This window comes from bacterium, from assembly GCA_024226335.1.
GTDB lineage: Bacteria > Myxococcota_A > UBA9160 > SZUA-336 > SZUA-336 > JAAELY01.
In genome coordinates, this window is the sequence record JAAELY010000440.1 from 1 (window position 1) to 57199 (window position 57199).

60 protein-coding genes and 1 pseudogene (1 of these 61 cut by a window edge) are annotated in these 57199 nt (G+C 60.8%); 49 read left to right on the plus strand and 12 right to left on the minus strand.

Annotation, left to right across the window (positions count from 1 at the left end; translation table 11 throughout):
• The first annotated feature begins 196 nt into the window (after positions 1-196).
• The gene (locus GY725_21105) at positions 197-1054 is read left to right on the plus strand and encodes an alpha/beta hydrolase (GenBank protein ID MCP4006686.1); all 858 of its coding nucleotides are present in this window, start codon (positions 197-199) and stop codon (positions 1052-1054) included.
• Between the two features lie 10 nt (positions 1055-1064).
• Here GY725_21105 and GY725_21110 read toward each other — a convergent pair whose 3' ends face one another.
• A complete protein-coding gene (locus tag GY725_21110; protein ID MCP4006687.1) occupies positions 1065-2027 on the minus strand; it encodes an LLM class F420-dependent oxidoreductase in 963 nt (320 codons plus the stop codon).
• A gap of 74 nt (positions 2028-2101) precedes the next feature.
• Between GY725_21110 and GY725_21115 the strand changes: the two genes are divergently transcribed.
• Both GY725_21115 and hemE read left to right on the plus strand, forming a co-directional pair.
• Entirely contained in the window at positions 2102-2719 is a 618-nt protein-coding gene (locus tag GY725_21115) for a DNA-3-methyladenine glycosylase (protein MCP4006688.1), read from the plus strand.
• A gap of 75 nt (positions 2720-2794) precedes the next feature.
• The gene (gene hemE / locus GY725_21120) at positions 2795-3877 is read left to right on the plus strand and encodes a uroporphyrinogen decarboxylase (protein ID MCP4006689.1); all 1083 of its coding nucleotides are present in this window, start codon (positions 2795-2797) and stop codon (positions 3875-3877) included.
• On the opposite strand, the gene GY725_21125 is transcribed toward hemE, so the two are convergent.
• A complete protein-coding gene (locus GY725_21125) occupies positions 3874-5013 on the minus strand; it encodes an acyl-CoA dehydrogenase (GenBank protein MCP4006690.1) in 1140 nt (379 codons plus the stop codon). The genes hemE and GY725_21125 overlap by 4 nt on opposite strands.
• A gap of 16 nt (positions 5014-5029) precedes the next feature.
• Positions 5030-6220 (minus strand): annotated as a pseudogene (locus GY725_21130) (acyl-CoA dehydrogenase).
• Between the two features lie 136 nt (positions 6221-6356).
• On the opposite strand from GY725_21130, the gene GY725_21135 reads away from it, so the two are divergent.
• Both GY725_21135 and GY725_21140 read left to right on the plus strand, forming a co-directional pair.
• The gene (locus tag GY725_21135) at positions 6357-6881 is read left to right on the plus strand and encodes a hypothetical protein (protein ID MCP4006691.1); all 525 of its coding nucleotides are present in this window, start codon (positions 6357-6359) and stop codon (positions 6879-6881) included.
• A gap of 13 nt (positions 6882-6894) precedes the next feature.
• Positions 6895-7548 (plus strand): nitroreductase family protein, encoded by a 654-nt coding sequence (locus GY725_21140; GenBank protein ID MCP4006692.1) that lies wholly within the window; start codon positions 6895-6897, stop codon positions 7546-7548.
• Here the strand turns inward: GY725_21140 and GY725_21145 are convergent.
• The 5 genes from GY725_21145 to GY725_21165 all read right to left on the minus strand — a co-directional run bounded on the left by GY725_21145 (position 7514) and on the right by GY725_21165 (position 12694).
• On the minus strand, positions 7514-8710 hold the full coding sequence (locus tag GY725_21145; protein MCP4006693.1) for a metallophosphoesterase: 1197 nt from the start codon (positions 8708-8710) through the stop codon (positions 7514-7516). The two genes, GY725_21140 and GY725_21145, sit on opposite strands and share 35 nt — an antisense overlap.
• 2 nt (positions 8711-8712) lie before the next feature.
• Entirely contained in the window at positions 8713-10473 is a 1761-nt protein-coding gene (locus tag GY725_21150; GenBank protein MCP4006694.1) for a hypothetical protein, read from the minus strand.
• Positions 10428-10796, minus strand: coding sequence for a DUF423 domain-containing protein (locus GY725_21155; GenBank protein ID MCP4006695.1), 369 nt, complete (start codon positions 10794-10796; stop codon positions 10428-10430). The genes GY725_21150 and GY725_21155 overlap by 46 nt, the downstream gene beginning before the upstream one ends.
• Positions 10797-10862: 66 nt before the next feature.
• Positions 10863-12158, minus strand: a complete 1296-nt coding sequence (locus tag GY725_21160; GenBank protein ID MCP4006696.1) for a protein kinase — start codon at positions 12156-12158, stop codon at positions 10863-10865.
• A 53-nt stretch (positions 12159-12211) separates the two neighbouring features.
• On the minus strand, positions 12212-12694 hold the full coding sequence (locus tag GY725_21165; protein MCP4006697.1) for a MaoC family dehydratase: 483 nt from the start codon (positions 12692-12694) through the stop codon (positions 12212-12214).
• Positions 12695-12829: 135 nt separating this feature from the next.
• Between GY725_21165 and arsC the strand changes: the two genes are divergently transcribed.
• Entirely contained in the window at positions 12830-13177 is a 348-nt protein-coding gene (arsC, locus tag GY725_21170) for an arsenate reductase (glutaredoxin) (GenBank protein MCP4006698.1), read from the plus strand.
• 9 nt (positions 13178-13186) lie between these two features.
• On the plus strand, positions 13187-14107 hold the full coding sequence (locus GY725_21175) for a hypothetical protein (protein ID MCP4006699.1): 921 nt from the start codon (positions 13187-13189) through the stop codon (positions 14105-14107).
• Here the strand turns inward: GY725_21175 and GY725_21180 are convergent.
• Complete coding sequence (locus GY725_21180) at positions 14073-15194, minus strand: 3-deoxy-7-phosphoheptulonate synthase (protein MCP4006700.1); 1122 nt, start codon at positions 15192-15194, stop codon at positions 14073-14075. The genes GY725_21175 and GY725_21180 overlap by 35 nt on opposite strands.
• Positions 15195-15300: 106 nt before the next feature.
• Between GY725_21180 and GY725_21185 the strand changes: the two genes are divergently transcribed.
• Positions 15301-17403, plus strand: coding sequence for a TonB-dependent receptor (locus tag GY725_21185; protein ID MCP4006701.1), 2103 nt, complete (start codon positions 15301-15303; stop codon positions 17401-17403).
• Between the two features lie 6 nt (positions 17404-17409).
• Here GY725_21185 and GY725_21190 read toward each other — a convergent pair whose 3' ends face one another.
• Positions 17410-18447, minus strand: coding sequence for a phosphotransferase family protein (locus tag GY725_21190; protein ID MCP4006702.1), 1038 nt, complete (start codon positions 18445-18447; stop codon positions 17410-17412).
• Positions 18448-18647: 200 nt separating this feature from the next.
• Here GY725_21190 and GY725_21195 point away from each other — a divergent pair, with 200 nt between their 5' ends.
• The 37 genes from GY725_21195 (at position 18648) to GY725_21375 (ending at position 50669) form a co-directional block, all read left to right on the plus strand.
• Positions 18648-20858, plus strand: a complete 2211-nt coding sequence (locus GY725_21195; GenBank protein ID MCP4006703.1) for a hypothetical protein — start codon at positions 18648-18650, stop codon at positions 20856-20858.
• Positions 20855-22252 (plus strand): sigma-54-dependent Fis family transcriptional regulator, encoded by a 1398-nt coding sequence (locus GY725_21200; protein ID MCP4006704.1) that lies wholly within the window; start codon positions 20855-20857, stop codon positions 22250-22252. The genes GY725_21195 and GY725_21200 overlap by 4 nt, the downstream gene beginning before the upstream one ends.
• A 136-nt stretch (positions 22253-22388) precedes the next feature.
• Complete coding sequence (flgB, locus tag GY725_21205) at positions 22389-22778, plus strand: flagellar basal body rod protein FlgB (GenBank protein ID MCP4006705.1); 390 nt, start codon at positions 22389-22391, stop codon at positions 22776-22778.
• Positions 22775-23200 carry a flagellar basal body rod protein FlgC gene (flgC, locus tag GY725_21210; GenBank protein MCP4006706.1) on the plus strand — a complete coding sequence of 142 codons (426 nt, stop codon included), beginning with the start codon at positions 22775-22777 and terminating at the stop codon, positions 23198-23200. Before flgB ends, flgC begins: the two co-directional genes overlap by 4 nt.
• Before the next feature lie 5 nt (positions 23201-23205).
• Positions 23206-23496, plus strand: a complete 291-nt coding sequence (locus tag GY725_21215) for a flagellar hook-basal body complex protein FliE (GenBank protein ID MCP4006707.1) — start codon at positions 23206-23208, stop codon at positions 23494-23496.
• Positions 23497-23520: 24 nt separating this feature from the next.
• Positions 23521-25113, plus strand: coding sequence for a flagellar M-ring protein FliF (fliF, locus tag GY725_21220; GenBank protein ID MCP4006708.1), 1593 nt, complete (start codon positions 23521-23523; stop codon positions 25111-25113).
• A complete protein-coding gene (locus GY725_21225; GenBank protein MCP4006709.1) occupies positions 25098-26114 on the plus strand; it encodes a flagellar motor switch protein FliG in 1017 nt (338 codons plus the stop codon). Before fliF ends, GY725_21225 begins: the two co-directional genes overlap by 16 nt.
• Positions 26101-26766 (plus strand): hypothetical protein, encoded by a 666-nt coding sequence (locus tag GY725_21230; GenBank protein MCP4006710.1) that lies wholly within the window; start codon positions 26101-26103, stop codon positions 26764-26766. Before GY725_21225 ends, GY725_21230 begins: the two co-directional genes overlap by 14 nt.
• Positions 26763-28067: a FliI/YscN family ATPase gene (locus GY725_21235; protein MCP4006711.1), complete on the plus strand. Its 1305-nt coding sequence runs from the start codon at positions 26763-26765 to the stop codon at positions 28065-28067. Before GY725_21230 ends, GY725_21235 begins: the two co-directional genes overlap by 4 nt.
• Entirely contained in the window at positions 28064-28537 is a 474-nt protein-coding gene (locus GY725_21240; protein MCP4006712.1) for a hypothetical protein, read from the plus strand. The genes GY725_21235 and GY725_21240 overlap by 4 nt, the downstream gene beginning before the upstream one ends.
• Positions 28524-28994 (plus strand): hypothetical protein, encoded by a 471-nt coding sequence (locus tag GY725_21245; GenBank protein MCP4006713.1) that lies wholly within the window; start codon positions 28524-28526, stop codon positions 28992-28994. The genes GY725_21240 and GY725_21245 overlap by 14 nt, the downstream gene beginning before the upstream one ends.
• On the plus strand, positions 28991-30172 hold the full coding sequence (locus GY725_21250) for a flagellar hook-length control protein FliK (protein ID MCP4006714.1): 1182 nt from the start codon (positions 28991-28993) through the stop codon (positions 30170-30172). The genes GY725_21245 and GY725_21250 overlap by 4 nt, the downstream gene beginning before the upstream one ends.
• A 16-nt stretch (positions 30173-30188) precedes the next feature.
• A complete protein-coding gene (locus GY725_21255; protein ID MCP4006715.1) occupies positions 30189-31022 on the plus strand; it encodes a hypothetical protein in 834 nt (277 codons plus the stop codon).
• A gap of 24 nt (positions 31023-31046) precedes the next feature.
• Positions 31047-32471 (plus strand): flagellar hook protein FlgE, encoded by a 1425-nt coding sequence (locus GY725_21260; GenBank protein MCP4006716.1) that lies wholly within the window; start codon positions 31047-31049, stop codon positions 32469-32471.
• A 47-nt stretch (positions 32472-32518) separates the two neighbouring features.
• Entirely contained in the window at positions 32519-33187 is a 669-nt protein-coding gene (locus GY725_21265) for a hypothetical protein (GenBank protein MCP4006717.1), read from the plus strand.
• Positions 33184-34341: a hypothetical protein gene (locus GY725_21270; protein MCP4006718.1), complete on the plus strand. Its 1158-nt coding sequence runs from the start codon at positions 33184-33186 to the stop codon at positions 34339-34341. Before GY725_21265 ends, GY725_21270 begins: the two co-directional genes overlap by 4 nt.
• Positions 34342-34359: 18 nt before the next feature.
• Positions 34360-34653: a flagellar motor switch protein FliN gene (fliN, locus tag GY725_21275; protein ID MCP4006719.1), complete on the plus strand. Its 294-nt coding sequence runs from the start codon at positions 34360-34362 to the stop codon at positions 34651-34653.
• The gene (locus GY725_21280; protein ID MCP4006720.1) at positions 34650-35126 is read left to right on the plus strand and encodes a hypothetical protein; all 477 of its coding nucleotides are present in this window, start codon (positions 34650-34652) and stop codon (positions 35124-35126) included. The genes fliN and GY725_21280 overlap by 4 nt, the downstream gene beginning before the upstream one ends.
• Positions 35119-35886 (plus strand): flagellar type III secretion system pore protein FliP, encoded by a 768-nt coding sequence (gene fliP, locus GY725_21285; GenBank protein MCP4006721.1) that lies wholly within the window; start codon positions 35119-35121, stop codon positions 35884-35886. The genes GY725_21280 and fliP overlap by 8 nt, the downstream gene beginning before the upstream one ends.
• Positions 35883-36158, plus strand: coding sequence for a flagellar biosynthetic protein FliQ (locus tag GY725_21290; protein ID MCP4006722.1), 276 nt, complete (start codon positions 35883-35885; stop codon positions 36156-36158). Before fliP ends, GY725_21290 begins: the two co-directional genes overlap by 4 nt.
• A 9-nt stretch (positions 36159-36167) precedes the next feature.
• Positions 36168-36908 carry a flagellar biosynthetic protein FliR gene (gene fliR / locus GY725_21295; GenBank protein ID MCP4006723.1) on the plus strand — a complete coding sequence of 247 codons (741 nt, stop codon included), beginning with the start codon at positions 36168-36170 and terminating at the stop codon, positions 36906-36908.
• Positions 36909-36911: 3 nt separating this feature from the next.
• A complete protein-coding gene (flhB, locus tag GY725_21300; protein ID MCP4006724.1) occupies positions 36912-37976 on the plus strand; it encodes a flagellar biosynthesis protein FlhB in 1065 nt (354 codons plus the stop codon).
• 41 nt (positions 37977-38017) lie between these two features.
• The gene (gene flhA / locus GY725_21305) at positions 38018-40033 is read left to right on the plus strand and encodes a flagellar biosynthesis protein FlhA (GenBank protein MCP4006725.1); all 2016 of its coding nucleotides are present in this window, start codon (positions 38018-38020) and stop codon (positions 40031-40033) included.
• A gap of 52 nt (positions 40034-40085) precedes the next feature.
• Positions 40086-41318, plus strand: coding sequence for a flagellar biosynthesis protein FlhF (flhF, locus tag GY725_21310; GenBank protein MCP4006726.1), 1233 nt, complete (start codon positions 40086-40088; stop codon positions 41316-41318).
• A 9-nt stretch (positions 41319-41327) separates the two neighbouring features.
• Entirely contained in the window at positions 41328-42167 is an 840-nt protein-coding gene (locus GY725_21315; GenBank protein ID MCP4006727.1) for an HDOD domain-containing protein, read from the plus strand.
• On the plus strand, positions 42164-42439 hold the full coding sequence (locus tag GY725_21320; protein MCP4006728.1) for a hypothetical protein: 276 nt from the start codon (positions 42164-42166) through the stop codon (positions 42437-42439). The genes GY725_21315 and GY725_21320 overlap by 4 nt, the downstream gene beginning before the upstream one ends.
• Before the next feature lie 52 nt (positions 42440-42491).
• Positions 42492-43190 (plus strand): flagellar hook basal-body protein, encoded by a 699-nt coding sequence (locus tag GY725_21325; GenBank protein ID MCP4006729.1) that lies wholly within the window; start codon positions 42492-42494, stop codon positions 43188-43190.
• Between the two features lie 20 nt (positions 43191-43210).
• Positions 43211-43984 carry a flagellar basal-body rod protein FlgG gene (gene flgG, locus GY725_21330; GenBank protein MCP4006730.1) on the plus strand — a complete coding sequence of 258 codons (774 nt, stop codon included), beginning with the start codon at positions 43211-43213 and terminating at the stop codon, positions 43982-43984.
• Between the two features lie 4 nt (positions 43985-43988).
• The gene (gene flgA / locus GY725_21335) at positions 43989-44756 is read left to right on the plus strand and encodes a flagellar basal body P-ring formation protein FlgA (GenBank protein ID MCP4006731.1); all 768 of its coding nucleotides are present in this window, start codon (positions 43989-43991) and stop codon (positions 44754-44756) included.
• A complete protein-coding gene (locus GY725_21340) occupies positions 44756-45505 on the plus strand; it encodes a flagellar basal body L-ring protein FlgH (protein MCP4006732.1) in 750 nt (249 codons plus the stop codon). Before flgA ends, GY725_21340 begins: the two co-directional genes overlap by 1 nt.
• Positions 45505-46602 (plus strand): flagellar basal body P-ring protein FlgI, encoded by a 1098-nt coding sequence (locus GY725_21345; GenBank protein MCP4006733.1) that lies wholly within the window; start codon positions 45505-45507, stop codon positions 46600-46602. The genes GY725_21340 and GY725_21345 overlap by 1 nt, the downstream gene beginning before the upstream one ends.
• A 66-nt stretch (positions 46603-46668) precedes the next feature.
• A complete protein-coding gene (locus tag GY725_21350; GenBank protein MCP4006734.1) occupies positions 46669-46968 on the plus strand; it encodes a hypothetical protein in 300 nt (99 codons plus the stop codon).
• Positions 46965-47465 (plus strand): flagellar protein FlgN, encoded by a 501-nt coding sequence (locus tag GY725_21355; protein MCP4006735.1) that lies wholly within the window; start codon positions 46965-46967, stop codon positions 47463-47465. Before GY725_21350 ends, GY725_21355 begins: the two co-directional genes overlap by 4 nt.
• Positions 47466-47467: 2 nt before the next feature.
• A complete protein-coding gene (gene flgK, locus GY725_21360) occupies positions 47468-48979 on the plus strand; it encodes a flagellar hook-associated protein FlgK (GenBank protein MCP4006736.1) in 1512 nt (503 codons plus the stop codon).
• Between the two features lie 11 nt (positions 48980-48990).
• Positions 48991-49968 carry a flagellar hook-associated protein 3 gene (flgL, locus tag GY725_21365; GenBank protein MCP4006737.1) on the plus strand — a complete coding sequence of 326 codons (978 nt, stop codon included), beginning with the start codon at positions 48991-48993 and terminating at the stop codon, positions 49966-49968.
• 3 nt (positions 49969-49971) lie between these two features.
• Positions 49972-50223, plus strand: a complete 252-nt coding sequence (gene csrA, locus GY725_21370; protein ID MCP4006738.1) for a carbon storage regulator CsrA — start codon at positions 49972-49974, stop codon at positions 50221-50223.
• Entirely contained in the window at positions 50220-50669 is a 450-nt protein-coding gene (locus tag GY725_21375) for a flagellar assembly protein FliW (GenBank protein ID MCP4006739.1), read from the plus strand. Before csrA ends, GY725_21375 begins: the two co-directional genes overlap by 4 nt.
• Here GY725_21375 and GY725_21380 read toward each other — a convergent pair.
• Together GY725_21380 and GY725_21385 are read right to left on the minus strand one after the other, a co-directional pair.
• Positions 50602-52086: a sodium:solute symporter family protein gene (locus GY725_21380; GenBank protein MCP4006740.1), complete on the minus strand. Its 1485-nt coding sequence runs from the start codon at positions 52084-52086 to the stop codon at positions 50602-50604. The genes GY725_21375 and GY725_21380 overlap by 68 nt on opposite strands.
• A complete protein-coding gene (locus GY725_21385) occupies positions 52083-52316 on the minus strand; it encodes a hypothetical protein (protein MCP4006741.1) in 234 nt (77 codons plus the stop codon). Before GY725_21385 ends, GY725_21380 begins: the two co-directional genes overlap by 4 nt.
• Before the next feature lie 443 nt (positions 52317-52759).
• On the opposite strand from GY725_21385, the gene GY725_21390 reads away from it, so the two are divergent.
• The 4 genes in view from GY725_21390 to GY725_21405 are tightly spaced (at most 51 nt apart) and all read left to right on the plus strand, a layout consistent with a single transcriptional unit that may run on beyond the window.
• Positions 52760-53581, plus strand: a complete 822-nt coding sequence (locus GY725_21390) for a TIGR03619 family F420-dependent LLM class oxidoreductase (GenBank protein MCP4006742.1) — start codon at positions 52760-52762, stop codon at positions 53579-53581.
• Positions 53582-53594: 13 nt separating this feature from the next.
• Positions 53595-54440 carry an LLM class F420-dependent oxidoreductase gene (locus GY725_21395; GenBank protein ID MCP4006743.1) on the plus strand — a complete coding sequence of 282 codons (846 nt, stop codon included), beginning with the start codon at positions 53595-53597 and terminating at the stop codon, positions 54438-54440.
• A gap of 51 nt (positions 54441-54491) precedes the next feature.
• Positions 54492-55301, plus strand: coding sequence for an outer membrane lipoprotein-sorting protein (locus GY725_21400; GenBank protein ID MCP4006744.1), 810 nt, complete (start codon positions 54492-54494; stop codon positions 55299-55301).
• A 24-nt stretch (positions 55302-55325) separates the two neighbouring features.
• Positions 55326-57199 carry the 5' portion of an MMPL family transporter gene (locus GY725_21405; protein MCP4006745.1) on the plus strand. 868 nt of this gene lie beyond the right edge of the window, so 1874 of the gene's 2742 nt are visible here — the first part of the coding sequence; the start codon lies at positions 55326-55328; its stop codon lies beyond the right edge, outside the window.

Here is a 57199-nt window from a genome sequence, read left to right on the forward strand (position 1 = left end):
GCTGCGAAGCGCGATGCATCCGCCTGCGCTGCGTCGCGCGACCCTCTGCAGATCTACGGATCTGCGATCGGATCACGCTTCTTGCTCAGGCGGCGACTCCCGCTTCTCGCTCGATTCCTCCCTGTGCAGAGATTCCCTAGAAGCCTGGCTCGGACCGGCCGGGAAACTTCCCGAAGGTCCGCGCTAGAATAGCGGGATGGAACCCCGATCGATTCGACTGCCGGGAACGGATGGACTCAGTCTTCACGCACTCGAGTGGAGCGGTGACGGAACTCTTCTCTTGTTCCTGCACGGGTTCTCGAATAGCGCCCGTGTCTGGGACTACATTGCGCCGGTGCTCGCCAGCCACTACCGCGTGATCGGGCTCGATCAGCGCGGCCACGGCGACTCGGATCGCGATCCAGAATTTCGTTACGGACACGAGAGCATGGCCAATGACGTGAACTCCGTGATCGAAGCGCTGGGTGCGGAGCGTCTGGTCATCGTGGGGCACTCACTCGGCGGTCGAGTCGCCATGCGTTTCGCGGGACTGCATCCGGAGAAACTGGCCGGACTCGTGATCGTGGACTCCGGTCCAGAACTCGACGCCCGCGGTACCACGCGCATCCGGCTCGATGTGGCCAATGCCGAACCCAGCTTCGATTCCGTGGCCGCGTATCAGTCGGTACTGCATCGGCAATACCCGGAGACCGACAGCAAGATCCTGGCGCGTCTGGCCGGGCACTGGACACGAGAGCGCGAAGACGGGCGTTTTGAGCTGAAGCTCGACCCCGGCTTCATGTCAGGACGAATGGACGTGTCCAAAGAAGAGATGGACGAAATGATGCAGGCGGAGACGAAGATTCTCTGGCAGGCGTTGAAACAGCTCCCCTGCCCCGCGCTCGTCATTCGCGGCGCGGCTTCCGATGTACTGGACGCCGACACGGCTGAGAAGATGGCCGAAGAGGTCATCCCCAAGGGAAAGCTCGAAGTCGTCGGAGCCGCTGGGCATTCAGTAATGCTCGACAACCCCGAAGGCTTCGAAAAAGCCCTGGTCAGTTTCGTCCTGGGCTAGCGACGAGCCTTCAGGGACCTGCGATCAGATCGCGGCAGGCCTGGCGCGCGTCGACACCTAACGGAAGAATCGCGAGTGCGGGTGTGTCGATACCGTTGTCGACGTACCGCTGGATATGCGCCCGACACTCTTCCGGTGTGCCGTGTACGATCAATTCGTCGACGACCTCGTCGGGAATCGCGGCGAGAGCGCCTTTGCGATCGCCCTGCTCCCACAGATTCCACATCTGCCCGAGGCGATCTCGACGACCGAGCCAGTCGTGAAAAGCGGCGTAGACGGGTACGTTGAGGTACGCGGATACCGCCATTTTTCCCATCGCCCGCACCTCCTCCCTATTCGCGTTCGGCGCCACGAAGATGCGCGCGACGATCTCCTTGTCGTCGCCCGCCTCTTTGACGTACGGCACGACCTTCTTCACGTCCTCGGCCGAAAGCCAGTTGAGGATCGCGCCATCGCCCACCTTGCCCGCAAGTTTCAGCATGCCCTCACGAAGTGCCGCGATCAGGATCTTGGGTTGTTGCTCGACCTTGGCGCCCAATCGGAACCCTTTGAGCGAAAACGACTCGTAGTCTTCGCTGATCTTCTCGCCGGTGAGTGCACGGCGCAGGAACTTCACTGTGTCCCGAACCCGCTGATAGGGCTGCTCGAAAGGGATTCCATTCCAGCGCTCGACAATCACATTGGACGACGTGCCGATTCCACAGACGAAGCGACCGGGCGCCGCCTGGCAGAGCGATGCCACGCTCATGGCCAGTAGCGCGGGGCCGCGGGTAAAGGCCGGTAGGATCGCTACACCCAGCCTCGCGCTCGGTGCCCATTGCGATGCGAGCACCAGGGGCGTGAAACCATCGTGCCCGCCGGCCTCCGCCGACCAGAGATCGGTATAGCCCAGCTGCTCCAGTTCCTGGATCCACTCTTTTTGGTCTGCGAGTGGCAGCCCATCGAATGGGATCGTCATTCCGTAGCGCTTCATCTTGACTCCAGTCGTACTCGGGATCGGCGAGACTTGCCGTGACCGATCGAAGGCGAGAGCATACCAGCCACATCATGACCAGACTGAACCGGCCCTTCTTCGATCGCTGCGCGCGCGAAGTGGCCTTCGAACTCCTCGGATGCCGAATCGTGCATCGCATCGCTGCAGACGATTGTGCGATTGGCAGCATCGTCGAAGTCGAAGCCTACCTCGGCGAAGGCCGGGACCCGGGCTCACACGCGTACAAAGGCAGGACGGAGCGCAACTCGTCGATGTTCGGCCCGCCGGGTCGCTTCTACGTGTACCGGAGCATGGGCATCCACGCGTGCGTGAACCTGGTTTGTGGGGCACCGGGTGTAGGTGAGGCGGTGCTCGTGCGCGCCGTGGAACCGTCCCAAGGCGAAGCCGAGATGGTCCGTCGGCGCTCGGGTCGCGGCGGACGCGAGCTGACCAACGGCCCCGGCAAGCTGACTCAGGCCTTCGCGATCGACCTGGACCAGGACGGCACCTCGGCTCTGTCGGGTGCGCTGCGCGTACTGCCACCACTCGCCAACGCGCGAGCGACCGTGATGGCGGGGCCCCGTATCGGCCTGACCAGGGGCGCGGATCTGCCCTATCGCTTCTTTCTGGCCGACAACGCCTACGTGACTCGCTCGCCTTTCAATCGTCGCGCGCGGCCGATCGGTTGCTGAGCGCGGGGATTGGCCGGTTTGGATTCGCCCCGGAGTAGCGGCGCTCCGCTCGATCAGCTCCTATCATTCCCGACCTTGAGCACCCAGAAGAATCCAATCCCGGCCCCAGAAGGTGCACTCAGCCAACGCGAGCGCATGCTTCGGGCGTGTCTCGGGGAGCCCGTCGATCGGCCGCCCGTCTGGCTCATGCGCCAGGCCGGTCGGGTCTTGCCCGAATACCGGGCGATCAAGGAGCGCTCGAGCTTCCTCGAGATGTGCGGCGATCCAGAGATCGCTACCGACGTATCGCTGCAGCCTTTCCGACGCTTCGGCATGGATGGCGTGGTCGTGTTCTCGGACATCCTTCTGCCGTTACAGGATCTCGGCGTGAAGCTCAGCTTCAATCCGAGTCCCGTCGTTGCCAATCCGATCGAGGGAACCGGCGACCTGGACCGGATCGAGGGCAGCGTCGAAAAATCAATGGCATCGACCTGCCAGGCCATTCGCCTGCTGAAGCGGGAACTCGGAGATCGAGCGGCGGTGATCGGTTTCGCGGGCGCACCCTGGACCCTTGCGGCCTACGCGTGTGAACGAAGCCTGTCTCGCGATATTGCCGTTCTGTCCCAGGCCAGCTACGCGCAGCCGCGCTTCGTGCAGGAACTGCTCGATCGGCTCGCGAAAGTCACCGCTGACACGTTGCAGATGCAGATCGACGCAGGCGCCGATGTGCTGCAGATCTTCGACACCTGGGCGGGAATGCTCTCGGCTCCGCGTTTCAAGGAGTTCGCGGGTCGTGCGCTGCGCGATGTAATTCAACTCCTGCCAGCGGATCGGCCACCCGTCATCGTGTTCGCGCGCGGCGCGGCGCACCTGGTCGAGGAACTCGCGGATCTGGGGGCCGAGGTGGTCTCATTGGACTGGCGCACCGACTTCGCGCAAGCCGTCGAACGCATCGGCCAGAGAGTCTCCCTTCAGGGCAACCTGGAACCGACCGCGCTGGCGGGTTCAGCCGAACAGATCACTCGATCGGTGAACGAACTGGCCCGGATCGGCCGCGGTGCCCGCGGCCATATCCTGAATCTGGGGCACGGCCTCCTGCCCTCGATTCCCATCGAGGGAGTGGCGGCCTTCGTGAAGGCCGCGCAGAACGCGGGCGGCTATTCTGGAACAGGACACTAGAAACCGTTCAGCTTCGCGAAGCGGTCACGATGATAGGCGCCGTCGCCCAGGCAGAGCTGCGTCACGCGTGCCCGCTTCAGGAAGAGTCCGATGTCTTCTTCGTCCGTCACGCCGATACCGCCAAACATCTGGACCGCTTCGTTACTCACCAGGAACGCAGTATCGCTCAGTTTCGCTTTGGCTAGACTCGCGAGTTGTTCGACATCGGCTCGACTCTCGTCGATTGCCTGCAGCGAGTCGATTACGACCGATCGAGACAACTCGAGTTCGATGAACATGGCGGCCGCGCGGTGCTTGAGTGCCTGGAACGAACCGATCGGCACACCGAATTGCTTGCGTTCCTTCAGGTAGGTGAGCGTGCGCTCGAAGGCTTCTGAAATCGAACCCAGCATTTCCGCAGAAAGCGCGACGGTCGCACGATCGAGCACCTTTTCGAGCAGGCCCGATGCCTCGCCAACCTCGCCAATCACTTCGTCGCGCGCGACTTCTACGGAGTCAAACTCCAGATCCGCCACATTGCGACCATCGATCATGACGGTACGCGTGGTCTTCAGGCCCGACGCCTTCGCGTCTACGAGAAAGAGCGTGAGACCGTCCGAGTCGCCCGAAGAACCGCTCGTACGCGCGGCCACCACGATCTGATCGGCCACGTGTCCGTCGAGCACGAATTTCTTCTTGCCCGTCAGTCGGAAGCCCGAGCCGGCCGACTCCGCGCGCATCTCGATCGCGAGCGGATCGTGGAGCGGGCCTTCCTGTACGGCGAGCGCGAGAATCCGCTGACCTTCACAGATCGCCGTCAACACATCCTTCTTCTGTGTCTCGTTGCCACCCAGGAGCACGGCCGTCCCGCCGAGTGCGATGGTCGAGATCAGCGGTGTCGCCGCCAGTGTGCGGCCGCATTCTTCGAGCACGATGCCGAGTTCGGCATAGCCCATGTCCGCTCCACCGTATTCTTCGGGAAACACGATTCCCGCCCAGCCGAGTTCCGCCATCTCTTTCCAGAGATCGGCCGAGAAACCGTCGGCGGAGGCTTCGTCTCGCAACTTGCGCAGCTCGGAGACCGGTGAACGCTCCTGGATGAACTCGCGCGCAGTTTCTTTGAGTAGTTCCTGCTCTTCGCTGAGTATGAGTGCCATCTGATTGTCTCCTGGCCTAATCCGGCAGTCCGAGTACGCGCTTCGCAATGATGTTGAGCTGAACCTCCGAGGTCCCGCCCTCGATCGAGTTTCCTTTCGAGCGCAGCCATTCACGGGTCGTACTCAACTCGCTTTCAGCAAAACCCTCGCCTTCCCAGCCGAGGGCCTGTACGCCCATGATCGAGACGAGCAATTCGTACTTGCTCTTGTTGAGTTCGGTTCCGTAGAGCTTGAAGATCGACGACGCTGCTCCAGGACCGTGCCCCGCCTTGGCCTCATCACCCGATCGGCGCAGCGTGGTCGTGAACGCGCGCTGATTCATCAGATGCCGCGCCACCTCGTCGCGACGCACGGGATCGGCAACCTGACCGTGCTTTTCTCCGAGGTAGTCCTTGGCGAGTTGCCCGAGACTGCTCTTGCCCCCTGAGCTTCTCGTTCCCAGTCCCATCTCGCTGATCATCGAACGCTCGTGCTGCAACAGACGCTTGGCGATCGTCCAGCCGCCGTTCCGTTTCCCGATCAGGTTCTCCTTGGGCACCTTCACGTCCTGGAAAAACGTCTGACAGAACGGCGAGGAGCCGCTGATGAGTTTGATCGGCGAAACGGTCACACCGGGCGAAGCCATGTCGAAGAGCAGGAAGCTGATTCCGTCGTGCTTGGCCGCATCGGGATCGGTCCGCACCAGGCAGAAGATCCAGTCGGCCATGTCGGCGTACGAAGTCCAGATCTTCTGACCGTTGACCAGAAAATGATCGCCCTTGTCATCGCAGCGCGTCTGTAGATCGGCCAGATCCGAACCGGCGCCGGGTTCGCTATAGCCCTGACACCAGCGGATCTCGCCCTTGATGATCTTGGGCAGGTGCTCGCGCTTCTGCTCCTCGCTGCCGTACTCGATCAGGACGGGGCCGAGCATCGAAATGCCGAAGCTGGTCAACGCCAGGCGACAGCCGAGTCTGCGCATCTCCTCCGCCAGGATGCGCGCCTGGGCCTTGTCGAGCCCGCCTCCCCCGTATTCCGTGGGCCACGTCGGGGTGGTCCAGCCCTTCTCACCCATACGGTCCAACCAGAGCTTGGCTTCCGACTTGGAATCGGCCGAGGCGCGTCCACCCCATTCGTAGTCCTCGTCGGGACCGAGCGGGGTGCGCATGCTCGGGGGGCAGTTCTCCTCCAGCCAACTGGCGACATCCTTGCGAAAAGCTTCGAGATCCGGCGTCTGGGCCACGCGGTTTCCTCCCTTAGGGGCCGCGAAGGCGCGGCAGCCCAATCCTGCCAGCTGGCGGCTCTCAAAGCCAGCGAGCCGATTCGGGGTTCGCTCGGCGCAAGCCCTGCTACTATGCCCGCGGATGAGAGCACTGCGCAGATTGATCGGACTGGGCGAGAAGTACGAGGACGAGCGCGACACCGCCACCGTGCGGCGAATCGCCGCGAAACTCGACAATCTCCCCGAAGACGAAGCACGCTTCCTGGCGGCCTTTGCCTACGTGCTCGCGCGCGTCGCCCACGCCGATCTGCGCGTGACCGACGATGAGACCGACAGCATGGTGAAGCTCGTTCAGGAGTGCAGTCACCTCGTGGAGTCGCAGGCCACGCTCGTGGTAATGATGGCCAAGACACAGGCCCTGGCGCTGGGTGGAACCGAGAACTACGTGGTCACGCGGCAGTTCCGAGAGCTTTCGAACCGCGCCCAGCGCATCGACCTGCTTCGCTGCCTTTTTGCCGTGGCGGCTGCAGACGATGACGTCTCGAACGTGGAGAGCAACGAGATCACACAGATCGGTATCGAACTCGGATTCGGCGCTGAGGAAATCGCGGGCGTGCGTGCGGCCTATCGCGACCAACTCTCCGTCCTCAAGGACTTTCCCTCGTAGGGGGACCTGGCACGTGACGTCGATCGACGATCTGGGAGAAGACGTCAGGCTACTCGATGCGATTCGCAGTACCCGCGCGATTCGCCGCCTGAAAGCCGACCCGGTGCCACCCGAGCTGATTCGCAAGATCTGCGAGGCGGGAACCTTCGCCCCCAGCGGAGGCAATCGGCAGCCGTGGGTCTTCCTTGCGGTGACGGACGAGGAGCGGCGCGCTTTCATCGCAGAGCGCTATCGGAAAGCCTTTCGCGAATATCTCGCACCGGCACTCGAAGCGGCCGAAGATCCCGCGTTTCCCGAGGCGCGGCGCCGCAATATGCAGGCGGCCCTGCACCTGGCCGATCATCTGCACGAGGCTCCGGTGCATCTCTTCGTCGCGGGCTGGACGCGTCGCGGACAACCCCAAGCCCAGGCTCTGTTCCCGGCGATCCAGAACATCCTTCTGGCCTGTCGTGCAGTCGGGTTGGGTGTTTCGCTGACCACCATGCACCGCGCGCACGGCAAGGAAATCGATGCCTACCTCGGCCTTCCGGACGGCTGCCCTTCGATCGCCCTGTTGCCGATCGGGTGGCCCCTGGGGCGCTACGGACGCCCCCCGCGACGCTCCGTCGACGAGTGCCTGCACTGGGAAGTCTTCAGCGAACAGGCGATGGAGCCGAACGCAGAGTGATCTCGGTGATCTCGGCGGGCGCGAACAAGCGCATGGGCGGACCCCAGAAGCCGGTTCCCCGGTTCACGTAGAGTTCGGAACCGTTGCGGCGGTAACGTCCGGCCACGAACGGAATTGCCAGACGCACCAGGTAACGAAACGGCCAGATCTGCCCGGCGTGGGTATGGCCGGAGAGCTGCAGGTCTACGTCGTGCGAAGAAGCCCGCTTGAAAGTGGAAGGGTCGTGCGCCAGTAGCAGGGTCGCAATATCCGGTGCACGTCCTTCGAGAGCCGCGGACAGGTCCTCTTTCTCCCCATCGAGAAATCCCCCGCGATGATCATCAACGCCCGCCAGTACGAAACGGGCTTCTCCCTCCCCCAGCGTCACGTGTCGGTTGCGCAACGGGATAAAGCCGAACCGTTCGACGCATTCGACCCAGGATGCAGCATGAGAGTAGTGATCGTGGTTGCCCGTGACGAAGTACACACCCTGACGTGCGCGCAGATCCGCGAAAGGAGCGACCTCATCCTCCAGATGCCGAACTGCACCGTCGACCAGATCACCGGTCACCACGATCAGGTCGGGATCGAGAGCATTGCAACGCTCGACCAGATAGCTGGCGAAACGACGGCCTAGAAGAGGACCGATGTGGATGTCGCTGATCTGAACGACCCGATAGCCGTTGAACGACTGCGGCCAGCGCTCGAGTGAGATCTCGACGCGTTCCAGTAGCGGCGGGGCCAGACCGGACGCCAGACCGGCGAGAGTCGCCCCGGTCACGACGGTCAACACGAACAGCGCCCGGAATGCCGCGAGTCGCGACGCACCTTCTGAGCCGTCGATCCCAGTTGCCACGGCCAGCGCATCGCCCACACCGAATGACCAGATCAGCAGGTCGGAAACGCCCAGGGTCACGAAGGTCAGGAAGAACACGCCCATCCACAGCGAAGCAGGCCAGGCGACCCAGCGCGAGAGCGGCGGACCGATGAGTCGTTCGACGATCGGGTGGGCCACATTCAACGCGACCAGCAACACGAGTCCCCCGATCAGGATCTGGCGATACGGCGCGGGAACACCGGGGTCCAGTACGAGTCGCGTGGCGATGTAGTAGTGCGCGCCCAAGATGCCGCTGATCGCGACGGAAGCCACGAGCATACCGAGTAGGATCTGAAACGAGCGCATGCTCAGAGGCTAGCAATCCGTCCGAGAATCCACTCCCGTCTCCAGAGCACCAGAATAAAGAACACCAAGAATCCGAAACTGATGACCTGAGCCACTCTGTGCGGAAGGGGTGCTCGGTACTGGAGATCGACACGTGTCCTGCCGCGAGGCACCCGGATCTCGATCGCACCCGACGGCGCCGCCCGCGGCTGCGCAGGTGTGTCGTCGAGAGTGAGTTGCCAGCCCGGATAGAACCAGCGCGCAACGACGATGCTCGTGGGTTCGGTCGCCTGGACATGGAAGACCGTATGAGAACCGTGATCCGTCTCCACGCGAAGCGATGCCTGGGGTCGGGTAGAAATGACTGGACCGAGTACGGGCCGATCGCGAACCCAGGCCTTGGGATTGGCACCACGAGGCAGAAATTCGTGACCGACCGTGACCTTCTGTCGACCGACACGAATCGACTCGGGCGCTACGAATTTCTCGATTCGAGTCCAGGCCTCGGGATCGAAATGCTTGGAACGGGAGAGTGCCGGCCAGGCGTTTGCGACAAATAGAACGAAGAGCACGAGTTCGACGGTGAAGACGCGTTCTGCGGATTTTCCGCGCAGAAGCAGGGCGAAGCCCAGAGTCGCTGCGATCGCAGTCACGAGCGCCAGCGGACCGAGCATCCGCCAGGGAAACTGAAAGTACGGAAGCAGCGGAACACTTTCCCAGATCGGAGTACTCGCAGAGGTCAGCATGAATGCGAAACCGAGCATGCCGGCGATCGCCCCGACTAGCAACCGCTTCTTGCGCGGATCGATATCGACTCGGTACAGCGCGTAGAGAGCGGCAAGGAAGATCGCGGGTGTCAACAAGCCCACGCCGGAGAGGTGCCCGTACAGGAGGTGACTGACGAACGGCTTGAATTGTATGTGGAAGTCAAACTTTCCGCCGAGCAACTGGTCTGTTCGCACGAGTTCCATGAACCAGTTGGCGGGCAACCAGAAAAAGGCACTCATTCCAAGACCGGTCGCAATCGCCAGGCCCGCTACACGCAGCGCTGCTGCCCGCAGTGGCGCCAGGTACAGCATTCCCCCGGCGATCAACGCCGTTCCCAATGCGATCAGCGCCGTGAGGTTGTGGCTGAGGATCGACAGAGCCAGCCCCCCAGCCAGGGCCGCAAAAGCCGCGCGGGGACGCGTCGCTGCAGTCAGAACACCGAGCACGACCAGAGGGATCAGGCACAACGCAGCGAACTCGGCGTTCGCGTTGCGCGTCAACTTGTCGGCGATCAGGTAGGGATGAAGGACGAAGCCGTACAAGCCGACGCGAACTGCCGCCCCCTCAACTCGACCCACTGACCCCGAGTTTGCGCTTGCGTCATCGAGTGAAGCACGCAACATACTCCGCGCCGTCAGTAGCGAAACTACCGTCAGCACAATCAGGAGAAGGCTCGAGCCGGTCGGAATCGAACCCACGGCCCACGAAGCCAGGGACGCCCCGAGCGAGAACAACGGCGCGTAGAACAGAAAGACCGGAGAGCCGTAACCCGCGTACAAGTTCTCGGACCAGACCGGGGGAAACTGGCCCGCAAGCAACGCAGATTGGTATTCCGAAACGCGAACTAATTCCGTCTGCCAGTCGTGCCCCTCCGGATACCCGTACAAGATCAAGGGCAGGCAGGAAATACCGACCCCTATCCAGGGAAGAAAACCGAACCAGGCGTGGATGCGTTGTGCGCTTGCCTCTTTCACGACTTCGCGCTGCTTCGCGCCCACCAGGGCAGAGAAATCCATCCGGCAATCAAGCACAGGCCCCCGAGAGGCGTCACGGGGCCCAGCACACGCGGCAAGCCCAGAGCCAGAGCGTAGATCGAGCCCGAAAACAAGAACACGCCCGCAGTGAAGAGCGAAGCGGGAAGATGCACTTTGCGCCCGTTGACGACTCCAACGAGGCCCAGGGCCAGGATCGCCAGGCTGTGGAGCAGGTGGTACAGCACGGCCGTATCCCAGGATGCCAGGATCTCGGGGGTCAGGTGCTCGCGCAGCCCGTGCGCGCCGAATGCGCCGGCGGCAACACCGGACGCTCCCAGGAATCCTGCAACTCCGACCCAGCTCAAGCACCCTCCGATGAGTCTCAGTCTAGCAAGGGTTCCCGCGAAGTCCGGGCAGTGTCCAGCAGACCGTCAACGCTTCTCCTTGCGTCCGCACCACGGACAGAAGTGCCAGAACTCTCGTGACACGGACCAACGACAGCGCGGGCAGCGATCGGAAAGTTCGGCATCGCTCCAGACTCGGCGAGGTTTCTGTTTGCACAACGGACAGTAGCGCATGAACTTCCGCAGCTGGCCATCGCAATCGCGACGCGTGCAGTTCCGTTCGGCCAGGGGGTCGAAACGCGGTTCGCGGCCGTTGCCTTCGAACCGACCTGCGTAGCACCAGGGGCAGGCTTTCCACTCCGCCTTCACACCTCGTTCACAACTCGGACACACGAGCGGGAAGCGGGTGATCTCGCGAAAGGAGTTTTCCGAACTGCCACACCACGGACAGAAGCTCATGGTCTCGGCAATCGGCCCTTCGCAACCATGGCACTCGAACTTCATGCCGAGTCGCGCGCCGTGGCGCTTGCGGAACAAGCGAGCCTGAACTTCGAGGGGCGACGGTGGCTCGATCTGCTTGCGACTCTTTCGAGGTTTGGGTGTCCGGTTGCGTTCGATCTTGCGCATCGCCGCATCCCACGCGTCTAGAAACTCGACACCATTGCGGTAGCGCTTGCGGGGGTTGAATTCGCAAGCCTTGCGAATCACGGGATGCAGGGGTTCGGGTACCCGTGACTGGAAACGCGGGTAGCCGCGAGGGGGCCAGTCGAACGGCCAGGAAAGGAGCTTGCCCGAGAGCAGATCGTACGCGATCACGCCGACCGAGAACACATCCGATGAAAGGCTGGGACGGCCATAGGCCTGTTCCGGCGCCATGTATCCGAGAGTACCCACTTCCGTCATCGTGATCGTACCGGCCTTCGCGAATACCGACGTGCCAAAGTCAGCAAGCGCCGCGCGACCATCCGCAAAGATCAAGATGTTCTCGGGTTTGAGGTCCCGGTGCATCAGGCGTCGCTCGTGAGCATACGCCAGGCCCGAGATCACGTCGCCGATTACCCTCAACGCCACGTTTGCCGAGCGACGCGCGCCCGCATAGCTCGCAAGATTGATGCGAGCCAGATCGGTTGCGATCAAGAAGCGCCCGTCGAGCCAGTCGGCGTTGCGTGTGCCGACGATGTTCGGATGCGACAGGTTGGCCGCAATGCGCGCCTCGCGTTCGATTGCCGCGCGACCGTGCTGTTCGACCACCTCTTTAGAGGTGATCTTCAGCGCCACGACGCGGTTCTCGACTGTATCGCGCGCCGACCACACGTCTGCGAACGCACCGCTACCCAGATGCCGCTCCAGGCGGTATTTCCCCAGGCGCAAACCCTTGCGCAACGCCTTTGCCTGCAGAAGCGATCGAGGCGGCGAGTGTCTTGCCGCCGTTACCTTCAACTGTAGATGAGCCGGGACAAGCTCTCGGCCACACAGGCCGGCTTCGCCTCGCCCTCGATCTCGATCACGACCTTCTGCTTGAGCTGGATCGTATTGGGTGCCACGAGGTCTGCCGACATCAACTCGCGGTTCGCGCGAATCGTCGCATCCACCTTGACCGGGTTCGGGAAGCGAACTTTGTCGAGTCCGTAGTTCACACCCATGATCACGCCTTTGTAGGCCTCCGGATCGCTGTTCTCGATGCTTCCGGAGAGAAGGGGGAGCATAGAGAGCGTCAGATAGCCGTGAGCGATCGTCACCTTGTAGGGAGAGAGCTTCGCGGACTTCTCGGGGTCGATGTGAATGAACTGATGATCACCGGTGGCGTCGGCAAACAAGTTGATTTGCGCTTGCTCGACCTTGTGATCCTTGCTCGGTCCTTCGTTCTCGCCGACCAGTTTTTTGAATCTCTCGAGTGCGGCTTCTGCGTTGCTGGGCATAGGGGGTCCTCCGCTCGCCCGGATGGGCGTGGTTCGAATCCCAGTGTATACAACCGCCGCGCTCCCTCAAGCGGTGAATCGGGGCCCGATACACGGACCTGGCCCGGGGCCCCAAAACGGGGCTATTCTCACGGAATGGCAAAGCCCGTTCTCTACCACAATCCGCGCTGCTCGAAGAGTCGAGCGGCCAAGCAGTTGCTCGAAGAACGCGGAATCACCATCGAGATCGTCGAGTACCTGGAGGCGCCGCTCTCGCGCGCCGAACTCGAGAAATTGATGAGAAAGCTCGATCGGCCGATCGCCGAGTGGATTCGCACGGGCGAGGATGCGTTCAAGGCGCGCGGATTGAGCCTGGAGACGCCCGAGGCGGAATTACTCGACGCGGTGGCTGAAGAGCCCCTTCTGATGGAGCGCCCAATCTTCGCGAGTGGCGATCGGGCGGTCGTCGGACGGCCGCCGGAACTCGTACTCGATCTCGTCTAGACCGGACCTTTGAGCGAGCCGAAGCAGGGCTTTAGAAGCTGTAGTCAACAAAGCCTGGACGTCGCTGAACCCCTGTTGGGCAGCGCCGGATCGAGCGAGTATTTCGCCGCGGTATCGTGGCCCAAGCCGCTCTGGGACCCCGGCACGGCGGCACTCTCGGAGGGTCTGCCCGAGGAACTCAGTGCGCTCGAAAAGGCTCAGAAAGCCGGCGGTAGCCAGCTGGCGCTGAGGGTTTTTCAGCGAGAACCGGGCACATCGCGAGAGGGTGTTGAATTGCTCTGCATCCGACCTGGGGATTCGCGATCCATGCGACGAACAGAGATCCCGATCGGCTCGGTGGCCCGCGAGCTCGAGTCCTTCCTTTCCGGAGAGGCCAGAGGGGCGGAGGTCGCCACACCCCAGATTCTGGTCTGCACGGACGGGCAGCACGATCGCTGCTGTGCGGCGCACGGCCGAGCCTTTTTCGAGGCACTTCGCGAAGTGGTCGAGAGCAGCGGTGCGGCGATCGGCCTGGCCGAATCGAGCCATCTGGGCGGACACCGGCTCGCGGCGACCTGCATCGTGCTTCCCGCGGGCAGAATGTACGGCCGACTCCGACCGGAAGATGCCCCCGCTCTGATCGAAGCGGTGCAACTCGATCGCGTGTGGCTCCCCCGCTATCGCGGGCGCATGGGTTTGACTGAACTGGAGCAGATTTCCGAAGCCGAAACCTGCGCGCGAAACCCGAATGAACGGCCGGTGCAGGCTCAGATCAGCGGCGATTCGGCGATGATTGAACTCGATACCGACGGCCAGCGACTGTGCGTTGAGTACCGACGCCAGGCGTTCGTCTCGGCTGCTGGGTGCGCGAACGCGCCCACCGAAACTCGCATGCGCTGGGCGCATGTGCGAACCGTCAGAACTTCAGGCCGGACTCCTGGACGAGCTTGAGCCTCTGCGCGTAGGCATCGCGGACGATCTGTGCGTCGCGAACGAAGTGCTCGAGCTCCGGAAGCAGTAGCGCCTGAGGACCGTCGCAGAGAGCTTCGGCCGGGTTCGGGTGAAAGTCGACCAGCACCAGGTTCGCTCCGGCGATCACTCCCTGTGCGGTCACGTGGTGAATATCGAGCAATCCGTCCGGAGCTACGACCTTTTTACCGACGGAATGCGATGGATCGATACACACCGGCATGCGCGTCAACCGCTTGACGACAGGCACGGATCCAAAGTCGACGAAGTTGCGATGCGGATCACCGAGGTTCGTCTTCATGCCTCGTAGACAGAAGATGATCTTGTGATTTCCGCCCGAAGCCACGTACTCGACGGCGTTCAGCGATTCTTCGAGCGTAATACCCATACCGCGCTTGAACAGCACGGGGTATTCGTGTTGAGCACCGACGTCCTTGAGCAGCTCGAAATTCTGAGCGTTCCGGGTACCGATCTGCAGCATGACGCCGGTCGGCCTCCCGGCGTCTTCCAGAGCGGTATCGATCTCTTCGATCTGCGCGCTGCTCGTCACTTCCATGGCGACGACTTTCATCCCGTGTTTACCGGCTAGTTCGAATAGGAATGGCAGACAGGTAGCGCCATGGCCCTGGAAGTCATAGGGACTCGTGCGGGGCTTGTAGGCCCCGGCCCGGGTCGTATTCAGGCCGATTCCCTTGAGCTCGCGGAACATGGTGTCGACGTTCTGGCGCGTATCGACAGCGCAGAGACCGGCGAAGATGTGAAAGCTGTCTTGACCGAAGTGAACCCCGTTGTACTCGAAGCCGATCGCCTCGGCCTGACCTTCGTGCCGGCCGATCGATCGATAACGCTCGCGGATCCGGATGACTTTCTCGACCGCCGAGAACTCCTCGAACGGGCCCTCGGGGACCGATCCGGTGGAACCGAGTAGATACACCTCGGTGAGTCCGCGCGTGGTCCCCTGGATCGCCCGCACTTCCGTCTGAACGTCGGGATAGCGCTTCGCCATCTCGATGACTTGCCGGACCTCTGGGCCGTCCGGAAGGATGTCTGCTTTCATCACGATGATCATTGCGCGCGAATTCTATCAGTTTCTTCGGGCGTAGCCCGCGCCGCGGCGACAGGCTCGGTCAACCTGGAACCCCTGTGGTAGAGTCCGCCCCGATTGGGAGGTTGGATTGAAGCTGGATCGACACCCGGATTGCCGGTTCCGGGGAGCTGCGAACCTTCCGAGCGCTATCGCGATCGCAACGGCCGCACTGCTCCTCACCTGGGTTTGCCCACAGTTCACATCTGCGAGCGAGAGCGACCCCGGCGAGATCACCCTGTACGAAACCGAATCCGCGCGCTCTCCTTCCCGCCTGCTCGAGACACCTCAGGCCATTTCCGTGATCTCCCGCGAGGAGATCCACCAGGTTCGACCGGCCGTCACGATCGATGAAGCCGTCGATCTCGTTCCCGGCGTATTCGCTCAGGGCGGACGCAACTTCGCACAGGACAGCCGCGTGTCGATTCGCGGCTATGGCGCACGAGCCACGTTTGGAGTGCGGGGTATTCGCCTGCTGGTCGACGGGGTTCCGAACACCCTGGCCGACGGTCAGAGCGAGGTCGATTCCCTGGACCTCGCCTTCACCGAGCGCATCGAGATCAGCCGTGGCCCGATGTCCGCTCTGTACGGAGGTAGCGGTGGCGGAACGATTTCCGTCCAGACTCTGTCTCCCAGCGAGGTACCGCGCTACGAGGCTCGAGTGTTGTTCGGCAGTGATCACCTCTCGCGCTACTCCGCCACGACGACCGGCACCCTGGCCGAGACAGGCTATGCCTTTGGACTCGCCTGGACACGAGCGGGCGGATATCGCGACCACTCGCGCTCCAGGCAGCAGGTCCTGTTTTCAAAGCTCGAGCGCGAACTCGCGGGTGGCACCCGCCTGCAGGGCATCTTCTCCAGCACCTGGGCGCCAGAAGCCCAGGATCCCGGGGGTTTGAAAAGCCTCCAGGTAGAAAGCGACCGCAGCCAGGCGCGCGCGGATGCGATCACGGGCGACTCGCGCGAGAAGCTCAACCAACAGAAACTCTCGCTCTCTGCACGCCACGCATTCGGTGAATCCCGAGAACTCCGCGCGATGATCTACGGGTTGCAGCGCGACTTCAGCAATGCGCTGCCGAACTTCGTGGACAAACGTATTGATCTGGACCGAAGTGCCGGTGGCCTTGGACTGCTGTGGATCGACCGGAGTTCGCCGGTCCGTTTCACCTTCGGACTCGACCTCGATATCCAGAAGGACCAGCGCAGCGAGTACGGAAACGATAACGGTCTGCGGGGTTCGCTTCGCGTGCGCCAATCCGAAACGGTGCGCTCTGTCGGGCCCTTCGGAATGGCGGAATTCGACCTGGACTGTGGTCTCGGGTTCGTCGCGGGCGTGCGCTACGACTGGACGGAGTTCAAGGTAGGCGATCGCTTCGTAAACGGTGGCAGCGGTGATCACTCGGATCGACGCCGCTTCCGCCAGCTTTCTCCGCGTTTTGGCATTCACTTCGGGCGTTCACCCGCGTTCAATACCTACGCCAACCTCTCTAGCTCGTTTCGCGTCCCCACGACGACAGAACTCGCAGAGGCGGATGGCGGGTTCTCTTCCAACCTCGATTCCGAGAGCACTCTCGGTTTCGAGATCGGCGCCAAGGGCGTGCTCTCCGAACGCCTGTACTACGACCTGGCCGTGTTCGACTTGCGCATCAAGGACGTGGCCGTCGGCTACACAGATGCATCCAATAGCGATCTATTTCGCGACGCGGGAGAAGTGCGACGCCGCGGTGCAGAACTCGGCCTTTCACTTCTACTGACACCCGTGCTCAGCCTGCGCCTGGGCTACACCTACGCGGACTATCGCTACAAGGACTTCGACTTCCTTGACCTGAACACTCCGGCGTTCGTCGAATACGACGGAAATCGCGAGCCAAACACACCGCAGCATTCCCTGAGTAGTGAACTGCGTTACGACCCCGGCGAAGGTCCGTTTGCCGTCCTGTCGTTGCGCCACTATGCAGATATCGAAACCAACGACGAGAACAGCGCCGAGTCCCCCGGGGCGACCCTTTTGGATCTCGGCCTGGGTTGGCGCTTGAAGCGGGATCGCACTACATGGATTCCATTTCTCGGCGTGCGCAACTTGAGCAAGGTCGAGTACGACCAGACACTGCGACCCAATGACTTCAATTCACGCTTCCACGAACCCGCGCCCGAGACGGAACTGTACATAGGTCTGGAACTCTCGCTGGACTGAGTCCGATCAGGCGACGTCGAGGAGTTGCAGAAGATCGAGTTCGGTTTCGGCCATGCGCCGTCCGATCGCGGCCTGCTCGACGCTAGGTCGCATTCCGGACAGGTAGGCACTCACCTGGAAGATCCAGACGACTGCAACCTTGAGCGAGCAGATGATCTCCCAGTAGCGGAGCGCGTCGCGATCGAGTTTACGACCGCTTTCGGCTTCATAAGCCGAGTAGAATGGCTCGCGAGCGCCGATCCCTCCGACTGGCTTGTCGATGTTCCCAAACCGCCAGGTCTTGGTGCACATCCAGGCCAGGTCTTCGTGTGGATCGCCGATGTGCGCGAGTTCCCAGTCGAGAACTGCACGCAAGCCATCCGGTCCGACCATGACATTACCGACGCGGAAGTCACCGTGAACGATCGTGCGATCGCCTTCGTCCGGTACGTTGCGCTCCAGGAAACGAAATGCGAGCTCGCACACGGGTGTGGGCGCTGGAGCCGCGTCGATGCCCGTTCGAAGCTGTACGATCTGCTCTTCGGGACTCGACTTGCCTGGCGCAGGCGCGGGCAAATCATCGAGTCCGTCCGCGTTCAGGTCCATGCGATGGATCCGCGCAAGAGCTGTCCCTAATTGGGTAGGGAGCGCGGCTCGGGCCTTCTCCAGTTCCGGCGCGCGAAAGATGCGGCGGGCGATCGCTTCGCCCTCGATCCGATCCATCAAGTAGAAAGGACCGCCGAGCGTCTCGTTATCCTCGCAGGCCCAGTAGACACGCGGGACAAGAACGTCACAACGGACAGCCTCTTGCAGCAAGCGGAATTCACGGATGAATCCATTGGATCCGCCGAGTCCGGTCGTTTTTCCGGCAAGCGGATCGATGCGAAGAACGAGTTGCATGGGATCCGGCTTCGAGCCCAGGGTCAGGTCGAGATTCCAGACCTGTCTGGAAGACCCCCCGGCAAGGGGCCGTAGATCCTCGACGCGCACGTCCTGTTCCGACGTCTGCGAGCGCACGAAGTCCGCGATACGTCGCACGCGCTCTTCTTGTTCCAGTTTCTTCACAGCTGTCCCAATACCGACACTACCACGTCGCTCGGCGTTGTCGAAATTTCGACGGTGACTTCAATGCACTGTCGGCTTCTCGTCGGCAGGATGTGCCGGGCGGAAAGACCTCCGCAGTCCAGGTTTGGACAGCAGAGGCCAATTGCTGCCAACTGCGACGGACTGGGCAACAAGGCACACGAGTTGCACTCGGGGTCGGCGTGTTCTTCACGGCTCAATACTTCCGTCGGCAAATCTGGACCGGCGTGCTGATCGCCACAACTCTGCTCGGGTGGTCGGGCGGCGCCAACGCCGCCGACCCGAATGCGCCTGGTTTCAACGTCGTGGATTCGAAAGCCTGGCAAGCGCACTTCGAATCGTGGGTCGAGACGAATCTGGTAGACGCCGAGATTCGACAGGCGGCGGACAGCCTTCCGGAATTCGAACCCAAGGCCATCCTACGCATACTCGGAAAGCTTGAAACACAGCACCTGCGAGGGTGGCGCGGCGAATCGCGTCTTCCCCACGATGTGCAACCGCGAATGCTGGCTCGCGGTATCAAGGGAATCCTGCTGCGTGCGGCAAAGCTGTATGCCAAAGGCAAGAATGGAGAGGCGCTCGCACTACTTGGTGATCCCAATATCGCTGGAGACGCGAAGACGATCCACCTGCGGGTGCAGATTCTCGACCAGCTGACGCGCGAACTCCAGCCGATCTTCCGTCTGGGAATCATCGATCTCTACCGCGAAGCGATCCGTTCCCAGGCGACAGGGCCGCTCGCCGATCGCGCCAAAGTTCGCATCGGACAGATCTATCTGGAACTGGGTTTCATGGCCGAAGCGCAAGCACAGTTCCGTTCACTGCGGGAACCGCCCCTCTCCGAACCATTCGCCACCCAGGCGCGCGTTTCCCTGGCTGAGGTCTCCTACCTATATGGGGACCCGAAAGCGGCTCTCCGGGTTCTCGCGCAATTGGACCCAAACCAGCTTTCGCCCGAGGTCCAGAACTGGCACTCCTTGCGAATTGCGGATGCGCTGTTCACGGTGGGTGATGATGCCGGTGCGCTGAAAGCCTACGCAAGACTAGATGGGCACGAGCACGCAGGAGCATTGGCCGCAATTCGTCACGGCTTTGCTTTGACGGCTTTGGGAGATCCAGAAAAGGCACATGAAGTCATTGCTGAGTCGCTAGGCGAAGATGTCGAGCCGCGACTCCAGGCCCTGGGAGGTCTCGTACTCGCGCGCGTACTGCGCGAAGCGGGAAAACTCGAAAAGAGCATGCAAGCGGCCAGTGCGGTCAGCAGCGCGTCTCCCGACCCGGACACAGCCGCCCTGGCTGCGATCGAGTCGATGGAGGTGCAGCGACTTATGGGTCGAACGAGCCTCGCACTGCCGAAAGATTCAGGTTCGCTGGTCTCCCTGGCTCCGGATTCTCCAGCAGTCGCCCTCCTGTCCTATCGGGTCGCGGCCGCTCCCAACCCGGGCGACCGTACAGGTGATGCTGAACAAAGACTCGGTTCTCTCCTCGCGACCCTGCCGGGAAACGAGATTCAGTTGCTGGCGCAGGATGATCTGACGCGAAGGCTCGTCGACCGCCTCGCGTCTGCGGTTCAGAAGGGCAACGACCCAGATCCCGAACTGCTCGACAGCGTCGAACGGTTCTTCCGCCCGCGCATCATCAACGAGAACGCGCTTCTACTGGCGGTCGACGCACTCGCCGGGGCTGAACGCCGCGGCTCGTGTGTTCGCTGGGCGCGCACTCTTGCCCTCCGAGAACTCCGACCGATCCGCAAAGGGCTGGCTGCCTGGCGTGAGGTGCGTTGCCTGGCCCAGCGCAATGACGATCGCGGAGCTTCGCACCGCCTGATGCAACTGGCAGACAGCGGTACGGCCGGGCCGTTTGCACTGGCCCTCGCGACGCTGGCCGCGGAGAACCAGGTGCGATTAGGAGACCTGGATAGAGCGGTTCGAAGCTACGAACGAGCCCTCCAGGTTTTCGCGGAACCCGTACTGCTTCCACCCGTACTCTTGCGCCTGGGCGAACTCGAGGTCGCGACCCATCGGTTGAAACTAGCGCAGCTCAGATTGACGCGAGGGCTCTCTCTGACGAGTGGAAAATCTCTGGCGGGAGACCCATTTCGCAAAGCTGCCCTGCTCGCGGTCACGGAACTCGCCGCACAGACAGGCGATCGCACCCGACTGGCGCAGACGCTGAAGAGCGAGAGAAAGCTCGTCGGCCCCTGGTGGAGTGACGCTTACGCCTACGCACTGTTCAGGAACGGGGAACCGCAACGCCCGAGCGGTGAGACGCCCTTCACGCAGGTAGCAGAGAAACTGACGCAGATGAACCGGGCAAAGAGCCGCGTGGACCGCGTGATTCGCAATCACGAGGAAGCCCGAAGAGCAGCAGCTGCGGCGAGGTCGTTGCAATGATCGGATTGATTGAACTATGTGGCCACGGACTGGTGCGCGCCGGAATTCAGCGGCACGGCCTGCCTTTTACCGTACTTCATGACCTGAACGATGTGTTGAACGCACTCTCGAACGATGAACTCGACGGACTGGTCGTCGAGGCCAAGGAACTGGAGCCCGACGTGCGCGAGATTCTGCTCGCAGCCCGTCGTCACGAGACGCCAAGCCTTTTCGTAACGAGAGAGCGCAGCGTAAGCAATGCGGTCGAAGCCCTGCGCGAAGGAGCGACGGACTGCCTGGTAGCACCCTTCGAACTCGAGAGTTTGACGCGCGCACTCGACCGTCTGAGTGACGCAGGGGCCGCGGCGCCTTCGGGAGAAGAGCTACCGATTCCATTCATCACGCGAGATCCGGAAGTTTTATCGACGCTGGAAATGGCGCGTTCAGTCGCCGCAAGCGACGCCACAGTAATGATCGAAGGAGAAAGCGGAACCGGCAAGGAGCTACTGGCCCAACTGGTCCACCGCGCATCGGCCCGAAGAACGCGAGAACTCGTAACTGTAAACTGTGCAGCCCTTCCAGCTGGCCTGCTCGAGAGCGAACTCTTCGGGCACGAACGCGGCGCCTTCACCGGTGCAATTGCTCGAACGATCGGCAAGTTCGAACTCGCTCAGAACGCGACGATTCTGCTCGATGAAATCGGCGAACTCGAACTCGGACTCCAGGCGAAGCTCTTGCGCGTGATCCAGGAAAAGCAGGTACAACGCGTCGGTGCGCACCGGCCGATCGCGGTCGACTTCCGCCTGGTGGCGACGACGAATCGTAATCTTGCAGCCGAAGCCCGCGCAGGCCGCTTCCGCGAGGACCTGTTCTATCGCCTGAATGTTCTACCCATTCGCCTCAAGCCGTTGCGCGAGCGGCCTGACGACATCCGCTTGCTCTTACGTCACTTTCTGGACATCCATCGACGCGCCGGACGCCCACTTCCGGAACTCTCAGCAGCAACTCTCGCGACCCTCGAGGCCTACGACTGGCCGGGCAACGTACGGGAACTCGAGAATCTGGTCGAACGTCTGGTGCTTACGTCGCGCGGGCGGATTGTGGAGCCGCAACAACTCGGCTTGAGCCAGTTGCACGGCGCGACAGCGAGTCCGCCGATCGAGCGAATCGATTCCTCTGGGGGCTTGCCCTTCGAAACGATTCGAGAGATGGAGCGTTGGCTGATCGTCGAGACCCTGCGGCAGATGACCGGAAACCGGACACGTGCGTCACAGAAACTGGGGATCAGCCTGCGCACGCTCCGCAACAAGATCCGCGAATACACCATCGACGAACCCGACACACTGCCGCGAACGGGCACGGCGCGAAGCGCATCCCTTCCGCGTACCGGGCAACACCTGCCGGGTGAACTGTGAACGAGCCTGTTCTTGCCCACTTCGGGACCCGGAATCTGGCGAAAGCGACCGTTGAGCACCCGCATGTCGCTCGGTTTCCGTGGCACGTTGATTGCTTCGTTGATGCTCGAATCAGTGCAGCCAGAGGTGTCTTGAAATGCCGTTGATCGAAAACCCACTATCCACAGTGCTCGAGCAGGTGCTTCGTCATCAGAACGCGCGCCAAGATGCAATCGCATCCAACATCGCGAACGCAAACACACCCGGATACAAGTCCTTCGATCTCGTGATGCGGGAAAGCTCCGAACGCATGGCACCGATCGCTCCCCGGCAATCGAGTTCCCGGCATATGTCTGAATCGCAAGCGATGGACAACGCTGGCTCCCGAATCGTTCGCTCCGATGCTCCCGCCCGACTCGACGGGAACAACGTCTCGATGGAGGAGGAGTTCATGAAGATGACGGAGAATCGAATGAGGTATCAAGCGATCTTCGAAATGATGGACAAGTGGGGCGGACTGATGCCCATCGCGAGGGAGGTCCGATGAGTTTCTTCTCTTCTCTGGAAATCGCCGCCTCGGGATTGGCCGCTGATCGCATGCGCGTTGATCTCGCGACCACGAATCTGGCAAACGCCAATTCCACGAGGACGGCCGCGGGTGGACCCTATCGGCGCCAGGATCCGGCACTGCGGGCCGTGGGCACGGAAGGCACTTTCTCCGATCGCCTGTCCCGCGCGTTCCAGCGCGTACGGATCGACGGTGTGGTCTCGGACCAGAAACCGCCTCGCGAAGTCTTCAATCCGTCACATCCAGATGCGAATGAGGATGGCGTCGTCTTGATGCCCAACGTCGACACGGTCGAGGAGATGGTCAACCTGATGAACGCGCAGCGCTCGTTCGATGCAAACGTCTCGGTCATCCAGGCGAGTCGCGAAATGGCGCAGCGGGCTCTGCGGATCGGCAGGTAATTCTGATGGCGATCGAGAGCATAGGACCCAGCGCGCTAGCGAACCTGCGCCCCGGCGCAGCGAAAGAAGTTGAAGGAACCGGTTTTGCTGGTGAACTCAGCAAGTTTCTCGAAGGCGTGAACAAGGACCAGGTGGAGGCAGCCACGAAGATCAAAGAACTCGCCGTGGATGGCAAAGGTTCCATCCACGACACGATGGTCGCGGTATCGAACGCCGAAGGCTCATTCCGGCTGCTCATGGAAATGCGGAATCGCATGATCGATGGCGTGAACCGACTCCTACAGTCACCCAACTAATAGATTGAAGACAGGACCCATAACTTGAACGGATTCGACAAGCTCTTGCAGGGATTGGCCAGCTTCTGGGCCGGTCTGAATGCGGCGCAACGGGTTGCGTTCGTATCCATTGCCATGATCACGATCGGCACAGTTTCCTTGCTGACGAATCTCGCGAGCCAGAAAGAGTATTCCACGCTGTTCTCGCAGCTAGAGCCGAAAGATGCCGCACGCATTGCCGACGAACTGGCGACTCTAGAAGTCCCCTACGAACTCACGCACGCCGGGACCACGGTTCAGGTTCCCAGCGAGCGTGTCTATGACCTGCGACTCGAACTCGCGAGCAAGGGTCTTGGCGTCAACGGTCCTGTCGGCTTCGAAGCATTCGATGAAGGCGGTCTGGGAATGACGCCATTTCAGGAGCGTGTGCGCTATCGCCGTGCCCTGGAAGGTGAACTCTCGCGGACGATCAGCGCCCTGGCCCAGGTCGAATGGGCACGAGTGCACATCAACGTTCCCGAGAAAGCGCTTTTTCAGCGCGCCAAGAAGAAGGCAACTGCTTCGGTCGTCTTGAACCTCGGCCCGGGAAGAGCGCTGAGCGGCGGCGAGGTCAGCGGGATCGGCCAACTGATCTCCGGTGCAGTCGAAGGACTCGCCGCAAACCAGGTCACCATCCTGGATACCAGCGGCCGTCTGCTCGCGAGACCCGGGAGCAGCGAAAGCGATGTGCTCGCCGCCGAAGCTCTCGATGTACAGCGCTCGATCGAGAAGAGGCTGGCCGGTCGGGCCCAGACTTTGCTCGATGCAGCCGTCGGCGCGGGCAAGTCGGTGATCACCGTCGCCGCACAGGTCGAGCGCAGGCGTGTGGAAGAAGACCAGGATCGCGTCAATCCGAAAGAGACCGCCGTACTGAGTGAACAGCGAACGGAAGAAAGTCGCAGCGAACCCAGGCTGACGGCTGCCGGAATCCCGGGAACCCGAAGCAATGTACCTCCGGGCGGGGCCGAAGAATCCTCGAGCCAGCCGAGCACCGAGAACGTGACGCGCGAGACGATCAACTTCGAAATCAGCCGCAGCCGCAGCCATACCGTTATCCCGATGGGAGAGATCCAGAGGCTTTCGATCGCGGTTCTGGTGGACGGAACCTACACGACCCCAGAGGCCGTAGAAGGCGAGCCCGCTCCAACTCCGGAATACCAGCCGCGCACGCCGGAAGAGGTCAAACAAATTCTGGAGATCGTGAAACGCGCAGTGGGTTTCGACGAGGTTCGCGGCGACCTGATCGAAGTCCAGAGCATGCCCTTCCGCTCGCCGCTCGAGGATGTCGCGGCAGAGCCTCTGCCCATCTGGCAGAGCCCGGAGGTCTTCATGCTCCTACCGGGCATCGCGCGCTCTGTGGCCGTGATCGGTGGACTTCTCCTTCTGATCTTCCTGGTCATTCGACCTGCTCTGCGACAGCTCGCGGTGGCGAACGTCGTCGCAGTGAGTTCGGCCGAAACCGGCGCCACTGGCGAGATCAGCGCCGGCGGAGAACCTCAACTCGCAATCGCCTCGGAAGCGGATCGACTGGCGAGCACGCTATCGAACCAGGACCCGAAGGTCATTGCTGACGCGATGAAACAATGGCTGCGCGAGTAGGAAAGAAGCGACTCACCGGGCCACATAAAGTGGCCATCTTGTTCCGCCTTCTCGGCGAGGACATGTCGCTGGGCATCCTGCGCCAGATGAATGATCGCGACATCGCTCGCATCAATCGCGCCGATATCGACCTGGGTGAGCCAGACGAAGAAACCGTAGAGAGCGTCGCAGAAGACCTCAACAGTCGGATGGACGGTAGCGGGGTCGGTTTTGGCGGTTCCCGACGCATCGAAGGTTTGATCCGGCAGGGTTTCGACGAAGATCGCATGGAAGCGATTCTCGGCCGCACCGATGTCGAGCTCGGCAAGATCCAGGATACACTCGCCGAGATCGATGCCCGTGTCGTCGGCCGGATCCTGAGTCGAGAGTATCCACAGACATGCGCATTGATCGTCAGCCAGTTGCCTTCCCGACAGGCCACGGAGATCTTGCTGGCCTTGCCCGAGGACCTGCGCGTAGACGTGATCATGCGCATCGCTCGCATGGAGAAGATCTCCGAAGACATGCTCGCCGAACTCAACCGAGCGCTCGAACGCGAGATCTCGGGTTTCGAAGGCGGGTCGCACGCGCAAGAGATGGAGGGCGTCGACGTCGCCGTCCAGATCTTCATGAATATGGACCGGGCGAGCGAAGGCTCACTCCTGGAGCGCGTGGGCGAACACGACGAGGAAGTCGCAGAACTGATTCGCGAGCGGATGTTCACCTTCGACGACCTGCTACAGATCGACGACCGCGGCATCCAGATGGTCCTGCGCAACGTCAACACGCAAACACTGGTGCTCGCACTCAAGGGAGCCGAGCAGGCGATGCTCGAGAAGTTCCTTTCGAATGTATCGCAGCGCGTCTCCGCATCGTTGCAGGAAGATCTGGATACCATGGGTCCGGTTCGCCTGTCGGAGGTCGAAGGCGCACAGCAGGAGATCGCGAATATCGCACGCGAGATGAGTGATCGCGGCGAGATCCAGGTACCGGGGAGAGGAGATGGCGATGAGCTCGTCTGATTTCCTGCACCGTCCCGAACTGGTCGATCTACACCAGACCACGCCGCAGCCGAGTCCGCGTCAGTTCACGCCACAGTGCGAGTTCGAGCAGGCGCAGACGAGACCCGCCCGCGAGATCGATCCGGAAGAAGCTCACCGGCTCGGACTGGCCGAAGGTGAACAGCGCGCCCGGGATGGGGCGATGAAGGAACTCGCGCCGGTCATCGAAGAACTGCAAAAGATCGCCCTTTCGCTGGCGAATCTGCGCCACAAGCGACTCGAAGAACTCGAAGGCGAGTTGACGGAGACAGCGATCGAGTTGACCCGGAGACTGATTCGGGGCGAACTGCGTCAGGATGGAGACTCGGTCGTGCGCATGGCGCGAGCCTGTCTTGCCGAGGCTGCGGAACAAGGCGTGCTGACCCTACGGGTCGCACCCTCGGATGCGGAACTCCTGCGCGCACATATCCCCGAGCTGGAGGTCGACCTGGCCGACGCCTCGATCACGGTTCAAGCCGACGCCTCGGTGCAGGCCGGATGCGCCGTGCTGCAAACACCCTCGCGGGTCTTCGACGGGCGGCCAGAGCGGATTCTCGACTCCGTAGTACGGGGGCTTTCCGAGAAGACTCCTGCATCGCCCGACGCCCATGGTCCCGAGGAGGATGCGTCATGATCAGTGAACAGCTCCTCGAACGTGCCGAAGCAACCGGACCGATTCCGGGCGGCCACGTGTGTGCGGTGCGTGGTGTGATCGTCGAAACCACCGGTCTCGAGCTTCCGCTCGGTGGCTCCGTCGAGATCGAGTTGAACGGTGAGTTCGTGCGCGCCGAGGTCGTGGGCCTGCGAGACGATCGACTTCAGTTGATTCCACTCGGTGGAACCCGCGGGATCGGTACGGGTTGTCGCGTCTGGCCAATCACTTCCCGTTCTTCGGTAAACGCGGGTGAGTTCCTGCTGGGTCGAGTGATCGATGCTCTCGGCAACGCGATCGACGGCGGCCCCGAACTTCCCATTGGGCACCCGGCCCCGCTCTACGTCGAGCCCATTCCATCGCTGAACCGACCGGTTCTGGAACATCCGCTGGACGTGGGAGTACGGGCGCTGAACGCAACTACGACGCTGGCCCGCGGACAGCGAGTCGGATTGTTCGCCGGTTCGGGAGTGGGCAAGAGCACTCTGATGGGCATGGTCGCACGCGGTACAGATGCCGACGTGCGCGTCGTGGGTTTGATCGGTGAGCGTGGACGAGAGGTTCGAGAATTCATCGAACGCGAACTAGGCGATGCCCGCCGAACCACCGTTGTTGTGGCAGTTCCCTCGGATTCCCCTCCCCTTCTGCGTATGCGAGGCGCGTACGTCGCCACCGCCATTGCAGAATTCTTCCGCGATCTGGGTCGCGACGTCCTGCTGATGATGGATTCGGTGACCCGTTTTGCCTTTGCAGCGCGTGAAATCGGTCTGGCCCGCGGAGAGCCCGCGACGACCAAGGGCTATACCCCGAGCGTATTCGCCGAGCTTCCAAACCTGCTCGAGCGGGCTGGTCGCACCGAACGCGGAAGCATCACCGGCGTGTATTCCGTACTCGTCGAAGGCGGCGACTTCGAGGATCCAATTGCGGACGCCTTGAGAGCAATTCTCGACGGACACATCGTGCTCTCGCGCGACCTCGCGGAGCGCGGACACTACCCCGCCATTGATGTTCTGGCCAGCATCAGTCGGGCTATGCCTCAGGTGACTCAACCCCTGCATCGGGAGTACGCCGGGACACTTCGTTCCCTACTGGCGGCCTATCGCGATGCTGAAGACCTGATCCAGGTCGGTGCGTATGCGAGCGGAAGTGACAAGACCGTAGATCGAGCCATCGCTCTGCGCGAAGGCATCGACTTCTTCCTGCGTCAGTCCGTTGACGACGTCTGCCCGATGGCCGAGACGCTCCAGGCAATGGCTGTGCTGCTCCAGGAGAAGCCGCAATGAAGCGCGTCTCCAAACTCGAACTGCTCGTGAAGCTGGCCCGGCACGAAGAGAGCCGTACGCTGCGCAAGCTGGGAGAAGCGCGCGCTGCGGTCACTGGGCTCGATCAGCACCTGGCTCGAATCCGCACGGAAGTCGCTGCTTCGCTGCGCGACAACCGAGTCTCTCGATTGATTCGATTCGCTGCCGACCTGACGGCAGATGAACGTCACCGGGGTTCCTTGCGTTTCCAGGCCGCAGCAGTGGTCGAGGATCGTGAGCGCGCACTCTTACAGGTGGAAGAAGCCCGCCAGGAAGCCGCGCGCGCGCGGATGCGCGTTCGAGGTATCGAAAATGCGATCGAGCGGCGTGCAAAGCGGGAGCGTTTGGAACGCGAACGCAGCGAGACCCGGCGCCTCGATGAGACCGTTCGACAGATGCAAGCGCGTTCACACGACTCAGAGCAGGAGGTTAATCCCGATGCGCTGGCGTGAACTCGCAATTCTGCTCTGGATCGTGCCGTTGCTCTGGATTCCCCCGGTCGCCGTTGCGGTCGACACGCCGCAGAACGAGCCGGGCTCCGGTGTACCGATGAGCGTGGCTGAAGCGGCGCGAGAAGCACTCGAACTCGAGGTGCGCCAATCCGCTTTACGCATGCTCGAAGCGGACATCGCAAGCAAACTCGAAGAGCTTCTGTCCGAGCACAAGCGATTGGAAGACGCGCTCTCCAAGCAAGAAGGTGATCCGGCAGCCGATCTGGGTACGCTGATCGAGTTCTACCAGGCCATGAAGCCGAAGAACGCGGCTGTGCTGCTCGAGAAACTTCCGTCGGGACTGGCCGCAGACGTACTGGCCGCGATGAGCAGTCGTTCGGCCGGGAAGATTCTCAACGTCATGACACCCGAACGGGCCGTACGCATCTCCAAGCTCATGGCACGAGGCAAGCCATGAGCGCCGCACTCATCCCGCCTCCGCTCCCGACCCCGCCGCCCGCGGCGGCACCGGCTGCAGTCTCCGATACCGGCGCACCGGCGGCTGGCGATGCATTGGCGGAGATCGGTGCATCCGTTGTTCAGGGCCAGCTCTTCGAACTGGCTTTGCACCAGGCTGCAAACATTCTGCGGGGCCAGGTCTCGCAGCAGAACTCACTCAATTTCGCAGAAGGAGCCAGTGAAGTGGACGTTCCGGTAGAAGACCAGACCGGCGAATCCGAAGCTCCAGCCGAAGACTCGCTTCTAACCGTACTCGATCAATTGACGGGCGCTGAAGAACCCGAAGCCGAAATTCGAACTCCTGAGCTGCCCGAGCTTCTGCCCGTTTCCACACCCCAGCCCGCCAACGAGAACCTCACACCGATTGAGGTCGCGGGACGTGTGTCGGCCGGCACTGGCACCGAAGAGTTTGCCGCACCCCGAGTATTCGAAGCAGCGCCGCAACCGGTCTTCCAGGCCGGAGATACGATCGAAGCGCCGCGCGAAGCCATGCCGCAGAGCCACGCTCAGGCAGATACAAACGACTTCGGCTCTTCTCCTCAGCACCGCGATCCCGAAGCCGCGCTACAAGACCCCGGGTTCGCTGGCAGCAATAACACCAACCAGGAGTCCGCGCAGACAGCGCCACGCGCCGAGGCGCTGGCCATCTCCGATCCCACAGCACTACGCGAATCCCGCGAGACCGGTCGAGATGTTCGCGCCCTGCCGGAACTTCCTGCGCGCACCGAGTCCGAGATCGTGCGCGAGCTTCGCGTGCTGGCTCACGAAGGTGGAGGTACGGCCCGGATCACCCTGAATCCTCCGCAACTCGGTGATCTGAGGGTTCAGGTCACCATCGGCGAAAACGGCGTCAGCGTCAGCTTGCTGGCCGACAATATGCCGGTCGCTGACCTTCTGGTTCGGCATCTGGCCGAGCTGCGACAGTCCCTGGAAAGCCACGGGCTGCGAATCGATCAGTTCGACGTCGACAGTGAACGCGCTGAAGACTCCTACGTATTCGGGAAGTCCCCAGAACAGGATCGCGGCTCCCGGAGTCGCGGTGAGGATTCGAGCCCGGCCGGCTTCACGTCGAATGGGGCTCCTCTGATTCACCGTAGCGACATCAACACCCTCGGAACCGTCGACATCCGGATCTGAGAGGAAAGGAATAGAAATGGAAATCGATCCCACAACCTCGCTGGACCTGGCACGAAGTGACTTTTCAACTTCGGACACTTCGCTCCAACAAGCGGGGCTCGACCGTGATGCGTTTCTGAAGATCTTCCTCGTACAACTCCAAAACCAGGACCCTCTCAACCCAGAGGATGTCTCGAAGATGAACGAGCAGCTGGCCACCTTCAGCCAACTCGAGCAATCAATCAAGATGGCCGAGGAGCTCTCGGGCGTAAACGAACGACTCGACCGCCTGATCGACGCGGGCTCGGACCAGCGCTCGAGCCCATTGGATCCAGTTTCGCTGATCGGTCACTCGGTCGATCTGGATACAGCCGCGTTGACGGTCCCACCCACAGGTGACTCGCCTCGACTGAACATCCAACTGAAAGAGTCAGCAGACTTCGTGCTGATACAGGCGAAGGATGAAGCTGACGTGAGCATCGGCGGTGCGATCCTGAGTCGCGCGACGGAGGACGGCACTCGAATTCCGCTTGCGGCCGGGGATTACGATGTATGGCTCCGCGATGGCCAGGCGCGTGTGCGCTTCCCCAACGGTGAAGAAACCGACGTGGTCTTCGAGCCGTTGAGCATCGACGAAGCGGGCAACGTGGTGATTCGCGAGGCCGAAGGTGGTGGAACTCCGATCAGCCTGGATGTCGGGGCGACCTACAACTTCGATGCGCGTGCTGCGAGAGCAGGCAGTGGGTTCTCCCGCTCCCTGGACATGATGTCTTCGGGAATCGTCCAGTCGGTTCGGATCGTCGACGGTCTCCCGGTCCTGACAGTGAACAATCAACAAGTTGAGCTGAGTAGCATTTCTCGAATTCGCTAGCTGAAGTAGAAAAGGAAGTTTGCAATGGGAATCATGACCAGTCTATTCGCCGGAGTATCCGGCATCAACGCCTCCGGACAGCAGATCTCTGTCGTCGGTGACAATATCGCCAACATCAACACGATCGGATTCAAGTCGGCTCGGGCCGAATTCGTGGATGTGCTTTCGGGAAACCTCGGCAGCGCCGGTGGAGCCTCCCAGATCGGTTCTGGTTCGAGACTCAACGGAGTCACACAGAACTTCACTCAGGGTTCGCTTGAGTCCTCGGGTGTTACCACCGACCTGGCCATCGACGGAAACGGTTTCTTCATCATCCAGGATACGAGCGGCGTGTTCTACTCACGCTCTGGTATGTTCCGTCTGAACAACCAGCAGTTCCTGGTCAATGAACAAGGCCAGTCCGTACTCGGGTTCGGTGTTACACCGGCCGGCATCCCGAACGGCGCGCTGTCTGCGATCGATTTGTCCTCCGTGTCATCGGTCCCCCAGGCGACCCAGACCGTTGAGGTCAGTGTCAATCTGGATCCAAACGAAACCGCTCTGACGGGCGGAGCGACCGGGTTCGATCCTCTGGACCCGGTCAATACTTCGAACTTCCAGACCGGTATCCGCATCTTCGATACTCAGGGTAATCCGCGCAGTCTTCTGGTGTACTTCCGCAAGAACGACGCGTCGACGAATTCCTGGTACTGGTATGCAGGCGTCAACCGGGGTGAACTCGACGTTTCCACGTACGGAATGACCCAGGGTACGGCGACTCAGTTCTTCCCGGTACAGAGCGGATCGCTCTCCTTCAACACAGATGGAACTCTGGCCACGGTTAGCGGCAATACGGCTGGTACACAGCTTTCGTTCGATTTCGACACGAACGGTGATGACGTCATCGACGCCAGCGATACCAACCCTGTCACGACGCCTCTCGCCTGGAATTGGGGGAACGGCGCGGGTCCGACGAATCCTCTGGCCTTCGACTTCGGTACCCAGACCTCATCGGGTGGAACGGGTGCCGATCGCACCACCCAGTTTGGTGGCTCGTCGGCTTCGGGCGTGAACAACTTCGTTCGTTTCATGAACCAGGACGGATTCGCTGCCGGTTCTTTGCAGGCAGTCGATATCGACGAGTCCGGTTTCGTAACCGGTTCGTTCTCCAGTGGCGAGACCAATCGTCTCGCCCAGATCGCCCTGGCGAACTTCCCAAATGTGAACGGCCTGAACCGACTCGGAGGCAATAGCCTGGCCGAGACCAATAGTTCAGGCAACCCAATCATCGGTTCGCCGAACCAATCGGAGTTCGGTGCCGTCCGATCCGGGTTTTTGGAGCAGTCCAATACCGACCTGGCAGAGCAATTCGTCAAGCTGATCATCGCCCAACGCGCCTTCCAGGCAAATACTCGAACGATCAGCACCACGAACGACCTGCTCTCGTCACTGGTGGCACTCGGCAACTAGCAAGCACGCCGCTGGTGACGGCAATTCTCAATCTGGGGGGATGAGGCATGGCTGAAGAGACTGAAGAGACTGAGGCAACCGAGGAACAGGAAGCTTCCGAGATCATCGCCGACGAGCCTGCGGGAGCCGGCAAGAAGAAGTTGATCTTGATGGGGGCAGCCGCGCTTGTACTCGTAATCGCGAGCGCAGGAGCTGGGTTCCTGTTCTTCGGTGAGGAGCCTGAAGAAGTCGCCGAGGCCGGGCCTACCCCCGAGCAACTCGCCGAGCAAGAGAGGCAACAGCGTCAGCGCGGTGTCGTCGATGGCGTGGACTATGCGGCAGAAGTCGATGTCGAGGTACCGATGCCGGAGATGGACATCGCCTCCGGCGATGAGGAAGAAGACGAAGCCGCCGCCGCTCCGGCAGAAAATCATATGGGAAAGATCGTTCATCTCGAACCGTTCGTGGTGAACATCAGCGACAAGGACCGCGATCGCTATCTGAAGCTGAAAGCTGATATCGAGCTATCCGAAGACAAGGTCGCCTCGGAGTTCGACCAGCGACTTCCGCAGATGCGCGATCTGATCATCAGCTTGCTCGGAGGCAAGTCGTTCGAAGATCTTCGCACGATTGAGGGCAAGAACTTCCTGCGCGAGGAGATCCTCCTGCGGGTAAACGCACTTCTGGTCACCGGCAAGGCGAAACGGATCTTTTTCACGGAGTTCGTCGTGCAATGAGTGAACGCGTGCTCGAACAGCAAGAGGTCGATCGCCTCGTCAAAGGAATCCGTTCCGGTGACATCCCCACCGGCCCGGACTCCCTCGCGCCCCTGCAGAGCGCTGCACCGGTGGATCTCAGTGATCCGAGCTGGAGTCACGAACGCATTCTGCGGCGGAAGCTCCCGGTCCTGGAACAGGTCTTCAACAGGCTCGCGCCTTTCGCCCAGGTGACTCTCACGAAGAGTCTTCGTTTCCCGATTCGGGCGGAATTCCTCGGCGTGGAACTTCTGAAGTTTGGAGACTTCCGCACTCGACTGGAGGGTCGCCCCCTGCTCTTCCAGGTGATTCATCTCGATCCACTGCGTGGCTATAGCGTGGTGATCTTCGATTCCACCATCCTCTACGCGCTGATCGATGCATTGATGGGGGGACTGGGTGTCGCTGACTCGGCTCCCGACCGCGAGGTCTCTGACATCGAAGCGAGCCTCTTGCAGAGATCACACGATGACATGCTGCGCGACCTCGAGAACTCCTGGAAGCCGTGGTTCCCCTTGCAGGTCGAAGCAGTCCGGTCGGATCGCTCCGTGCACATGTTGAGCACGATTCCCGATCAGGAAATCTGTCACATCGCCACGATCAATGTCGCCGGCGATGTTCTTCCCGCATCGCCTCTTTACTTCGTCATGCCTTACACAAGTCTGGAGCCGCTTTTTGATGCGACTTCCGCTCGCGTGGGCGAAGAGATTGATCCGAACTGGCGAATGAACCTGGAAAAGAACCTCTGCGATACAGAGATCTCGTTAGCCGCACATCTTGGAGATGCGCTGCTCCCGACATCCCGCGTCAGATCCCTGGAGCCTGGAGAGATCATCGAACTCGATCGCGGTATCGGTGAGGACATCGATATGGAGATCGAGGGCGAGCACATCTTCACGGGCCGCATCGGGAGGAGCAACCTGAACTATGGCGTATCGATCACCAACCGACGAGAAATGAAGCGTACGTTCATCGATCGCAGCATTGGTCAGATTCTGGTCCGCAAGGGCACGATTACGCGGGAACAACTCGCGGTCGCCACTGTTGATGAACTCATCAACCGCAAGTCGGTAATCGACTCGATCATCGCGCGCGGTTGGGCGGAGCAATCCGCCGTGCAAGCTGCACTCCAGTAGCAGGAGAGAGGAAGGACGATGCCGGAAGAGGACGTCACCGAACACGCACAACAAGACGGTATCGAGCTCCTGCTCGACGTACCTCTTCGCGTATCCGTCGAGCTTGGTCGCACCCAGATGCGGGTTCAGGAACTCCTGGATCTTGGCCAGGGATCGATCGTGGAACTCGAACGACTCGCTGGTGAAGCAGTGGACATCATGGTCAATGGTCATCCGATTGCACTCGGAGAGATCGTCGTCGTCAACGATCGTTACGCCGTTCGCGTCATGTCGGTCCACAGCCCGACCGAACGCGTGGAGAGCCTGACATGAAGTGGTCGATCTTGATCTGCCTCGTCGCTTTGATCGCGTGCACAGACGCCCGCGCCGAGGAATCCGCTGATCAGAAACCAGCGACCGCGTCGGTGTCAGAAACACCGCCCGTCGCGGCCTTTCCGACACCGATGGCCGTTCCTCTGGCGCGCATCTGCCTGGCGATCGCACTCATTTCGGGAACCGGCTTCGGCTTGGCGTGGTGGACCCGCAACAAGCGGGGACAGATCCGCGGAACGGACGCGCGCATCGAAGTGGTCGCGAGCCGCAACATCAGTCCACGGCATCAGGTCGTGCTGATCGATGTTGCAGGGCAGCGTCTACTGATTGGAACGGGGGGAGAATCGATTCGCACCCTGGCGGATCTCAGCGAATCGCATGCGTTCTCCGAGGCCCTGAACCGGCAGCTTCCGACTGGAGATCGCGCAGACCTGGTCGACTCGATCGGTCGCTTTGAGGGGCTCGATGCGTAATACGGGCCGAGTGCGATGTCTTGCATTCGCCGTGGTGATGGCAACAGCCGGAGCGGTGCAAGCGCAGGAGCCGAGCGCCGGAATGATGACCGACGCGTTGAGCGATCTCGATTCGCTCATGGACGACCCCGAGCGCCTCACGCCGGCCTTCCGCCTCGCAATTCTCGTTACCGTCCTCTCACTTGCGCCGGCCCTGGTCATGATGGTGACCTGCTTCGTGCGAGTCGTGGTCGTGCTGACTCTCTTGCGCCAGGCGTTAGGCGTCCAGCAGACACCACCGACGCAGGTGATCATGTCGCTCTCGCTGTTCCTGACCATCTTCGTGATGCAGCCTACCTTCGATCAGGCCTATGCAGCGGGGGTAGGACCATTCCTGCGCGGTGAACTCGAGAACAGTGTTGCATTCGACACGACCGTCGGACCTTTTCGCGACTATATGCTTCGTCAGACACGGGATGAAGACCTGCTGCTTTTCGAGGAAATCTCGAATCGCCCCCTACCCGAGGAGCCTCAAGAGATCAGCCTCTCGTTGCTGGTCCCGGCCTATATGCTGAGCGAACTGCGCACGGCCTTCATGATCGGATTCATGCTGTTTCTCCCGTTCCTCGTGATCGACATGGTTGTTGCTTCGACGCTTCTTTCGATGGGCATGATCGTAGTCCCGCCAGTCATGATCTCGCTTCCATTGAAATTGATGATTTTCGTGCTGGTTGACGGCTGGAATCTGGTCGTCGGAGCACTTGTTAGGGGAATCGTATGAGTATCGAACTCGTGGTCGAGATCTACAGAGAGATGCTGAGGACCGCAGCGCTAGTCGCAGCTCCGATCCTGGGAACCGCAATGATGATCGGCTTGTCGGTCTCGCTCGTCCAGACACTGACGAGCATCAACGAGCAGACCTTGACCTTCGTACCGAAGATTGCGGGTATTGCAGCGGTGATCGGCTTCTTGTTGCCCTGGATTCTCGCGCAACTCATGAACTTTCTGCGCCTGATCCTTACGCACGCCCCCGGATTGACTCTCGCCGGATAGGGATCTGTCGTGCTGATCACCCTCATGATCGTATCTGCGCGAGTCGCCGGTCTATTCATCGGCGCACCGATCTTCTCGCGTCGATCTCTGCCTACCCGGTTTCGCATCTTGTTGATCTTCGCGATCTCAGGGCTACTGGGTAGCGCCGCACTTCCTGAGAAGCTGCCCGATACCATGGACCTGGTCATGCACGCGATGGCCGGTGAACTCCTGCTAGGCCTGGCGATCGGTCTCGTAGCACGCTTCATGATTGCCGCCTTCCAGATGGCCGGTACGATCATGGGGCGGCAGATGGGCTTCGCCATGGCCAATGGATTCGATCCGGAAATGCAGAGCCAGGGCACGGTGATCGCGAGCCTGCACACGAACCTCGCTGCGTTCTTGTTCCTTGGGATCGATGGTCACCATATGCTGCTACGCGGGCTCGCAGCCAGCTACCAGAACTTTCCGATCGGCGGCGAAATCCAAGGACCGCTACTCGCCCAGACCTTGATGAGTTCCGCGGGAAAGATCTTCGAGGATGGGGCTCGTGTCGCTGCCCCTGTCACCGGGATCATGCTCCTGATCAACGTGATGCTGGGCTTCATGAACAAGATCAATCCGCAACTTTCGATCTTCAACGTAGGACTTCCCCTGACCGTGATGGTCGGGATGTTGGCGGTAATGATCTCGATCCCCGACACGACGGCGACGATCCTGCGAGTCTATGAAGTACTCGTATCCGACGTGGCGCTTCTGGTGGGCAGATAGGCCATGGCAGACGATCTCGAAAAGACAGAGGAACCTACACCGAAAAAGCGCGCCGAGGCGACGCGCGAGGGCAGTATTGCGTCGAGCCAGGAGGTGTACACCGTCGCCAATCTGCTCGCGGTCGCGACAGTACTCATGTTTCTCGGCCCGAGGGTTCTCCAGAAGGCCATCGTGGCCTTTCCGCGTCTCTGGGAGCCACCCACTGAACTCACAGTCGACTCGGCGGCGCAATTGCTTCGCCAGGCATTCTCAATCGCTGTGGTCGTCTTGATCCCCGTGTTTACGGCCACCGTAGTGGGAGGCCTGGGCGCTGGACTACTACAGACGCGAGGCAATATCTCGCCCAAGAAAATCCGACCCAAGGCCTCAAAAATCAGTCCGATGAAGAACGCATCGCGCGTCTTCAAGAAGACGATGGTCATCGAACTCCCCAAGTCAATTTTGAAGATGAGTATTACGGGCGCTGCCATCGCATTCGCGATCTGGCCAAACTTCGCGGAGTACCGTGGATTGCAACAGCTCCCCCTGGTCCTGGCGGTCGCTTTCCAGATGGACGTCGTTCTCAAAGCTCTGCTCGCGGGCGCAGTTGCGCTGATTCTGGTCGCAGCCATCGACTATTCCTACCAGCTCTGGCAGACGGAAAAGAGCATGAAGATGACCAAGAGCGAAGTCGCAGACGAGCACAAACAGAGCCAGGGTGATCCGATGGTCCGCAGTCACATGCTCAGCATGATGATGGATCGCAGCCGACAGCGCATGATGGACGCCGTACCCAATGCCGATGTGGTCGTCACGAACCCGGAGCACATCAGTGTGGCCATCCGCTACGAGCGAGGCGAGATGGTCGCGCCCATCGTGGTGGCCAAGGGAGCGGGCTTCCTCGCCTTGAAGATTCGCGAACTCGCACGCGAGTCGGGAGTCCCCATCGTCGAGAATCGTCCCCTTGCGCGCACCCTCTACCGATCCGTGAAGATCGGACAGATCATTCCCGAGTCCCTCTTTCAGGCTGTAGCCGAGGTGCTTGCCTACATCTATCGCGTGGATAGCCAGCGAGGTCGAGCGTGGTAGCTGCTACGGAACAGCGAAACGCAAACGTAACCGGACAGCTCATGCTGGGCGGAGGGATCGTCACCATCCTGGCGATCCTGCTCGTCACCTTGCCACCGGTCTTCCTCGACCTGGGGTTGACGATCAATCTGAGCGTCGCTCTCCTGATCCTGCTGGTGGCAGTGTTCGTCAGGAGACCGATCGACATCTCCGTCTTCCCGACTGTTCTTCTGCTGGTCACCTTGTATCGCCTGGCCCTGAACATCGCTTCGACACGCCTGATCCTGCTCAATGGGGATCGAGGAACCGCGGCAGCTGGAAACGTGATCCAGGCCTTCGGCGAATTCGTCGTCGGTGGAAACTTCGTAGTCGGTATCGTCGTCTTCTTGCTCTTCGTGATCATCAATTTCGTGGTCGTCACGAAGGGCGCCGGGCGCATCGCCGAAGTCGCAGCGCGCTTTACCCTGGATGCGATGCCCGGCAAGCAGATGGCCATCGACGCGGACCTGAACGCCGGCATGATCAACGAGACGCAGGCCGTCCAGCGCCGCAAGCAAATTCAGGAAGAAGCGGACTTCTACGGAACGATGGATGGTGCCAACAAGTTCGTTCGAGGCGATGCGATTGCGGGCTTCCTGATCACAATCGTGAACATTCTCGGCGGTCTTGCGATCGGCACGATGCAAAACGACATGAGCTTCGCCGAAGCCGCCGGTACCTACACCCTCCTGACGGTGGGCGACGGGTTGATCTCGGCGGTGCCCTCGCTGCTGATCGCGATCGCTGCAGCCGTAATCGTCTCCCGCGCCGGAACCGACAGCGATCTTTCTGAAGACATCCGAAGCCAGTTCTGGGACAGCCCGATTCCGCTCGCGGTGAGTTCAGCGGTCCTGGGTGCTTTAGCATTGGTACCCGGATTGCCGACTTTCTCCTTTGGTATTCTTTCTGCCGGACTGGCATTGGGCGCCTATCAGCGTTCGCAGGCCGAGAAAGGCGCGGCCGGAGTACCCGAAGAAGAAGTGCAGGAAGTCGCACCCGAACGGCCGGCCGACCTCCTGCAACCTCCCGACTCTCTCGAACTTCAGGTGGGTTACGGACTGATCGACCTGGTGGATCCGAACAAGAACGGGGAACTGCTCGATCGCATCCGCACGTTCCGACGCGAGTTCACCACACAGATGGGCTTCCCGGTGCCCCTGATCCACATTCGCGACAATCTCCGATTGGGTGCAGAGGACTACGCCATACTCGTGCGCGGTGTTCGCACTGGCCACGGAAGCGTTCTGTCAGACCACCTACTCGCAATCGCGCCACCCGGTGGCGGCCCGGCGCTACCAGGCATCGAGAGCAAGGATCCGACCTTCGGCCTGCCCGCATTCTGGGTGAAGAACGATCACAAGGACCAGGCACAGACCTCGGGCTATACGGTCGTCGATCCGGCGTCCGTGATCATGACTCATCTGACTGAGCTGATCCGGCGGCACTCCTCCGACCTGCTCGGACGTCAGGAAACTCAGGAGATGCTCGATGCTGTCGCACAGACGCTACCGAAGCTGGTGAGCGAAGTCGTTCCCGAAATCATCCCGCTCGGCGGAGTACAAAAGGTGCTCCAGAGCCTGCTGCGCGAGTCGGTTCCGGTCCGTGACCTGCCGACGATCCTGGAAGCAATCGGCGATTACGCGCCGAAAACTAAGGATCCAGAGCTTTTAACAGAGCTGGTTCGCGAGCGATTGGCAGCCCAGATTTCTGCGCAGCTGGCGCCAGATGGCAGCATGGGTGTCCTCGTGCTCTCCCCTGACATCGAACAGATGATTTCAAGTTCGATCCAGCGTACGGAGCACGGTACTCTAATCACGCTCGATGCAGGATCGATTGCGAAGATCGTCGGAGCCATTCGTGAATCCGTGTCAAAGGTGAGTGTGCTGAATCCCGACCCAACCATTCTCTGCACCCCCGATCTGAGACCACATGTTCGGAAGATGGTCGAACGCTTCCTACCGCGCTGCGGTGTGATCTCGGCGAACGAGCTCGCACCCAATCTTCAGGTGGAGTCCATCGGCACGGTGAATCTGTCCTGAAACAACGTGCTGAGTCCCGGCAATGCAAGTAAAAACCTTTGAAGCAGTAGACATGAAACAGGCACTCCGCCTGGTGCGCGAGACCCTCGGCCCGAGCGCGGTCATCGTCTCGAGCCGATCATTGCGCAAGGATGCGGGGTTGTTCGGGCTGCTGGGACGCAAAGTCCTCGAGGTAACTGCGGCCGTCGAAAAATCTCCAAAGGCAACACCTATCGAGGTTCCGGGATCCCGAACTCCGAATCTTGACTACAAGAATCTCGACCACAAGAAACTCGGCCGCACGAATCTCAATCGCACGAAGCGAGATCCGAGCGGAGCCTATCAGGACATCTGGGCGATGAAGCAGGCGATCGACCCGGTACTCGATGAAGTTCGCTCCCTGCGGGAGGCCGTCGGCAGTCTCGAAGAGCAGGCGGGTTTCCATCCAAGTGAGTTGCGTTCGGATCTCGGTCAGATCCGTACGATGCTGGCATCGATGGCCGGTGCGGGGACTCTCGGGGCAGATGAACAAGGAGCTGCAGCACAGCGCCTGTTCTACTTCTTGATGGGTCGCGGACTCGACGAACCGCTGACGCGCTCTCTTGTGCAACGCGTGGTCGCGAAGGTAGAGACGGGATCACTCGGCGACCTGGATCGCCTGAAACTCAACCTGGCAGCGGAGATGCGCGCTGATCTCTCACGCGCGGAACGTGGAAGTCCGGCCAGCCGAGTACAGGTTTTTATCGGACCGACGGGCGTCGGCAAAACCACCACGATCGCAAAACTGGCGGCTCGCGCGGCGCGCTCGGGTGAGGACGACGTCTTGATCATCACGACGGATGTGCACCGCGTGGCAGCCGTCGAGCAAATGCTGCGTTTCGGCGAAATGATCTCCGTGCCCGTAGAGGTCGCCTTATCTCCTGAAGAACTCACGCGCCGTATCGACGCCGCCGAGGACAAGACCTGCATCCTGGTCGATACCGCGGGACGAAATCACCGCGACTCTCTCGCCATGCGGCAGCTTTCTCCCTGGCTCGAAGCGGCCGGAGATGCTGAAGCCATGCTCGTACTCTCCGCCGCCATGCGACCGGCCGATTCTCGGGAAATCATCGACGCGTACGATGAACTTCGCTGGTCGCGTTTGATCATGACCAAGCTGGACGAAACGCGAGTGTACGGAGAGCTGTACAACTGCGTCGTTCGCAGCAATCGGCCGCTGGCCTGCATCTGTACGGGCCAGTCTGTTCCCGAGCATCTGGAGTCGATCGATATTTCGGGAATTCTCCGCAAGGTACTTCACGGATAGAGGTCAATTTTGCCGAACGCCGCACACGTTTTCGTCGAACACGCCCGGGACCTTCCGGTCATGCCCCCGGTCGCAGCAGAAGTTCTGCGCCAGGTGGAGGATCCGGACACCGATATCAACAACCTCGCCGAACTGATCACCAGGGATGCGGGGCTGGCAATGCAGGTACTCAAACTCGCGAACTCCTCGCTCTACTCCATGCCTCGCGAAATCGAGACGCTCCCTCAGGCGATCGTGCTTCTCGGCTACTCGACCCTGCGGTCAGTAGTCATCGCCGCTTCGCTCAAGGACGTGTTCGCGAATTTCGGACCCACTGAGCGCCTGCTCTGGAATCACGCCAGTGCGGGGGGTATTACAGCCTCGTCATTGGCGGAACAAGTGACGGGATTGCGCAAGGAAGAGGCCTTCCTGGGCGGACTGCTCCACGACATCGGCAAGCTGGCGATAATTGCGAAACGAAGTGATGCCTACCAGGCCGTCGTACTCGCCGTGGAAGCAGGAGAGAGCGATGCGATCAGCGCCGAACGAGAGGCCTTCGATTTCGACCACGCACAGGTCGGGGGCTTGCTCCTGGACAAGTGGGGTGTCTCTGAACGACTCGCACAGGCGGTAAGCGCGCATCACGATCCCGAGAGTGCTCCGGAAGAGGCCAGGCCGCTCGCAGCACTCATTCAGATCGCCGACATCTTATGCCACACGCTCGGGTATGGACGTCCAGAACCCGCTAAGGGGCTTCCGATACTCAGTTGTGCGGGCGCACATATCCTGGGTCTTCAGGACGCCGATCCAGAGGAACTGATTGCCAGTACCAAGAAAGCCTACGAAGATGGGCAGGAGGTCTTCTCATGATGATGAACGACACCCTCCGCGCACTCGAACCCGTAGAACGACCGATTCGATCCGTAAGAGAGCGTCGCGAGCAACCGCACCGCGATCGCCGTTCGAAGCTTCCGCTGGACGATGAAGACGGCGCTCAGCCGGGCAGATCTCCAGAGACCACGACACCGCCCGCGAAACCCGACGACGCTGAAGAGCATCGGATCGACCTGGTTGTGAGCAGTTGCTTTCTGCCCACCCGGCAGATCCTTCCCGGGTCAGCGAGCGCAACACTGCCGCACTGAAGAACCCGGCTGACAGCGTCGCCCGGCATCCCGCTTGCACACTTAGCGGACCATGTCTTCAGGACTCTACATTGGATACTCAGGTGCATCGACGAGCCGACAGCAACTCGATGCGATCGCGAATAACGTCGCAAATATCTCGACCGCGGGGTTTCGGCGAGACACGACACGCTTCGACACGGTCCTCGCGGGGGACCTGAGCTTTGCACGCACCCCTGAGACCAATCTGGATCTCTCACCGGCCAGCAATCGGCTGACTGGCGACCCACTCCAGGCAGCCGTCGAGGGCGACGGATTCTTCGTCGTAGAAGGCGCCGATGGCGGCGAGTACTACACACGCCGAGGAGACTTCCGTCTGGATTCACGCGGGCGCCTCGTCTTGCCGAACGGCAGACCAGTTCTCGGAGCAGGAGGCGAGCTGATCGTCCCTGATACTCAGAAGGGAACGTTGACCGGGGATGGTCGCCTCATGACCGAACTGGGAGAGGTCGGACGGTTACGCATCGTGCGCTTCGAAAATCCCGGGTCCCTTTCCAAGGCGGGTGAGAGTCTGATCGCGGCTCAACCAAAGGCCGGGCTAGTTGACGTAGAAAATCCTGCGCTCGCAGTGGGCTTCGTGGAGGAGTCCAACGTCAATGTTGCGGCAGAGATGGTCTCACTCATCGAGGCCTCGAGGATCTTCGAGGCGGCGATGAGATCGATCACGATCAACGACGAACTCACACAGAAACTGATCCAGAGCCAGACGTAGTAGCACCGGGGAGAGATTGAATGAGCAGTTCCGCAATGTTCACCGCCGTGACGGGCACCGTCGCACAACAGGTCCGTATTGATGCGATCGCGAACAATCTGGCGAACATCGCTACGACGGGCTTCAAACGGGTGCGTCCACAGTTCGAAGATCTTCTGTACGAGACGGTGCGTCCACCCGCAGAAGAAGGAGATTCACCTTCAGGTCTGCAGTTCGGACGAGGCGTGCGGGTCGTTTCCACGCAAACCATCCACACACCCGGTTCATTGCGCCAAACGGGTCAGGCTCTGGACATCGCGATCGAAGGAGCCGGGTTCTTTCCAGTTCAGCGTCTCAACGGTGACACAGCCTACTCTCGCAGTGGTGCGTTCCAGCTGGATTCTTCGGGAAACCTCGTGAACTCTTCGGGTCTCCCGCTTTCGCCGCCGATCACGATTCCCGACGACGCGACAAACATCACGATCACCAATGATGGCCGGGTGCAGGTCGCCCAATCGGGGAGTACTTCGACAACAGAAGTCGGGCAGATTCAGCTCATGCGCTTCTCGAACCCAGGTGGCCTGGAGGCGATGGGGCAGAACCTCTTCCGCGAAACCGAGTCATCCGGATCACCGGTCTCAGGGAATCCAGGGGAAGACGCGTTCGGTCAGCTGGCCCAGGGTGCACTCGAGGAGGCGAACGTCAACATCGCCGAAGAACTCGTGAACCTGATCGTGGCGCAGCGCGCCTTCGAAGCCAACACGCGTGTGATTTCGACCGCAGATGACATGCTGCGCTTCGTAACGCAGAGGTAACCCAATGCACCGCGCTCTGCTCGGTATTCTGCTTTCGCTCTGCGCCGCGCTACCCGCGTCGGCCGAAGAGGTTCAAACCGCGCCGGTGGATCGCGAGGTGCTTCCGGAATTCGTTCGAGATCGCTTCGAGCAGGCTCTTCGACATCGCATGCCGTGGCCAGAACAGAACGTCACCTTGGAAAACTGGAACTTGCCAAACGCCTTCATCGTGCCTTCTGAGCTCGGTCGCTTGCGCCTGCTGTTTCGGGATGGCGAGGACTTCCTGGGACGAGTCAGTGCGCAACTCGAGTTCTCCAGCAGCTCAGATACCGGCACGAAGAGCATCCGTCGCGGAGTGAGCGCCGATGTAGTCGTGCGGATTGCCGTCGTCGTGACCAGCTCGGCGCTGCGCCGGGGAACCTCCCTGGGGGTACCCGAACTGCGCCACGAAACGAGGGACCTGCGCCAACTTCCGCGCGACGTGATCACGAATGCCGAGTCCGTCTACGGCCTGCGACTCGCGAGAAGCCTGCCGGAAGGCCACGCCTTGACGCATTCTCATCTCGTGGCAGAACCGCTGATACGACGCGGTGATACCGTGCGCGTCGACGCCCTTGGTTCTGGCCTGGAACTCATGATCGAAGCTCGCGCTCTCGAAGGCGGGGGGCTCGGGCAGCGCATCCGGCTCGAGAATCCCGGAACGCGAAAGCGTTTTCATGCGGAGATCACCGGACCGGGTCAAGCTCGGCTTACTCGACCCGGCAGTGCACCCGCGGCAGTCGGAGCTCGCTGATGCGACGTTTCTGCATCGCTACCAGCGCGGCGATTCTGTTTGCGGCCTGCGCGAACATCGAAGAACTGCCTTCCCTGGTCGAAAAGCCCCCGGCTCTGCTCGCACCACCCGAGCCTCTGGTCGAAGCGCCAAGACCCGCCGAAGGAGCACTTTGGAGAGGTGACCAGTCACGTCGCTTCCTGGCCTTCGAGAACCGCGCGAAACGCATCGGCGATCTGGTGAGCGTGATCATCCTGGAGGAGGCCTCGGCCGAAAACGAGGCCAAGACCGAACTCGATCACTCTTCTGCGTTCGATGCGACGCTCAACAGCGATGTCGCGCTACAGACCCTGGTCACACGACCGATCCGTCGAATCCTCGGGCTCCTGGGTTTCACCGACCAGAAGAACGACGCAGATCCCAGCACTGAGCTATCGATCATCGAATCCAGTGCAGAGACTTCCTACGATGGCGAGGGAAAACTCGAGCGCAGCGCCTCGTTCACCACGAAGATCGCGTGCGTCGTTACCGACCAGACCGAGTCGGGCCTGCTGCACATTCAGGGCGAACGACACCTGACGATCAACGGTGAAACACAGATCATCCAGTTGAGTGGTTTCGTTCGCCCCGAAGACATCCGCATCGACAATACGTTGCCGTCCGAACTGATTGCAGCGGCGGACATCCGCTACGGGGGCGTTGGCCTCGTCAGCGAGCAACAACGTATGCCCTGGCTCTCGCGCCTTCTGCGCCTGGCCCTGCCGTTCTGATGTTGCGTTTCCCTTCCGCGATCGCGTTCTTGCTGCTTCTTCTGACACCGATCGCAGAAGCCGCACGGATCAAGGACCTGACTGACTTCCAGGGAGTGCGTTCAAATCCCTTGATCGGATACGGATTGGTCGTCGGCCTGCAGGGAACAGGCGACTCCGCTTCGACCCTGTTTGCGAACCGTTCGCTCGCAGGGCTGCTGGCGAAGCTGGGAATTGTCGTCGACCCCGCGTTGGTCAATGTCACGAACGTCGCAGCCGTCATGGTAACCGCCCAACTGCCACCGTTCGCACGAATGGGCGAAGCTCTCGATGTCACGGTCTCTTCGATCGGGGACTCCGGGAACCTGCAGGGCGGAACACTACTGGCCACTCCCCTGCTCGGTGTCGATGGAGAAGTCTACGCACTCGCGCAGGGCCCGGTTTCAATCGGCGGTTTCTCCGCACAGAGCGGACAGGGCGATGTAGTTCAGAACAACCATCCGACCGTCGCTCGCATCCCGCGAGGTGCGTTGGTCGAAAAAGAGATCTTCCTATCCCTGGATGATCGTGAACAGATGCGACTGGTGCTCCACGAGAAGGACTTCACCACCGCTGCGCGCATCGCAGAAGCGATCAACAAGTCGATACGCGCCAAGGTCGCTCATGCCACGGACTCCGGCAGCGTAGATATCCTGATACCGGAAGGCTCTCGTACGAACGTAGTGCCCTTCCTGGCGCAGGTTGAAGACATCGAAGTCATTCCCGATCGGACCGCCGCCGTCGTGCTCAATGAACGAACTGGCACGGTAGTGATCGGGTCTGATGTCCGCATCTCAGCCGTTGCGATCTCGCACGGGAGCCTGTCGATCCGCATCTCCGCACGCACCGAGGTCTCGCAACCTCCGCCCTTCGCGGAAACCGGCAATACGGTCGAGTTCAACAACGACGAAATCGTGGTGCAGGAACAAGGCTCGAATCTGGTCGTGGTCCAAGGCGTGACGATTGGTGAACTGGTGCGCACGCTCAATTCAGTGGGTGCGAGCCCACGGGACCTGATCGCGATCCTGCAGGCGATGCGGGCCGCCGGTGCGCTGCAGGCAGAGCTCCGCCTCATATGAACAATTCAACTTATCTCGGAAACCCTCCGATACAGCTATCGCACGAATACGGCCAGGTGTAGACGGATGGAAGCGATCCTCGAAATTCCGGTCAACTCGCAGATCAAAGCAGCGGGCGAACCGATCAGCGGCACCTCTCAGGCAGATGCCGCGCAGCAATTTGAAGCCTATATGCTGAAGTACCTGCTCACACAGATGCGCAAGACGGTCTCCGACGACGGACTTTTCAGCGGCAGTTCCATGCGCGGCTACGAGTCGATCTTCGACGAAGCTCTGACAGGCCGGGCGGCGGAACGCGGCTCGTTCGGTTTGGCGGATCAGTTGCTGAGACAGTGGGGAGCAGACGATGGGGGAAGCGGATCGTGAACGCGACCCTGACCCGACTCGTAGACACGCTGGATGCTGAAGCGGTGACCGTTGCAGAACTGGTCGAGTCGTTGCAACAGGACCAGCAGCGCATCGTGAAACACGATATCGCCGGCCTCGAGGCGAGCAATCTGCGCAAGGAAGAGTGCATTCTCCACTTCCAGATGCACGAGCGAACGCGTCTGGAACTGACTCGTGAACTCGGTTCGGAACTCGGCCTGCCCGCCGATCAGGTTCGTGTCTCTACACTGTGCCCACTTCTCGGACCTGACGGTGAGCAGCTCGAATCCACGGCCGCAAAGCTGAGTGCACTCGTCTCGAGCCTGGATGATCTGGCCGCAATCAGTCGCGGTTTTCTCGAACAATCCATCCTGGGCATTCGCGGTCTGCTCAACCTGATCCAGACGCTGCAATCACCGGCTCCCGGAACCTACGATGCTTCCGGGCGACACGCGGTCGGGCAACCCGGCCCGGTCAGTGTGCGACGGGAGGCCTGAGAGTGAGTATCTTTGCCGCACTCTCCATCGGTCGCCTCGGCCTGACCGCGCAATCACGAGCGCTCCAGGTCACGGCCAACAATATCTCGAACGTCAATACGCCCGGGTTCACGCGACAGCGGGCGGTATTCGAGCCGATCTCCAATGGTGTGCTCTCCTCTGGATTCTCGCCGGGCTCGGGCGTAATCGTACCGACAGCTGAACGCATTTCCGACGCGACCCTCGAGGCACAGCGTCAGTTCGAACGTCAGCAGCTCGGAATGGACGAAGGTATGGAGAGAGGCCTCTCTCGCATCGAGGGCATCTTCGAAGAACTCGGTGGCGAAGGCATCAATACGACGCTCTCTCGTTTCTTCGCCGGTCTGAACGATCTCGCGAACGACCCGGGGAATACGGCCGTGCGCGACACGGTGGCCCGTGCGGCAGAGACGCTGATCAGCCAGATATCGGATACCGATCAACGTCTCAATCAGCTTCAGCTCGACGAGAACACCAAGATCCGACAGTCTGTCATCGAGGTCAGCGATATTTCCAGGGACATCGCCTCGCTGAATCGCCAGATCTTCCTGAAGGAAACCGGAGATGGGCAGGCCACAGCCAGCGGACTCAGAGACCGGCGAAATGAGTTGCTAAATCAGCTCGCAGAGGAAATCGATTACACGAGTTTCGAGCGGGATGACGGGTCGATTGCGGTATTCGCGGCGGGAGGGTTCCTGCTGGTCGATGGCGATGAGAGCGCGAGCCTCGAAGTTCAGACCGGTGGATTCGGCAATCCCCTGTTCTTCGACGTGTTTCAGAACCTGGGCGGGTCGGTCAACGGCCCGATCACGTCCCGCATCAGCAGCGGGCAGATCGGCGCCTCGCTCGCGCTGCGAGATGATCGCGTTCAGGCGTACCGCAACTCCCTCGACGAGTTCGCGTTCTCTCTGGCCGACCGGATCAATAGCGTCCACTATCAACCGGGTACCCCACCGGGTGCGCTTGGAATGGGGGACGCCACCTCCCGGCGCATGTTCATCGACGCACGCCAGCCTGTCGTAGCCGAGGGCGCAGCACCGGTACAGGTAGCGGGACTCGCGGGCGCCCTCAGACTCCACCCCGACATCGTCGCGAATTCGCGCCATATCGCCACGGGCGCGGGCCCGTCCGGGGGAGGGCCGGCCCTCAAGGATGACAACCGGATCGTCCTGGCGCTTGCGAATGTCGAAACCCTCGACACTGCATTTTACGCGGTGGGGGATACGGCGGGTTCTCCCACGGGAAGTCCCGCCACTCTCGGAGCCTTCATGGACAGCTTGTCCGGTTCACTCGGCTCCGAACTACAGAGCGCCCGACGTTCAGTCAGCCAGAGCGAGTTGATCGTCGCGGAACTCGACGATCGACGTGGCGCTCTATCGGGCGTATCCCTCGACGAAGAAGTCGCCAATCTCGTGCGCTACGAACGCGCATACCAGGCGTCGGCCCGTACGATTTCGACCATGGATGAACTACTCCAGGACCTCCTCGCGCTCTAGGCGGACACACTATGGCTTTTCGAATCAGTGACGACACTACCTTCCGAAACTCGGTGCGAAACTCGCGTTTCGCCCGCTTTGAACTCTACAAACTACAGGCGCAGCTCAGTTCAGGAAAGCGCATCAACTCCGTTTCGGACGACCCCTCGGACGCTTCGCGCATCCTCGCCCTGCGGCGCTCCTCGGCGCAGGTGGAACAGTACATGCGCAACGTCGACGCAGCGACTGCGCGTCTCGAACCGATCGAACAGGTCTTGAGCACGGTCACGGATCTTCTCTCTCATGTCCGCGAACTCACGGTCTCCGCGGATACGGAGACGCCCCAATTCGATCTGATCAAGTCCGAAGTCGAAGAACGTTTCGACGAGCTTCTGGGCCTGGCGAATACGCACTTCGGCAACGGCTATCTCTTTGGTGGCTTCGACTCCGCCAGTGCACCGTTCACTCAGACCGGGGCGTTCGTAGAGGGTACGGTCGATCTGGTCAATCCGGCGATCACGTTTGGAGGCGACTCCGGTGTCGTCAAGATTCAGATCGGTGAAGGCTCGACCATTGATGCGAACGTGTCCGGCGCTTCGGTGTTCATGGGAGACTTTGACGGTGACGGGAGCACCGATGCGGGAGCTGTAAATCTTTTTGCTCTGATTCGCGATGTACGCAACCGACTCGAGGATCCGACAGTCGCCGGTGACCCGGTTTTTGGAGGAACCAATCCCGGACCATCAGAAACCCTCGACGATCTGGACAACGCGATTGATCAGATACTGGCCATACGGGGTGGCGTCGGTGGCCGTTTGAATCGACTCATCACAACGAGCAACCAGTTCGAAGGTTTGAAGATCACGCGCGCCGCCGAGCGTTCGACCCTCGAAGACCTGGACATCATCGCTGCGGCCTCCGAGCTCTCGGTACGGGAGAACACCTATCAGGCTTCACTCGCCGTGACCGCCCGGATCATTCAACCAAGCCTGCTCGACTTTCTGGGCTGATCCATGCTCGTTCTTACCAGACGATCCGGCGAATCCATCCGCATCGGCGACGACGTGACGGTGCGGGTCGTGGAAATCCACAATGGGCAGGTGCGTCTGGCCATCGAGGCGCCGCGTTCGATACCTGTCCACCGGGAAGAAGTCTACCGCGTTGTGCGGGATGAAAACGTAAGAGCTGCGAGACTCAGTCCCGACGCAAACCCATCCAAGCTATGGCCAAACAAACAAGGTAACGACGAGGGAAACAGGTCATGAGAGAATTCGACTCTCCACGCTTCGGCCTGATCGAGGTCGAAAACGACAAGCTGATCGTCTTCGAAAAGGGGCTTCCGGGATTTCCCGACTCTACTGAGTTCATCGTCATGGACCATGACAAGGAAACTCCGTTGAAATGGCTCCACTGCGTGAACCATCCCGAGGTCGCATTCCTGATCGTCAACCCGACACAGGTCCTGGCGGGTTACGAATTCGACGTACCTCGCGAAGTCCTGGAGGCAGTGGGCTTCGACAAAGGAACAGACAATCCACTGGATCTCGTCGTCTTCGTGATCATGAACGTGGACGAAACGGAACTTACGGCAAATCTACGCGCACCCGTGATCGTTCACATGAAGACCCGGCGCGCACATCAAATCATCCTGAACAATCCTGAACTCCCGCTGCGTCACCCGATCGAAGCGACGGCACCCGAGGCGGAGTAAGCGATCCGAACCAGACAATGGTGATATTGATGAAGAGGCTCAGCACGCCGACGTGGAAGCCGTAGATTCGCTTCGTCCCCGCAAGGACGCAGACAACTGCGATACCCGTCCCGACCAGGAGCCCGAGCAAGGTGGGACCGGGACGCGTCTTCTTCCAGTGCATGGCGAGCATGAATGCGGGAACACACTGGATCAGAAGTTCCATCTTCAACTCGATGAGACGCCAGAGACTGATGCTGCGGTTCATCGCCAGTAGAATCATGGCGATCAGCACACCCGCTGCGATGCGCTTGCCCAGTTTGGTGGTCGCCGGATCCTGTCTCGATCTTCCCAGAAGGTCTTCGGCGATCAGAGATCCGAGTGAGAGCAAGACGGAGTCGGCGGTCGACATGATCGCGGCCAGCGCGCCAATGAAAACGACAATGGCCGCGATTGAGGCGAGCGGACCGGCCGTTGCCCACTCTTCGAGCAGACGCGGCATGACGGTATCGGCCTGTGCCGCGACGAGATCAGGAAATCGCGTAATGGCGACCAGGCCGATCAAGGTAACGACGAAGGTCGTGGTCAAGGGCATGAATCCCATGATTGCGAAAGCGCGCTTCAAGTCCGTACCGCTACGCGCAGCGTAAATACGCTGGATCGCCTGCGGATAGATCACGCTTGCAAGACCGAGCAGGAGCACGGTACTCAGCCAATTGGCGCACTCCGTCGCGTCGGGAACGCGGACGGCTTCAGGACGCAGGCTCGCGATTGTCAGAGTCACCTGCTCCAGCCCACCCGTTGCACCGAGCAGCCAGACCAGCATCGAAACCAGACCCACGAGCATGAGGATGCCTTGTGCGGCGTCCGTCCAGGCGACAGCACGCATTCCCCCAAGCGTCTCGTAGAACAGAATCAGCAGTGCAAGACCGACGACACCGGCTTCATAGGGAACGATCCCATCGGTCACGAGTTCGGTCAGTTCTCCCATGGCCTTCAGTTGCGCGAACAGGAAGTTCGCCAGCGCTGCGATCATCAGAATCGCTACGGCAATCAAGAGACGTTTGGCCAGTGCATCGCCGCCAAAGCGATACTTGATATAGTCGCCGGGCGTCACGAATCCGTGTTGAACGGAGAGCAGCCGAAGGCGTGGCGCGAGCGCGTGAAATACCACGATGATGGACATCATGAAACCCGTGGCCATGATCCAGGAGAAGCCGCGGCGATAGGCTTCACCCGGGTAGCCGAGCAGGGAGTTGCCACTGTAGGCCGTGGCGTAGAGGGTCAGGAGAAGCACGAACACGCCCAGTTCACGCCCCGCCAGAAAGTGGTCAGATGGACTCAGGTCGCGACGCGCCCGGCGCGCGAACTCGGCCACACCGATCAGCCCGAACAGATAGATCACGAGGGCGATGACGCCGAGCTGTCCGAAACTCACGAGTCCCCCCGATCCGCGCCCGGATCTTCGTCGGGAATATCCGTGAGCAGCCAGGCGATCATGTTCAGTACGGCCACCGCCGCATAGCAGAAAAGCGCGACCGCAACCCAGTCGGGCAGTCCGAAAACCAGACTCGGCATCTGTCCGGTCTCTCGGTACCAGGGGATCGACGCGATGTACAAGACGGCGATCACCAAAAGCAACGAGATTCGAAGTCGCGATCGACTCATCGGAGCGTTGCGCCCTCTAACTGCTGCCCCGCATCGCGAACGCACGCCGCAAGAACGCGGAAGAAGTCGAAGGCGTTTTCGGGCATCTGCATTGCGAGTTCCTTCCAGCGCGCCCCCTCGAGCGTAAGCAGCCGCGAATCACATGATGCGACCACGGTAGCGCTACGCCTGCCATTGTCGAGCACCGCAATCTCACCAAACCCGCTGAAGTGAAATTGCTCAGATCGCCCTCCTCGCAAATCACTTTGGCGCGAACGTAGCCGACTTCGATGAGTGACTCGTGCATGGTTTCAAGCTGGGCAAACGCCAGGTTCGCGAGTTCTTCCAGGGCATTGCCCCGGGAACGATGCGCCAGAGTTGAGAGGCCAGCCCGAGCATCAATTCCGCCGGAGTATACTGTTCCCTATCTAATTAGAACCTCGGATTCCGGGAGCGACCCATCGATGAAGCTCGGAATAGCGGTGCGCTCCATGGGACCGCAGGCAACTGCCCAAACGATCCTGGCCTGCGCTGCGAGCGCGGAAGCACTGGGATTGCACGAGATCTACGTCCAGGATCACATCGCGATCCCACCCGACCAGGCCGAAGGCTCGGACGGCCGCTACCTCGACCCGCTGACGACCCTGGCGTTTCTCGCGGCACGGACCGAGCGTATCGGACTCGGAACTGGAGTCTTGATTCTGCCGTATCGCCGCATGCTTCCGACCGCAAAGGCGATCGCGACCGTCCAGGAACTCTCCGGGGACCGCCTGGTGCTGGGCGTGGGTGCAGGCTGGATGAAGCCGGAGTTTCGCGCACTGGGCATCGAGATGAGGAATCGCGGACGAGACACCGACAGAGTTCTCGCCTTTTTGAAGCGTTGTTTCGACGGAGACGAGGTCGAAGAATACGGTCAGCGTTTCCTCTTCCGGCCGCGCCCGACTCGACCGCCGATTCTCGTGGGCGGCGCCCCGCCCCACGCGCTCGAACGGGCGGTGGCCCTGGGCGACGGATGGATGCCCATGGCACGCAGTCCCGACGATCTGATCGCACCCATCACACGATTGCGGGAACTCGCAGCTCAAGCCGGTCGACCCGAGCCCGAGGTCGCGGTCCTGACCGCCTTGCCCCTCGACGATTCGCAGCGGGCCCTCGACACCGCGCTGGCCTATCGTGAGGCGGGCGCCACGCGCTTGTGTCATGCCTCCGGACGCTATTCGGACGCAGCGGAGTTCCGCACCATCGCCGAACGACTAGCTGGCAAGATCCTGCCGGTGATCAGCTGAACGGGAGTTGACTGTGAAAATCGGCCTATACGGAATCAATACCGGAGCCTGCGCGGAACCTCAGACCGCGATCCGGGTCGCGCGCGCCGCGGAAGATGCGGGCTTCGAGTCCCTCTGGACGGCCGAGCACATCGTGCTACCCGACCCCCAGGTGCCGCCCTCGCCTGCACCGCCCGAACTGGCATTTCTCGATCCAGCGGTAGCCCTTTCGTTCATCGCTGCGAAAACCCGGAACATCCGGATCGCCACCGGCATCGTCATCCTTCCGCAACGAAATCCCGTAGAACTGGCCAAGCAATTGGCGAGTCTCGATATCGTTTCAAATGGCCGGCTGATCTTCGGACTGGGTGCAGGCTACCTGGAACCAGAATTCAGGGCACTCGGCGCGGATTTCGAAAATCGCGGCGCGCGTACCGACGAGTACATCGAAGTCCTGAAAACACTCTGGACCCAGGAGAAGCCGCAATTTGAAGGGAGCTTCTGCCAGTTCGGTGGCATCCAGTCCCAACCACAGCCGCTGCAGAAACCCCACCCTCCGATCATCATCGGCGGCCAGAGTCCTCCGGCCTATCGTCGCGCAGTGCTGCGTGGCAACGGCTGGTATGGCTTCGCGCTCGATATCGAGGCAACTCGCAAGGCCCTCGCAGGGCTGAGTGAAGCAGCCACGAAAATCGACCGCCCCGCAAAACTTGGCGCACTCTCTCTGACGATCACTCCGGTCGGTCCGATCGATATCGACCAGGTGAGGCGCTACGAGGATCTCGGCGTAGAGCGACTCGTCCTGCTGGCCTTCGGAAAGGAGGATGCACAGGTCGCATTCGTGGAAAAGACCGGAAATGAATTGGTGCGGGCGGGCTGAGTTCGCCCTCGATCCGCAGATTTTCGGCAACCTGCTAGGATAGCTACACTAATGGAATGTTTTCGAACCCCTGAGATCATCGTCGGGCTATTCCTCAGTCTCTGCCTTGCTGCAGGTCCCACCTCTGCAGAGCCACTGAAATCCCTCGAAGATGTCGACGCCTGCATCCACGCGAACATCCCGAAGAAGACCTCCGTTCAAACCATCGAGTTCGTGACCCGCGACAAGCTCGCATTCGAGAGAACCACGCGCGGGAAAATCTACGCCAGGCGAGCAGACGACAGTCTGCGCCAGATCCTGATGATCTTCACCCGTCCACAGGATCTGCGCGGCACCCAGTACCTGATGCTCGAGGCAAAGGATCATGTTCCCGATATGTACATCTACACACGGGAGCTGCGAAAGGCAAAGCGCATAACGGGACGCTCTGCTTCGGGAAGCATGTTCGGCACTGATTTCTCATTCGAGGACTTCCAGCGCATGCAACTGCTCAACCAACCGGGCTCCTCCAAACTGCTCGAAAACACTGTCGTCATGGATCGGCCGGCCTACGTAATCGAGACGAAACCGGACCCGAGCGAAAAATCCAGCTACGAGGCGATCACTGCCTACTGGGACCAGGAGACGTGCGTCGCCTTGAAGACGGAGTCCTACGAGCGCGGACACCGACTGCGCAAGGTTCTCACGTGCGATCCAGAGCAGATTCAGCAACACGAGAACATCTGGGCCTGCCAGTCTGTATTGATGGAAGATATTCGCGACGCGACTCAGACGCGACTTCTCATCGAAACCATGGAAGTCGGTATTCCGATCAAGAACCGAACCTTCAGCGTGACGGGATTGGGCAAGAACGTACGCTAGGCGCGAGCTGCGGAGGTCGGATCATTGGAACGCATCATTCGGTTCATATCCGGTCATCCCTGGATCGTGATAAGCCTCGCGGTCCTGGTCACGGGTTTCTCGCTGACCCGCTTCTACGACCCCTACGAAGGACGACTGCTGGTCGGCTATGACCCGTCCACGAACAGACTGCTGCCCGAAGGTGACCCAGGGCGGGAATTCTACGAACACACGCGCGTAGTATTCGGCAGTGACGAGACCATCCTGGTCGTTTTGCACGCAGACGATCTGTTTACGAGACAGAATCTGGAGACGCTGCGAATTCTGACCGAGAAACTCGACCAGGTCGAGGGCGTACATCACGTTACATCTCTTGTAACGGCTCAGAGCATCCGCGGCGATGCGGAGGGGCTATTAGTCGAGCCACTGTTCTACGAGGTCCCTGAGGATCCCGAACACATCGCCGAGTTGCGCAGGCAGGCGCTCGACAATCCGATCTTTGCCGGGAATCTGATCTCCAAGGATGCGACGACGGCCGCCATCCAGGTCCATTTCCTCGACTTCGATGACGCCGATTTCTTCGAACGCGGTATCGATGCAGAGATTGCCCGCATCGCACACGAGAACAAAGGCAATACAGAAGTCTGGATCACCGGCGCACCCCATATCAAAGTCGCGAACCAGATCACGCAACGCGCCGAACTCCAGCGCAATGTTCCGCTGATCCTGGTAATCCTGGGAGTCGTGCTCGCGTTCTCTTTCCGCTCGCTACGCGGTGTACTCCTGCCGCTGGTGACAGTGGTCGTGGCCCTGATCTGGACAATGGGTGTCGCGGGTGCGGCGGGACGACCCCTGAACCAGGTCACGGTATTGGTTCCGTTGTTGATCCTGATTCTGGGTCTATCGTACTCGGTGCACGTCGTGTCCGAGTTCTTCGACGAGGTCCGTGAGGATCCCGAGTCGAGCGCCGCCGAATCGATGCGTCGGGCGTTGATGAAGGTCTGGCTGCCGGTATCACTGACAGGCCTGACGACGGCTGTGGGTTTCCTCTCGGTTCTGCTCACTCCGATCGCCGCAATCCGCGAGTTCGGCGCCTTCTCCCTGACGGGAGTAATCGGGTCCGTCGTCGCTTCGCTTACGATCACGCCCGCCTTGCTGATCGCTTTGGGAAAACCCCGAGCTCTCACGCGTGCACGCGAAGAAGATGCTCGCGAAGACCTGTTCAGCCGATTTGCGGGTATCGTTGCAGAAGTCGTTCTCAGTCGCAGACGACAGGTATTCTTCGCTTTCGGGCTGGTCTTCATCGGTTCGATCATCGCAACCACCCAGATGCGAGTGAGCTCGGACAGCATCAAGAGCCTGGCCGCCGATCTCCCGGCACGCACCGATTTCGAGGCCATCAATGAACATCTCGACGGTGCGACCGCATTCAACGTCGTGATCGATGCCAGCTATGTCGACGCGTTCAAGGATCCCAAGAACGTTCGAGAGGTCGAGAAGCTCGCGCAATGGCTCAGGAAGCACCCGGATATCGGCGGCACCACCTCACTGGTGGACTTCGTCAAGATCATGAATCGCGGCTTCAACGAAGACAATCCCGAGTACTTCGCGATTCCGGAGAGCAAGCGAATGCTCTCGCAACTCATGTTCTTCGGCGCGAGCGACGACATGGAGCGTTTCGTCGACTCACGCTATCAACTGGTCAATATCGTGCTGCGCACACCCCTGGTCGACGCAGCTGATCTCCGCGTGCTCTCGGGCGAGATCGAGAAACGCCTGAAACTGCTCCCCGAACACATGAGCGCGACGGTTACGGGAAACGCGATCGTCATGCAGCGCATGATCGACGACCTGATCCGTGGCCAGGTCATGACGGTAGGCGGTGCACTGATCGTCATCTACGTGATCCTTTCCCTGCT

Coding starts and splice junctions, on each gene's coding strand:
- GY725_21235 (MCP4006711.1), top strand. CDS start 26,763: ATGATCAGTGAACAGCTCCTCGAACGTGCCGAAGCAACCGGACCGATT.
- GY725_21390 (MCP4006742.1), top strand. CDS start 52,760: ATGAAGCTCGGAATAGCGGTGCGCTCCATGGGACCGCAGGCAACTGCC.
- GY725_21290 (MCP4006722.1), top strand. CDS start 35,883: ATGAGTATCGAACTCGTGGTCGAGATCTACAGAGAGATGCTGAGGACC.
- GY725_21280 (MCP4006720.1), top strand. CDS start 34,650: ATGAAGTGGTCGATCTTGATCTGCCTCGTCGCTTTGATCGCGTGCACA.
- GY725_21200 (MCP4006704.1), top strand. CDS start 20,855: ATGATCGGATTGATTGAACTATGTGGCCACGGACTGGTGCGCGCCGGA.
- GY725_21115 (MCP4006688.1), top strand. CDS start 2,102: ATGACCAGACTGAACCGGCCCTTCTTCGATCGCTGCGCGCGCGAAGTG.
- GY725_21400 (MCP4006744.1), top strand. CDS start 54,492: ATGGAATGTTTTCGAACCCCTGAGATCATCGTCGGGCTATTCCTCAGT.
- GY725_21245 (MCP4006713.1), top strand. CDS start 28,524: ATGCGCTGGCGTGAACTCGCAATTCTGCTCTGGATCGTGCCGTTGCTC.
- GY725_21145 (MCP4006693.1), bottom strand. CDS start 8,710: ATGCGCTCGTTTCAGATCCTACTCGGTATGCTCGTGGCTTCCGTCGCG.
- GY725_21180 (MCP4006700.1), bottom strand. CDS start 15,194: ATGATCATCGTGATGAAAGCAGACATCCTTCCGGACGGCCCAGAGGTC.
- flhA (MCP4006725.1), top strand. CDS start 38,018: ATGCTGGGCGGAGGGATCGTCACCATCCTGGCGATCCTGCTCGTCACC.
- flgG (MCP4006730.1), top strand. CDS start 43,211: ATGAGCAGTTCCGCAATGTTCACCGCCGTGACGGGCACCGTCGCACAA.
- flgC (MCP4006706.1), top strand. CDS start 22,775: ATGAGTTTCTTCTCTTCTCTGGAAATCGCCGCCTCGGGATTGGCCGCT.
- fliP (MCP4006721.1), top strand. CDS start 35,119: ATGCGTAATACGGGCCGAGTGCGATGTCTTGCATTCGCCGTGGTGATG.
- flhB (MCP4006724.1), top strand. CDS start 36,912: ATGGCAGACGATCTCGAAAAGACAGAGGAACCTACACCGAAAAAGCGC.
- flgL (MCP4006737.1), top strand. CDS start 48,991: ATGGCTTTTCGAATCAGTGACGACACTACCTTCCGAAACTCGGTGCGA.
- GY725_21320 (MCP4006728.1), top strand. CDS start 42,164: ATGATGATGAACGACACCCTCCGCGCACTCGAACCCGTAGAACGACCG.
- GY725_21350 (MCP4006734.1), top strand. CDS start 46,669: ATGGAAGCGATCCTCGAAATTCCGGTCAACTCGCAGATCAAAGCAGCG.
- fliN (MCP4006719.1), top strand. CDS start 34,360: ATGCCGGAAGAGGACGTCACCGAACACGCACAACAAGACGGTATCGAG.
- GY725_21325 (MCP4006729.1), top strand. CDS start 42,492: ATGTCTTCAGGACTCTACATTGGATACTCAGGTGCATCGACGAGCCGA.
- GY725_21110 (MCP4006687.1), bottom strand. CDS start 2,027: ATGAAGCGCTACGGAATGACGATCCCATTCGATGGGCTGCCACTCGCA.
- GY725_21215 (MCP4006707.1), top strand. CDS start 23,206: ATGGCGATCGAGAGCATAGGACCCAGCGCGCTAGCGAACCTGCGCCCC.
- GY725_21345 (MCP4006733.1), top strand. CDS start 45,505: ATGTTGCGTTTCCCTTCCGCGATCGCGTTCTTGCTGCTTCTTCTGACA.
- GY725_21385 (MCP4006741.1), bottom strand. CDS start 52,316: ATGAGTCGATCGCGACTTCGAATCTCGTTGCTTTTGGTGATCGCCGTC.
- flgA (MCP4006731.1), top strand. CDS start 43,989: ATGCACCGCGCTCTGCTCGGTATTCTGCTTTCGCTCTGCGCCGCGCTA.
- flgB (MCP4006705.1), top strand. CDS start 22,389: ATGCCGTTGATCGAAAACCCACTATCCACAGTGCTCGAGCAGGTGCTT.
- GY725_21250 (MCP4006714.1), top strand. CDS start 28,991: ATGAGCGCCGCACTCATCCCGCCTCCGCTCCCGACCCCGCCGCCCGCG.
- GY725_21340 (MCP4006732.1), top strand. CDS start 44,756: ATGCGACGTTTCTGCATCGCTACCAGCGCGGCGATTCTGTTTGCGGCC.
- GY725_21240 (MCP4006712.1), top strand. CDS start 28,064: ATGAAGCGCGTCTCCAAACTCGAACTGCTCGTGAAGCTGGCCCGGCAC.
- GY725_21125 (MCP4006690.1), bottom strand. CDS start 5,013: ATGGCACTCATACTCAGCGAAGAGCAGGAACTACTCAAAGAAACTGCG.
- GY725_21375 (MCP4006739.1), top strand. CDS start 50,220: ATGAGAGAATTCGACTCTCCACGCTTCGGCCTGATCGAGGTCGAAAAC.
- GY725_21225 (MCP4006709.1), top strand. CDS start 25,098: ATGGCTGCGCGAGTAGGAAAGAAGCGACTCACCGGGCCACATAAAGTG.
- GY725_21265 (MCP4006717.1), top strand. CDS start 32,519: ATGGCTGAAGAGACTGAAGAGACTGAGGCAACCGAGGAACAGGAAGCT.
- flhF (MCP4006726.1), top strand. CDS start 40,086: ATGAAACAGGCACTCCGCCTGGTGCGCGAGACCCTCGGCCCGAGCGCG.
- GY725_21260 (MCP4006716.1), top strand. CDS start 31,047: ATGGGAATCATGACCAGTCTATTCGCCGGAGTATCCGGCATCAACGCC.
- GY725_21135 (MCP4006691.1), top strand. CDS start 6,357: ATGAGAGCACTGCGCAGATTGATCGGACTGGGCGAGAAGTACGAGGAC.
- GY725_21105 (MCP4006686.1), top strand. CDS start 197: ATGGAACCCCGATCGATTCGACTGCCGGGAACGGATGGACTCAGTCTT.
- GY725_21150 (MCP4006694.1), bottom strand. CDS start 10,473: ATGGATTTCTCTGCCCTGGTGGGCGCGAAGCAGCGCGAAGTCGTGAAA.
- GY725_21230 (MCP4006710.1), top strand. CDS start 26,101: ATGAGCTCGTCTGATTTCCTGCACCGTCCCGAACTGGTCGATCTACAC.
- GY725_21165 (MCP4006697.1), bottom strand. CDS start 12,694: ATGCCCAGCAACGCAGAAGCCGCACTCGAGAGATTCAAAAAACTGGTC.
- csrA (MCP4006738.1), top strand. CDS start 49,972: ATGCTCGTTCTTACCAGACGATCCGGCGAATCCATCCGCATCGGCGAC.
- GY725_21255 (MCP4006715.1), top strand. CDS start 30,189: ATGGAAATCGATCCCACAACCTCGCTGGACCTGGCACGAAGTGACTTT.
- GY725_21270 (MCP4006718.1), top strand. CDS start 33,184: ATGAGTGAACGCGTGCTCGAACAGCAAGAGGTCGATCGCCTCGTCAAA.
- arsC (MCP4006698.1), top strand. CDS start 12,830: ATGGCAAAGCCCGTTCTCTACCACAATCCGCGCTGCTCGAAGAGTCGA.